This is a genomic window from Algoriphagus boseongensis (assembly GCF_004362805.1).
GTDB lineage: Bacteria > Bacteroidota > Bacteroidia > Cytophagales > Cyclobacteriaceae > Algoriphagus > Algoriphagus boseongensis.
In genome coordinates this window covers 115,343-173,013 of record NZ_SNYF01000006.1, presented here as the reverse complement: position 1 = coordinate 173,013, position 57,671 = coordinate 115,343, and the positions used below count along the sequence as shown (strand labels likewise).

49 protein-coding genes (2 of these 49 running past the window's edge) are annotated in these 57,671 nt (G+C 42.5%); 4 read left to right on the top strand and 45 right to left on the bottom strand.

All coding sequences use genetic code 11. The features are described from left to right. The 8 genes from DFQ04_RS08310 to DFQ04_RS18485 form a co-directional block, all read right to left on the bottom strand. Positions 1 to 1,364: the 5' portion of an ATP-binding protein gene (locus DFQ04_RS08310; RefSeq protein ID WP_133554698.1), read on the bottom strand. Its footprint begins 2,371 nt before the window's first position; the window shows 1,364 of its 3,735 coding nt (coding positions 1-1,364); it begins with the start codon at positions 1,362 to 1,364; the stop codon falls past the left edge of the window. Between the two features lie 192 nt (positions 1,365 to 1,556). Next, entirely contained in the window at positions 1,557 to 2,603 is a 1,047-nt protein-coding gene (locus tag DFQ04_RS08305) for a sensor histidine kinase (protein ID WP_133554696.1), read from the bottom strand. Further along, on the bottom strand, positions 2,604 to 3,743 hold the full coding sequence (locus DFQ04_RS08300; protein ID WP_133554694.1) for an FIST signal transduction protein: 1,140 nt from the start codon (positions 3,741 to 3,743) through the stop codon (positions 2,604 to 2,606). It abuts the gene before it with no gap. Positions 3,744 to 3,767: 24 nt separating this feature from the next. Continuing rightward, entirely contained in the window at positions 3,768 to 4,907 is a 1,140-nt protein-coding gene (locus tag DFQ04_RS08295) for an FIST N-terminal domain-containing protein (RefSeq protein WP_133554692.1), read from the bottom strand. A gap of 1 nt (position 4,908) precedes the next feature. Then, positions 4,909 to 6,069, bottom strand: coding sequence for an FIST signal transduction protein (locus DFQ04_RS08290; RefSeq protein WP_133554690.1), 1,161 nt, complete (start codon positions 6,067 to 6,069; stop codon positions 4,909 to 4,911). After that, a complete protein-coding gene (locus DFQ04_RS08285) occupies positions 6,069 to 9,419 on the bottom strand; it encodes a sensor histidine kinase (RefSeq protein WP_133554689.1) in 3,351 nt (1,116 codons plus the stop codon). Before DFQ04_RS08285 ends, DFQ04_RS08290 begins: the two co-directional genes overlap by 1 nt. Continuing rightward, a complete protein-coding gene (locus tag DFQ04_RS08280; protein WP_133554687.1) occupies positions 9,416 to 15,244 on the bottom strand; it encodes an ATP-binding protein in 5,829 nt (1,942 codons plus the stop codon). Before DFQ04_RS08280 ends, DFQ04_RS08285 begins: the two co-directional genes overlap by 4 nt. Continuing rightward, a complete protein-coding gene (locus DFQ04_RS18485) occupies positions 15,231 to 19,430 on the bottom strand; it encodes an ATP-binding protein (RefSeq protein WP_133554685.1) in 4,200 nt (1,399 codons plus the stop codon). Before DFQ04_RS18485 ends, DFQ04_RS08280 begins: the two co-directional genes overlap by 14 nt. A 51-nt stretch (positions 19,431 to 19,481) precedes the next feature. Here DFQ04_RS18485 and DFQ04_RS08270 point away from each other — a divergent pair, with 51 nt between their 5' ends. Further along, positions 19,482 to 19,682, top strand: coding sequence for a hypothetical protein (locus DFQ04_RS08270; RefSeq protein WP_133554683.1), 201 nt, complete (start codon positions 19,482 to 19,484; stop codon positions 19,680 to 19,682). Positions 19,683 to 19,808: 126 nt separating this feature from the next. On the opposite strand, the gene DFQ04_RS08265 is transcribed toward DFQ04_RS08270, so the two are convergent. The 31 genes from DFQ04_RS08265 to DFQ04_RS08115 all read right to left on the bottom strand — a co-directional run bounded on the left by DFQ04_RS08265 (position 19,809) and on the right by DFQ04_RS08115 (position 48,711). Continuing rightward, complete coding sequence (locus tag DFQ04_RS08265) at positions 19,809 to 20,573, bottom strand: hypothetical protein (protein WP_133554681.1); 765 nt, start codon at positions 20,571 to 20,573, stop codon at positions 19,809 to 19,811. Further along, complete coding sequence (locus DFQ04_RS08260) at positions 20,570 to 21,319, bottom strand: DUF6090 family protein (protein WP_133554679.1); 750 nt, start codon at positions 21,317 to 21,319, stop codon at positions 20,570 to 20,572. Before DFQ04_RS08260 ends, DFQ04_RS08265 begins: the two co-directional genes overlap by 4 nt. After that, positions 21,316 to 22,074 carry a hypothetical protein gene (locus DFQ04_RS08255; protein WP_133554677.1) on the bottom strand — a complete coding sequence of 253 codons (759 nt, stop codon included), beginning with the start codon at positions 22,072 to 22,074 and terminating at the stop codon, positions 21,316 to 21,318. The genes DFQ04_RS08260 and DFQ04_RS08255 overlap by 4 nt, the downstream gene beginning before the upstream one ends. Position 22,075: 1 nt before the next feature. After that, entirely contained in the window at positions 22,076 to 22,819 is a 744-nt protein-coding gene (locus DFQ04_RS08250; RefSeq protein ID WP_133554675.1) for a DUF6090 family protein, read from the bottom strand. Further along, entirely contained in the window at positions 22,816 to 23,553 is a 738-nt protein-coding gene (locus tag DFQ04_RS08245) for a DUF6090 family protein (RefSeq protein WP_133554673.1), read from the bottom strand. Before DFQ04_RS08245 ends, DFQ04_RS08250 begins: the two co-directional genes overlap by 4 nt. Before the next feature lie 51 nt (positions 23,554 to 23,604). Continuing rightward, positions 23,605 to 24,135 carry a VOC family protein gene (locus tag DFQ04_RS08240; protein WP_133554671.1) on the bottom strand — a complete coding sequence of 177 codons (531 nt, stop codon included), beginning with the start codon at positions 24,133 to 24,135 and terminating at the stop codon, positions 23,605 to 23,607. 386 nt (positions 24,136 to 24,521) lie between these two features. Beyond that, on the bottom strand, positions 24,522 to 25,202 hold the full coding sequence (locus DFQ04_RS08235; protein WP_133554669.1) for a PilV family protein: 681 nt from the start codon (positions 25,200 to 25,202) through the stop codon (positions 24,522 to 24,524). Continuing rightward, positions 25,199 to 25,927, bottom strand: coding sequence for a hypothetical protein (locus DFQ04_RS08230; protein ID WP_133554667.1), 729 nt, complete (start codon positions 25,925 to 25,927; stop codon positions 25,199 to 25,201). The genes DFQ04_RS08235 and DFQ04_RS08230 overlap by 4 nt, the downstream gene beginning before the upstream one ends. Further along, the gene (locus DFQ04_RS08225; protein WP_133554665.1) at positions 25,924 to 26,664 is read right to left on the bottom strand and encodes a DUF6090 family protein; all 741 of its coding nucleotides are present in this window, start codon (positions 26,662 to 26,664) and stop codon (positions 25,924 to 25,926) included. The genes DFQ04_RS08230 and DFQ04_RS08225 overlap by 4 nt, the downstream gene beginning before the upstream one ends. Positions 26,665 to 26,668: 4 nt before the next feature. After that, on the bottom strand, positions 26,669 to 27,436 hold the full coding sequence (locus DFQ04_RS08220) for a hypothetical protein (protein ID WP_133554663.1): 768 nt from the start codon (positions 27,434 to 27,436) through the stop codon (positions 26,669 to 26,671). Positions 27,437 to 27,446: 10 nt separating this feature from the next. Further along, complete coding sequence (locus DFQ04_RS08215; protein ID WP_133554661.1) at positions 27,447 to 28,244, bottom strand: hypothetical protein; 798 nt, start codon at positions 28,242 to 28,244, stop codon at positions 27,447 to 27,449. Next, entirely contained in the window at positions 28,241 to 28,954 is a 714-nt protein-coding gene (locus DFQ04_RS08210) for a DUF6090 family protein (protein WP_208110522.1), read from the bottom strand. Before DFQ04_RS08210 ends, DFQ04_RS08215 begins: the two co-directional genes overlap by 4 nt. A 1-nt stretch (position 28,955) precedes the next feature. Continuing rightward, on the bottom strand, positions 28,956 to 29,753 hold the full coding sequence (locus DFQ04_RS08205; protein WP_133554659.1) for a DUF6090 family protein: 798 nt from the start codon (positions 29,751 to 29,753) through the stop codon (positions 28,956 to 28,958). A 10-nt stretch (positions 29,754 to 29,763) separates the two neighbouring features. Continuing rightward, entirely contained in the window at positions 29,764 to 30,552 is a 789-nt protein-coding gene (locus DFQ04_RS08200; RefSeq protein WP_133554657.1) for a DUF6090 family protein, read from the bottom strand. 11 nt (positions 30,553 to 30,563) lie between these two features. Beyond that, the gene (locus tag DFQ04_RS08195; protein ID WP_133554655.1) at positions 30,564 to 31,331 is read right to left on the bottom strand and encodes a DUF6090 family protein; all 768 of its coding nucleotides are present in this window, start codon (positions 31,329 to 31,331) and stop codon (positions 30,564 to 30,566) included. Positions 31,332 to 31,340: 9 nt separating this feature from the next. Then, positions 31,341 to 32,096: a hypothetical protein gene (locus tag DFQ04_RS08190; RefSeq protein ID WP_133554653.1), complete on the bottom strand. Its 756-nt coding sequence runs from the start codon at positions 32,094 to 32,096 to the stop codon at positions 31,341 to 31,343. Then, positions 32,096 to 32,878 (bottom strand): DUF6090 family protein, encoded by a 783-nt coding sequence (locus tag DFQ04_RS08185; protein ID WP_133554651.1) that lies wholly within the window; start codon positions 32,876 to 32,878, stop codon positions 32,096 to 32,098. The genes DFQ04_RS08190 and DFQ04_RS08185 overlap by 1 nt, the downstream gene beginning before the upstream one ends. A 23-nt stretch (positions 32,879 to 32,901) precedes the next feature. Beyond that, complete coding sequence (locus DFQ04_RS08180; RefSeq protein WP_208110521.1) at positions 32,902 to 33,087, bottom strand: hypothetical protein; 186 nt, start codon at positions 33,085 to 33,087, stop codon at positions 32,902 to 32,904. Between the two features lie 60 nt (positions 33,088 to 33,147). Continuing rightward, on the bottom strand, positions 33,148 to 35,373 hold the full coding sequence (locus DFQ04_RS08175; RefSeq protein ID WP_133554647.1) for a xanthine dehydrogenase family protein molybdopterin-binding subunit: 2,226 nt from the start codon (positions 35,371 to 35,373) through the stop codon (positions 33,148 to 33,150). Further along, positions 35,370 to 35,861, bottom strand: coding sequence for a (2Fe-2S)-binding protein (locus DFQ04_RS08170; protein ID WP_133554645.1), 492 nt, complete (start codon positions 35,859 to 35,861; stop codon positions 35,370 to 35,372). The genes DFQ04_RS08175 and DFQ04_RS08170 overlap by 4 nt, the downstream gene beginning before the upstream one ends. 47 nt (positions 35,862 to 35,908) lie before the next feature. Continuing rightward, on the bottom strand, positions 35,909 to 36,640 hold the full coding sequence (locus DFQ04_RS08165) for a hypothetical protein (protein WP_133554643.1): 732 nt from the start codon (positions 36,638 to 36,640) through the stop codon (positions 35,909 to 35,911). Between the two features lies 1 nt (position 36,641). After that, positions 36,642 to 37,361: a hypothetical protein gene (locus DFQ04_RS08160; RefSeq protein WP_133554641.1), complete on the bottom strand. Its 720-nt coding sequence runs from the start codon at positions 37,359 to 37,361 to the stop codon at positions 36,642 to 36,644. Further along, complete coding sequence (locus tag DFQ04_RS08155) at positions 37,358 to 37,831, bottom strand: nuclear transport factor 2 family protein (protein ID WP_133554639.1); 474 nt, start codon at positions 37,829 to 37,831, stop codon at positions 37,358 to 37,360. The genes DFQ04_RS08160 and DFQ04_RS08155 overlap by 4 nt, the downstream gene beginning before the upstream one ends. A gap of 12 nt (positions 37,832 to 37,843) precedes the next feature. Continuing rightward, positions 37,844 to 38,377 (bottom strand): DsrE family protein, encoded by a 534-nt coding sequence (locus DFQ04_RS08150; RefSeq protein WP_133554637.1) that lies wholly within the window; start codon positions 38,375 to 38,377, stop codon positions 37,844 to 37,846. A 26-nt stretch (positions 38,378 to 38,403) separates the two neighbouring features. After that, positions 38,404 to 40,434, bottom strand: coding sequence for a S9 family peptidase (locus DFQ04_RS08145; protein ID WP_133554635.1), 2,031 nt, complete (start codon positions 40,432 to 40,434; stop codon positions 38,404 to 38,406). A 13-nt stretch (positions 40,435 to 40,447) separates the two neighbouring features. After that, positions 40,448 to 41,761, bottom strand: coding sequence for an APC family permease (locus tag DFQ04_RS08140; RefSeq protein ID WP_133554633.1), 1,314 nt, complete (start codon positions 41,759 to 41,761; stop codon positions 40,448 to 40,450). An 8-nt stretch (positions 41,762 to 41,769) separates the two neighbouring features. Next, the gene (locus DFQ04_RS08135) at positions 41,770 to 43,488 is read right to left on the bottom strand and encodes an arylsulfatase (protein ID WP_133554631.1); all 1,719 of its coding nucleotides are present in this window, start codon (positions 43,486 to 43,488) and stop codon (positions 41,770 to 41,772) included. 42 nt (positions 43,489 to 43,530) lie between these two features. Then, positions 43,531 to 45,492: an adenylate/guanylate cyclase domain-containing protein gene (locus DFQ04_RS08130; protein ID WP_133554629.1), complete on the bottom strand. Its 1,962-nt coding sequence runs from the start codon at positions 45,490 to 45,492 to the stop codon at positions 43,531 to 43,533. Beyond that, on the bottom strand, positions 45,489 to 46,862 hold the full coding sequence (locus DFQ04_RS08125) for a sulfatase family protein (protein WP_133554627.1): 1,374 nt from the start codon (positions 46,860 to 46,862) through the stop codon (positions 45,489 to 45,491). Before DFQ04_RS08125 ends, DFQ04_RS08130 begins: the two co-directional genes overlap by 4 nt. 4 nt (positions 46,863 to 46,866) lie before the next feature. After that, positions 46,867 to 47,934 carry a DUF3500 domain-containing protein gene (locus DFQ04_RS08120; RefSeq protein ID WP_133554625.1) on the bottom strand — a complete coding sequence of 356 codons (1,068 nt, stop codon included), beginning with the start codon at positions 47,932 to 47,934 and terminating at the stop codon, positions 46,867 to 46,869. Between the two features lie 12 nt (positions 47,935 to 47,946). Then, on the bottom strand, positions 47,947 to 48,711 hold the full coding sequence (locus DFQ04_RS08115; protein ID WP_133554623.1) for a hypothetical protein: 765 nt from the start codon (positions 48,709 to 48,711) through the stop codon (positions 47,947 to 47,949). 204 nt (positions 48,712 to 48,915) lie between these two features. On the opposite strand from DFQ04_RS08115, the gene DFQ04_RS08110 reads away from it, so the two are divergent. Further along, positions 48,916 to 49,371: a DUF4251 domain-containing protein gene (locus DFQ04_RS08110; RefSeq protein ID WP_133554621.1), complete on the top strand. Its 456-nt coding sequence runs from the start codon at positions 48,916 to 48,918 to the stop codon at positions 49,369 to 49,371. A gap of 1 nt (position 49,372) precedes the next feature. Here the strand turns inward: DFQ04_RS08110 and DFQ04_RS08105 are convergent, their stop codons facing one another. From DFQ04_RS08105 to DFQ04_RS08080, 6 genes are all read right to left on the bottom strand, one after another. Then, positions 49,373 to 50,266: a cation diffusion facilitator family transporter gene (locus tag DFQ04_RS08105; RefSeq protein WP_133554619.1), complete on the bottom strand. Its 894-nt coding sequence runs from the start codon at positions 50,264 to 50,266 to the stop codon at positions 49,373 to 49,375. A gap of 40 nt (positions 50,267 to 50,306) precedes the next feature. Beyond that, the gene (locus DFQ04_RS08100) at positions 50,307 to 51,059 is read right to left on the bottom strand and encodes a LytR/AlgR family response regulator transcription factor (protein ID WP_133554617.1); all 753 of its coding nucleotides are present in this window, start codon (positions 51,057 to 51,059) and stop codon (positions 50,307 to 50,309) included. Continuing rightward, positions 51,056 to 52,132 (bottom strand): sensor histidine kinase, encoded by a 1,077-nt coding sequence (locus tag DFQ04_RS08095; RefSeq protein WP_133554615.1) that lies wholly within the window; start codon positions 52,130 to 52,132, stop codon positions 51,056 to 51,058. Before DFQ04_RS08095 ends, DFQ04_RS08100 begins: the two co-directional genes overlap by 4 nt. A gap of 92 nt (positions 52,133 to 52,224) precedes the next feature. After that, a complete protein-coding gene (locus DFQ04_RS08090; RefSeq protein WP_133554613.1) occupies positions 52,225 to 52,869 on the bottom strand; it encodes a tetratricopeptide repeat protein in 645 nt (214 codons plus the stop codon). A 12-nt stretch (positions 52,870 to 52,881) separates the two neighbouring features. Beyond that, complete coding sequence (locus DFQ04_RS08085; protein ID WP_133554611.1) at positions 52,882 to 55,041, bottom strand: TonB-dependent receptor; 2,160 nt, start codon at positions 55,039 to 55,041, stop codon at positions 52,882 to 52,884. 184 nt (positions 55,042 to 55,225) lie between these two features. Continuing rightward, entirely contained in the window at positions 55,226 to 56,467 is a 1,242-nt protein-coding gene (locus DFQ04_RS08080; RefSeq protein WP_133554610.1) for a M28 family peptidase, read from the bottom strand. Positions 56,468 to 56,541: 74 nt separating this feature from the next. On the opposite strand from DFQ04_RS08080, the gene DFQ04_RS08075 reads away from it, so the two are divergent. Together DFQ04_RS08075 and DFQ04_RS08070 are read left to right on the top strand one after the other, a co-directional pair. After that, complete coding sequence (locus DFQ04_RS08075) at positions 56,542 to 57,648, top strand: TolB family protein (RefSeq protein WP_133554608.1); 1,107 nt, start codon at positions 56,542 to 56,544, stop codon at positions 57,646 to 57,648. A gap of 12 nt (positions 57,649 to 57,660) precedes the next feature. Then, a protein-coding gene (locus DFQ04_RS08070) for a porin (RefSeq protein WP_166637286.1) crosses the window boundary here: on the top strand, positions 57,661 to 57,671 show its start. The gene runs 1,093 nt beyond the window's last position; 11 of the gene's 1,104 nt are visible here — the first part of the coding sequence; it begins with the start codon at positions 57,661 to 57,663; the stop codon falls past the right edge of the window.

Sequence of the window (57,671 nt, the reverse complement as noted above, 5' to 3'; positions counted from 1 at the left end):
TGTTCGGGCATCATTCCCTTGGTATCGTATATTAAAATACCATCAGCCTGAGTTCCCTGAAGCAACATCCCGTCTTCTTTTAATTGAGAAGCTGGAGGAAATTGCGTTCTTCGAAGTGTAGACCCAGTATGGATTTTTCTAGAGGTTTGCTGAATAGGGTCCAATACAAAAATGGTGTCATTAGCACTAAACCAAAGACGGTCTTTGAAGTCTTGGTTAATTGAAAACGGTTGGCCATTAAATCCTTGTTCCGAGCCAATTTTCTTTATTTTTTGATCTTTTAGAGAAATTCCATGTGCATTTGGACTAAAACTGGAAATCCATAAGGTTCCTGTTTTATCTTCCAAAAATTCAAATGGAACCCCAATTTGCAAGCCTTCATTTATACCAATCAGAGAAATGCTTTTTCGATCTGGAGATACTATTCCAATGGTGTTGTTGTACCCCACCCATAGGTTATTATCTCTATCTTCTTCCACACCGAAGGATACACTTAGGTCATTATTTGGAGAAGAAATTGGAAGGGGAGTTTCCTTTTTTTCAGCCAAATCAATTTTGTAAAGAGTGTTGATCGCCCCCCAAAGTTGACCGGATTTATCACGTTTGATACGGATAAATCCATGACTCATTTGGTAGTGTTCCACCAAATCCAAGTTGGGATTAAAGCGGTAGATTCCAGAGCTTTGGCTGGAAATCAAAAGACTTCCATCTTCCTCCATAATGAGATCTGAAAGCGTCTCGATAGCGCCTGTTACATCTTTTTGAAAGAAGTTATAAAAGGAAAAAAACTCCCCGTCGTACTTATGTAGGCCCTGCTCGGTGGTGATCCAAGTTACCCCTAGGGAGTCGGAAGCCATGGCAAGGATTCTGTTTCCAATCATTCCCTCAGCTTGACCAAGTTTTACCATTCCGGAAGTGCCTCCTCTCCAAACTGAAGGGTTGCTTGCTGCAAGAATCCTAGGAGGATCTGATAGAAATTTCCGGACCTTAATGGGATTCGATTTTAAGGTGTCCCAATTAATTTCAATCTTTTTAAGTTGATCTCTATCAAAAGGAATTTCTGTTATAGGATTGGCTAGGGGTTTAAAATCATTGACTACAAATGGTTTGGAAGGCATTTGTGAAATCACAAAAGGGAAGGTAGTCTTTTTAGGGGCATACTGTGAATCTATGGTATCCCACTGAATAGTTTGTTCGGCTGGAAAAGAAAAGGGAATTGGTTTTGGGGTTTCCCAACCATTTGGGTTTTCAGGAAAAGGGATTTCTTCTCTTTGGCTACAGGAAAAGAATGTTAAAGGTAGAAAGGCCAAAAGAAGCAGAGATTTACCTGAGATGATCTTTCTTATAGGAATACTTGGAGCCATATGCTGATTAAGGGTATAATGTAAAAATGAAGAATTGAACTTACCCTTATCTCAATGACCGAACTCTCCAATCGGAAATTGAACTATGGATGGAAAAAGTTACTCATTTTTAGAGATTTACCGACAAAGAATCCCTAAAATCATTTGAAAATAGCTCCTTTTTCCTAATAAAATTTGGATGACCAAAGAGGACTACCCTTGTAAAATAACACGAAAGATACTCCCTTCACCCTCTTTACTTTCTAATCCCAACTCTCCACCATGGGCTTTCACTATATCATAGGATAAGGATAATCCCAAACCAGTCCCAGACCCTGTGGGTTTGGTGGTGAAGAAAGGTTGGAAGATCTTGTCTTTGATAGCCTCTGGAATGCCAATTCCATTGTCTTTTATTGAAATCTCAATTCCTGAAGAGGTTTTATTTGTGGATACTATTATCTCAGGTTTATAACCTCCGTCACCTTGAGTTTGGAGAAGGGTTGCCTTTTCTCCACAGGCATAAAGCGCATTATTGACCAAATTGAGTATGACTTTTCCCAAATCTGAGGGGATGACTTCAACCTGTGGGAGACCTGGATCCAGCATAAAATTCAAATTCACCTCAAGAGACTGATCTTTTGCTTGATGATTTCGATAAGCTAACTGGGTAATTTCGCTTATAAGCTTGTTGATGTCTGTGAGTTCTTTTTGTCCTGTACCTGTTTTGGAGTGCTCGAGCATGCTTTTTACGATTGCATCTGCCCGTTTGCCGTGATGATTGATTTTGCTCAGATTGGCTTTTAGATCCTCTGCAATTTCCTCCGCTGCTTGTCCATTACCAGCAGCAAGCTCTTCCCTCATTTCTTCAATCAAGTCTGTACTTAACTCTGAAAAATTATTCACAAAGTTCAGCGGGTTCTGAATCTCATGGGCGATACCTGCCGTGAGCTGTCCAAGGGAGGCAAGTTTTTCTTGCTGAATGAGTTGGGCTTGAGCTGCTTTTAGATCCTCAAGTGTTTTTTGAAGGGCTTCATTACTTTCTTCTACTGCTTTCCTTTTCAGCTCTAACTCTTCAATGGTTTCTTCCAGTAAAATGGCAGTGGTACGTTTTACTTTCTCGGTGCGGTCAAGTTTGAATTCCAAAATAGTCAACTCTTTATCCGCATCCTTCAGGGATTTATTTAGCGCTGATTTTTGCTCATCAGAGATGGCTTCAATCTGAAGTAGTGTGTCGAGAATATGTTGAAGATGTATGTTCATTTATTTTTCCTTCAGTACTACACAACAGGTGGTGAGATTATGCATCTCCAGATTTCCCCCGGTTGCACGTGCCAGTTCTGCATTACTAAACATGCCTACCATAGGCACATCCCATACGTTGCGCATGCCTTCAATTTCATCCCCAATCAATGGACCCAGCGTGATATACCTTCCTGCACAACTAAAAATAACCAATGCATCTGCTTCTTCTATTTCTGTTGCCTTCAGCTCTTCGCATGCTTTAATTACCTTATCGATCACATCAAAATCCGGAGGCAGAGAAAAGCGTACTTTGGATCCTTGCGGTACTGAGCCACTGCAGTAAAATGAATGATCACTCCAGTCTACCAGCAGGCCAGGCCTCATGACCGGGTCCCCGACTTCCCGTTGCAACTGCAACGGAAATTGAGCCGCCACCTCTATGGAAAATCCACCATTCTCGGGTGTTATATTTTCTAAGCCACCATATTTCGCGGTGAGGTCGAGGACAGGAACATCATCTACCGTAAAAACATGATTACCATCACTCTTGGTTACGGTTCGTTCCGTGCCCACTGCTTTCCAACCGCAGGTGGCCCTACCCCTTATTTTTATTTTATTCTCATCAATCGCTAAGACGATAACACCTCTTTTAGATTCTTGAGTGTTGGTGAAAACAAATTGATTGGTAAAAGAGAAATCATCGCCTGCCATCCCACCGTAAATATTCACTTGCTTGCCTATGACATCTTCGAAGCCAAAAAGCAATTGCTCAGCATCGGTTTCCATATGGCTGCCTGCCATTAGAAATGCAGGGTTGGAAAAATCCTTCAAAGCCTTTTTTGCAATGCCTGCTGCCACTTCTCGGTAATTCTTTAGTGGATATTCCTCAAAATAGATTTGGAAATATGCCTGATTCATGTCTAAAAGCATGATAGCTGCTTCTCCTAATACTACTTCTTCATCCATAAAACCGCCGTTTGTAGTAGCCCCAAAAATGGCCAAACCTGCTTCGTCCAATATTTCGCAGATGGCATGGAGGTCTTGTTTGACGGAAACAAAAGCAATGGCAAGGCTGGGTTTGAAACCATCCGCCATACTGGCCTCCAATTCAGTTTTAATTTCTTCAGGTGATGCACCTTTGATTGATTTCGCTATCATGGGTTCAGTGTTTTTTGAGTAAAACTATTTTTCTTTCAATGCCACCCAGCTTACTGTCGTACCCTGAAATTCACAGCGGCCTTCATCTAATTTTCCAAATTCTCCCAATGAGAAATAGCCTATCATTGGTTTGCCCCAAGTAGATGCCAGTCCTTCTATTTCTGTGGAGATCAAAGGACCAAAAGTTCCCAATCTTCCTACGCAGGAAAAGACCATCAAGGCATCGGCATCCGGCATCTCCTTTTCTTTACAAATCCTAGTGGTTTCTACCACTTTGTCAATGACATCAAAATCCGGCGGCAGAGAAAAACGGAATTGATCTCCCTCCTTTACACCCCCTCCAATCATGACGGATTGATCGGCAGGATTAAAAAATAGCGCGGGTTTCATGATCGGGTTTCCTGATGCTCTCTCAAACTGTAAGGGATAGCCTAGGTCGGTTGGAATAAATCCACTTCCTTCTGAATTTTCCCTTACTATATCCTTCCCTAAGAATCTTTGAATGACCTGCATCGCCGGCTCATGGTCAATGGTCAGTGCCCAGTCACCTTCACATTTCGTGATTTTTTTCATCGTACCTACCGCCTTCCAGCCTGAAACTGCCAGACCGCTGATCGCAACCTTGTCCTGATCAAGAATAAGTGTAAGCAAGCCTCCTTTACTTGATGAATCATTGGTAAAAAGGACCCCTGAAAAATCAGCCGGATCACCGGTGCCGCCACCCGCGATCATGATATCATGGCCTGCCGCATCCGTCAATCCTCTAATTAGCTCATCGTGGGAAAGCACATTATTCACCGGTGCAATGATGAATCCTGGATTTGAAAAAGTGGTCTTCCCGGATATGCCTGCATGATAGGCGGCTTCGTAGACAGACGATCCCTCGTAACCGTTCATTACTATTTTGAAGTGGTCTGATTTTATGTCCAAGAGCAGGATCAGGATATCCTCTTCCGTAATTCCGTCTTCGGAAAATTTTTGGAGGGAGGTTATTCCGAAAATTGCAATGCCCTCTTGCTCAAAAATAGCGTGGAGTGGTTCCGCATCATCCATCTTGCTTATGATGATGAAGGCTAGGGTCGGTTTGAATCCATCCCCTTTGCTTTCATCCAATGCCTTTTGGATTTCTTTTGGCGTTTTCCCATGGATTGATTTTGCTTTCATCTCATTTTTCTTTCAAAGCCACCCAACAGCATGCTGTAGAATGAAAGTTTTGACCACAATTTTTTGCCCTTCCAAATTCCCCGTAAGTAAAAAACCCTGCCATAGGACTATTCCATATCTCTGCTAATCCTTCATTTTCCATAGTCACCAGCGGCCCGAGAGCCGGTTCTCTACCTGCACAAGAAAATATCAACAAGGCGTCTGCATCCTGGCCCAATTCCTCCCTGACCTTACTTGCTTCATCGGTAATCTCCTGAACAATATCAAAATCTGGAGGTATGGCAAACCAAAACTTTTCCCCCTCAATCATCTCCATATCCATGACTAGCGCATTTTCTTCATAGTCAATACTCATGGGTGATTTGATAAGAATATCCTCCCCGTTATCCCTTTCCACGATGAAAGGGTAATAGAAGGACAGCTCGTTCAGTACATCGAACTCCCGGTTTTCCCCTTCCTTTCCCTTGCCCAGGTAATTCAGGTACATGTCCACTGCAGGCTTATCGTCAATGGTATAAAGAAGCTTTCCCTTGCATTGGGTCACTTTCCTCGAAATCCCCAATCGTTTCCAGCCCGTAATGGCCATTCCGTTGAATGAGACTCTATCAGCGTCCAAAACTATAGCGATAAGGCCATGGTCTGTTTCTTGGTTTTTGGTAAAAACTGCCGTGCCTGTTAAGTTAAAATCATCCCCAGCCATTCCCCCGAAAAAGATTTTTTCCTTCCCTAATGCTGCTGATAATTCATGGACTAGGTCTATTCCGTCGAATAATTCTGAAGAAGGCGTTACACCTGTACTGCAAACTATCAGAGAAGGATTGGCAAACAGGGAAAGGGCAGAATTTGCCACTTTTTTGGCAGTCTCCTCCATGCTTTCCATTCCGATTTCCTCGAATAAGATGGAATAAGCATCCTTTGCCAAATCCAGCAATAGGATAGCAATTTCACCACTGCTTTGATTACCGTTTACAAACTCTCCACAGGAAGTAGCCCCGAAAATGTCAATGTTATGTCGGGCAAGGATTTCACTGACCGCTTTTCTATCCTGTTTGACGGACATAAAAACGAAAGCAACTGTTGGGGTAAATCCATCAACCAAAGAGGTATTCAAAGCAAGTTGAATTTCTTCAGGCGATTTCCCGGAAATGGATTTTGCTTTCATTAGACCAGTCTGATTTTAAAAGTTGTGCCCTCTGTACTTGAAGACTCTATTTTTAATTCCCCTCCATGCGCTTTCACAATATCATAAGATAGTGATAATCCCAATCCAGTCCCAGAACCTGTTGGCTTGGTGGTGAAGAAGGGTTGGAAGATCTTGTCTTTGATCGAGTCGGGAATGCCCGAACCATTATCCGAAACGGATATTTCTACCCCATTTTCGGTCCTACTAGTCCTGATTTTTACTTCAGGCTTATACCCAACGTCACTCTGAGCTTGTCGAAGGGTTGCATTTTCAGCACAAGCGTAAAAAGAATTGTTCAAAAGATTGAGCAGCACCTTCCCCATGTCCTGAGGGATGACTGACACCTTGGGCAAGTTTGGATCAAATTCTGTTTTGAGTTCGCAGGTAAATTCAGGCTCTTTAGCTAAAAAGGATTGGTAACTTAACCGCAAGAATTCATCTGCCAAAGCATTGAGATTAGTTGGCTCTTTCGTTCCAGTTCCCCTTTTGCTGTGCTCCAGCATGCTTTTTACAATGGCATCGGCTCGCTTTCCGTGCTGGGTTATTTTTGAGAGGTTATCCTTCAGGTCTCCCTTGATGGCTTTGACTTCTTCCCAATCTTGTTTTTCGATTTCCTGATCGAGTTCGTCCAGCAATTCATTGCTGACTTCGGAGAAGTTATTCACAAAGTTCAGCGGATTCTGAATCTCATGGGCGATGCCTGCGGTTAGCTCGCCAAGTGAAGCCATCTTTTCTGATTGGATGAGTTGGGCTTGGGTGGATTTGAGATCTGAGTAGGCTTTTTCGATTTCGCGGGCATGTTCCAGTTCTCTGGCTTGGGTACGCTCCCGCTCCTTCTTGATGATACGGTTTCTCAAATACCGATCTGTACCAAAAACACCCGCAAGGAAAAGTACACCATAAAGACTATAAGCCCATATCGTATTCCACCATGGCTCTCTAACCAAAATGGCCAATGTGGCGCCTTCTTCATTCCACACACCGTTGTTATTGGCGGCCTTTACTCGGAAGATATATTCTCCGGGCGGAAGATTGGGATAATAAGCACTCTGCAACGATGAGATTTCCCGCCAGTCATTATCAAATTTCTCCAGCTTATAAGCAAAGCGATTTTTCGCCGGGTTGCTGAAGTGCAGTGCAGTAAACTCGATCGAAATGTTGTTTTGATCATGTGCCAACGCGATCGACTCTGTTTCATATATCGGTTTGCTAAGGAGGGAGTTTTCTCCGACAACAAGCGATTTGTTGAACAATTTGAAATCGGTAAGGAATACTATGGGAGGTTTTGAGTCTTTCCTGACGGATTCGGGATCGAATACAGTGATGCCATTAGAACCTCCAAACAGAAATTTCCCATCACTTGTCTTCAAGTAAGACCTATCGGCAAACTGTTGGCCCTGTATGCCCTCATCGATTGAATAATTGTAAAACTTCTCGGTTTCGACATCGAAACGGCTCAATCCCTCAAATGTGCTGAGCCAGAGCGACCGGTTTTTCTCATCTGCGATAATTGCCTGAATGCTCATGGAAGGCAGGCCATCATCAATAGTGTAGGTCTTGATTTTCCCGGCTTTCACATCAAAGCGGCTCAAACCTCCCTGCCAGGTACCTACCCAAACAGTTCCAGAAGGGTCTTCATAAAGCGCATTCACGTCTTGCGTGAGCAAAACGTCTCCCTTGTAGGGATCGCGCCCCATCCGGTTGACCCGGTTAGACTTGTAGTCGTATAGAAACAGGCCATCATTTGTAATAATCCAAAGGCCGTGCATTTGGCTTTCAATGGCCTGCGTAGCGGACCTAATGCTGTTTTCATCACTGGGATCGATATCAACCTTTGCTTTCTGAAATTCAACATCAGCTCCATTTTTTCTATATATCCCCTGCATAGTGAATGCCCACTGATACCCCTGCCGATCATGTAGAAAATACTGGATGAGCGTATTCGACGGAATTCCAGGAAGGTTGATTCTTTTCACTTGATTGCTCGGGTAGCTAAACTGAAAAAAACCGTCATTCGAACTGAAAATGATCTCTCCGGGCGAATGCTCGATCAGGCCAAAGGCAGTATTTGTTCGCGGAAGGATAGTCTCATAGGGCAGTGGTTTGATTTCATTTTTTAGTAAATCAACAATATTGAATCCACCACCCGAAGTCGTGACCAATACTTTTCCATCTTTAAGTTCATGTATGTTGTTGACCCAGCCGCTGGTCAGGGACAAGGGGTCATCCCGCCGATTAGAATAAGACCTGAACATCGCCTTTTCTTCATACTTAAACAATCCAGTTGAATTTGTTCCGATCCATAAAGATCCAAAGGAATCCAGGGCAAGCGTATTGACTGCCGAATACTGGAAGTCCCGACTCTCTGTGTCATCCAAACCAATCATCTCCTTGGTTTTGGGGTCAAACTTGAAGATACCACGTTCTGTGCCCAACCAGATTGTCCCGCTCCTGTCGATCACCAGATTGTTGAAAAAATAGCTGCCCAAATCATTGGCAGCAGCCACTATTTCCAATCGATTGGTCTGAACATCGATCCGAAACAACCGTCCCACATTGGTAACGCCCCAGACATTTCCATAATCATCCCCACGCAATTGGGTATCAAATTCATTGCTTAAGAAAACGCTCCCTGGGTCCGGTTGCGGATTGAAATTGACCAGAGTGCCCGAACTATCTAATTTGTATAACCCACTATAACAGCTGACCCAGACTCCGCCTTCACTATCGGCGGCCATGCTTTTTACATTATTGATATTTAATCTCTTTGACGCCGGAACATTTTTCAATTTTTCCTCTTTTTCATCAAAGTAGAGCAAGGAAGAGGTGATGGTTTCCCCGTAGTTGGATGTCAATCCAAAAAAAATCCTGCCTGACTTATCCTCCACAATGTCGACAATACCTACCTCAATATTCACTTCCGAATCAAATAAATCCCCAAAGGTAAAATTGCGGAATGATTGTGTAGATGGATGATAAAGGTTTAAGACCCCTGGCTGTGAACCCACCCAAATCCTGCCCTTGCTGTCTTCGAAAAGTGACCAGACCACCAATCCATTGATAGATCCTGGATCATTGGGATTTTGGTAAAAGCGTTTGAAACTGTATCCGTCAAAGCGCGCCAGACCATTGATGGTTCCGATCCAGACATATCCAAATTGGTCAACAATAACCTTATTTACCTGGGTGCCGGGCAATCCATCCTTTTCGGTGTACCAATTCAAGTTATTGACGGAAAGTTGGGAATAGGCTGTTTGGGTACACATAAACGCAAGCATGAATAGCGCCAGCGATATCTTATGTGAAAAATCATCGAGTGTTGATCTCATTTTTCGGTTGGATTAAAAGGTAACAAAATTTGAAAATCAGTTCCCTCGCCGACCTTAGTCTCCAACTTCAACTCCCCTCCATGGGCCTTTACAATATCATAAGATAAGGATAATCCCAATCCAGTCCCTGAACCAGTCGGCTTGGTAGTGAAGAATGGTTGAAAGATTTTGTCTTTGATGGAATCAGGCACTCCATTCCCATTGTCTTTCACACTAATCTCAATTTCAGCCCCCGATAGTTGGGTGGAAACAATGATTTGTGGTTTAAATCCCTCACGATTATCCTTTGCTTTTTCATTGACCGCATAGAAAGCATTGTTAATCAGATTGAGCAGCACTCTACCCATGTCCTGAGTTACCACTTCCAGCTTGGGAAGATTCGGATCAAATTCTGTTTTGAAGTCTGCCGAGAAGCTTTTGTCCTTTGCACGGAGTCCATGAAAACTTAAGCGCAGGCATTCATCGGCCAATTGATTCAGGTCGGTGAGTTCCTTCTTCCCTTCAGATTTTCGGCTGTGTTCCAGCATTCCCTTGACGATGGATCCAGCTCGCTTTCCGTGATGGTTGATTTTGGTAAGGTTGTCTTTCAGATCTTGAAGAATAAACTTGATCTCTTCCAAGTCTCCTTTTTCGATTTCTCCCTGAGCCTCGTCTATCAGTTCGGCACTGACTTCGGAGAAGTTATTGACAAAGTTTAGCGGATTTTGGATCTCATGGGCAATGCCAGCGGTCAGCTCTCCAAGCGAGGCCATTTTCTCCGCTTGTACCAGTTGAGATTGGGCGGCTTTCAATTCTGTCAAAGCCGTTTCTGCTCTTTGCTTTTCCTCTTTCAATTTCAAAAGGTCAATCCTAGCCTGAGTCAAATCCTTAAATCGTGAATAGGCTAGGGAGAAAGCTGTAGCGGCTCTCTTCAGCAAATCCCAGCTTTCTTGGGAAATTTCTCCAGCCGAAGCAGCTCCAATCGCTCCGTGAGAAAACTTATACAAATGATAGGTTCGGTCCGGAATGTCTTCTCCATAATAGCCTTGGAGAGGTTTGGAGTTTTCTTCACAATAGCGAATCCATTCAAGGCGGTTTTTGCCGGTCATGACAATGGAGGACTTTGTCTCAGATGACTCAAATAAGTCAAGCATTTTCCTGCCAACCCAGGTTGCCGAAAGATTGAGGGCAAAGTGATCCGAAACGAGCTTGGTCTTTCCTTTCCGGATATCCTTGATGGCATACCAGCACTCTGATAGATCTGAACCTGGATCATGAATATAGATACTACTGGTCTCCAATTCCTCCACGCCTAAGGTTCCCATTTCCTGGCGGAGCACCTTCGCCACTTCTTTCAGTTCCTCAGGCTCTTGCATGGCCAAAGCTCGGGCACGCACCCGTTCTAAAGCTACTTCAATCTGGGCTTGTCTCGCTTGTGCTTCGGCTACTTTCAGGTCATTGAAACGGGTAAAGGTCAGGTTGAAAGCATAGGCAAATCTCTCGAGAATTTCCATGGATTCCCTTGGCTGCTCATCCGGGGAAGCCATACCGATAAACCCTTTGGCAAAGTAGGCGAGGTATTGGATTCTGCGGGTCTGTTTTTTCCCATCCTTAAACGGAATATTAAGGCTGGTCAAGTAGTCAATATATTCCTTGAGCTCTTTTCCCTGAATATCCACCACGGTGGATTTTTCCTTCCTTCTCCATCCCTCGTACATTTTTGTGAAGCTGGCATTATTCAGCAGGTCAGTGGTATAGGCCGTGCTGATTTTGCTGCCATCTTCCTCGGTGGTCCAGAATTCGGTTTCGCTGGAATTGTCCTTGATGATTCCAATATAGAGGCGATTGGGTTCTATCCCCAATTGGATCAATTGCTGGAAAAGGATCGCGGCAGTTTCAGCTAATTCATCCGACTTCTGCATGGCTAGGGTACGGCTTCGTACTCGTTCTAAGGAAGCTTCAATCTGCGCTTCTCTGGCCTGTTCTTCAGCTTTCTTTAGGTCATTAAATCTGCGGTATGCCAGACTGATTGTAGAACTAAACCGGCGAAATACCTTTAACTCTTCCTCTGGCACCTCTTGGGTGGTTACCAAATAAATTGACCCTTCACTAAACATCGGGAAGTATAAGTGCAATTCGTCTCCCTGGTTATTATTAGGTATGGCAATCTGATTGGTCAGGTATTGGTAATAAGTTTTGATCTCATTTCCACGAAGAACTCCGTGGTATTCTTCCTGTCTCAACCAATGGGAATAGGTTTCTTTCAGCAAAGGATTTCCACTCATGTCAATGGACCCTTTGACATTGTAAGTTTCTCCTGCTGCATTTTGGCTGGCCGTGGACATGATAGCCATTGTATGATTTTTCGTCAACAAACCTGCTCCACAGCGTACAATTTTCGACTGGATCAGACCACTGAGTTGTTCATAAAAAGAACGGATTGTTTTTCCGAGATCCTCTGTACGATGCATAGCCATGGCTTGGGCTCTTACACGCTCCAATGCAGCTTCAATTTGTGATTCTCTAGCCTGTGCTTCGGCTTTTTGGAGGTCAAGGAATCGGGTATAGGTCTGGTCAAATACTTTGGTAAAGCGCTTGAAAATGTCATACGCTTCGGGAACTTGTTCATAGGTGATGAACAGAATAAATCCCTGATTGAATTTACATAGGTGATTGATCTGATAGGTCGGTAATGAAAGCCCAAGCCTTTCAATTTCGTCAAAAGTGGGCTTCAGGTCCGGGAAAGATTTCATGTGGGTATAGTGCTCCTCCAAGGCTTTACCTCCAACCTCCTGAACCAACATCGTATTATCACTCAGAATGAATTTTCTCATCTCATCAAAAGACGCCTCTCCCCAAAGGCGAAGCTGAAATGGGGTTTGAAGGGTGCCTTCACTACTCATGCAACAGGTGGCCGTTTTTTTATCCTCTGCCAGAATATTATACCCACAGCTCCATGCTGGGATGCCTAATGCCTGTATTTCCAAAAAAAGCAGGTTGGCCACTTCAGGCAGCTCGGCACTGCTTTGCATGCCCATGGTACGGGAACGGATTTTTTCCAAAGCTGCTTCGATCCGGGCTTCTCTGGTCTGCTTTTCAGCTCTTTGAAGATCAAGGAAGCGGGTGTAGGTTTGTTGGAAAACGGAGGCAAATCTTTCCAGCAGGCTAATGGTTTCCTCTGGTAAGGGAGTCGAGGTGGTTGTGCCAATCAAACCTTGAGAAAAATAAGCAGAGGATAAAAATCTTTGCTCTTTGACCAATTCCGGGTTCACAGGCATTCCTAAAACTGTGGTAATGTATTGGACCCAATCCTTTACCTCATCCCCTTTTAGGTTGATTACATCGGACTTTTTCTTCTCTTTCCAGGCTTTAAACATTCCTTTCAAAACCTGGTGATCCTGAAACTTAGTTATAAAGCTTTTTTCAATCAGATGACCATCTTGAGTAGTGATCCACCATTCAATGAGATTTTCCTCCTCTTTAAAAATCCCCAAATTGATTCTTTCAGGGGTATTGCCAAGAATCCGAAGTTGCTCGAAAAGGACAGCAGCAGTTTCTGCCAGCTCCTCACTTTTGTGCATGGCCATGGTCCTTGCCCTGACTCTTTCCAAGGCTAATTCGATCTCGGCTTCTCTTGCCTGTGCTTCGGCTCTTTGAAGATCAAGAAAGCGGGTGTAAACTTGTTCAAAGGTTTTACCAAATCGTTTGAGCACTTCATTTTCTTCCTCTGAATAAGGAGTGTTTGAGTAGTTTTGGATGGCAAGCGAAACATTTTCCATGAAGACTACAGCCCGGTACATACCCGGACTATCAAAAATTAATTTTTGTCTTGCTGCAGGAATATTTTTGATATGCTGGAAGAAGTGCCGGAAAAATTGATTTTTATCCTCGTAGGATAACTTCTGTGTAATAAATGATAGCCCTCTTTTCTTTGCTTCCTTAATTGAATTAAATAAAGGACTGTCAACGTACGGAATATTCAGCAATATGGAGTAGGGCTGACCGGGTGCTGCTGCCCAAAGGTTGAGGTCATCGTTATCCTTATAATTAGGGTCAAATTGCGCTGAGTCAATTTTGAAATTTAATAAGCGAAATTGCTCAAACAATAACTGAATAACTTCTTTGAGTTCTTCACTCTTGTGCATGGCCATCGATCTTGATCTAACTCTTTCCAAAGCTGCTTCAATCTGAGCTTCCCTTGCCTGTGCTTCTGCTTTTTGAAGATCGAGAAAGCGTGTGTATGCTTGGTTGAATGCGCCAGCCATTTTTAATACAATGGCTTTGGTGTCTTCATTGGGTGAATCGACCAGATCGACACCTAGCAATCCATTAGATATTCTGGCACAAGCCGTCCATTGATGGGTCAATGCTCCGGTTGATAAAGCCTCTTTAAGAATATTGGCAATTGCTTTATCGATTTCTTCAAACTCCCAGACAGCCTTCTTCAGTTTTTCAAGTGGGTAATCTGCTACGAAGTAATCCAGGTCCGTTTGGAGCAAGGTTTTAAATGGAAATCCCAGCATTTCATACTTGGTATAGTCGAAATGAATTGTATAGCTGGTTTGGTCTCCAATATTTCCCGGGCTTGAAAAATCCCAGGCTTTTACCCATCCATCCTGACCAACCAGGTAAAAGGTAACCCCCGAGAGTCCTTGAATCTGTAGCCATTTCAGCTGAGCGAGTAGTTCTTTATTTACGTTATTGAGGTCATCCGGATGGTGCATGGCCATAGATTGGGCCCGAACCCGCTCCACAGCTACTTCAATCTGAGCCTGCCGAGCTTGTTGCTCTGCTTTTTGAAGATCCAAATACCGTCTATAGGTTTGGGAAAACTGCGAACTGAATCGTTGGGTGATTTGAATTAATTCAGGGTTGAATTCATTCGGGCTGAAGGCATAAAAAAACCCATGCTCGAATATGAAACAATGCTGGATCTCCTTTTTGGGTAATTTTTCCAGAGGGATATGGATTTTGTAGTCGGGTGCATTATTCAGCATCTGGTAATAATCCATTAAATCCTGTCCTTCCAAGACATATTGATGAAAAGGAACTTGCTCTTTCCAAGCCTTCCGGGCCTTTTTCAATAATGGATGGGAAGTCATATCCAGATTTCCGATATGCATTTTGACTTCTTCTCCATCCCTTCGAGCTGTCCAAAGTTGGTTGTTCTCGTTATTGTGATTTAAGATTCCAATACCGAAGCGCGTTCCCTCGTCTACGCCCAAAAAAGTGAGTTCTTCAAACATTTTTAGGATACAGGCCCCTATATCTGTACTGGAATGCATGGCCATTGTCATCGACCGAACCCGTTCCAAAGCCGCTTCAATTTCGAGCTCCCGGTTTTTTTCAACCAAATCGGCCGTTTTCTCTGCTACCAGCCGTTCAAGTTCTTCCGCTTTTTGTTTCCAGTTTTCTATGCCCCAAGTGTCCTTATCACTTTCTACTTCCTCAGGCTTGGAGCCGTGCCAATGGATTACTTTCCATTCGGTATTGCTGTAATTCAAGACTGTAGAAAACCGCATGTACATCTCTAACTCTTCAGATTCAGTCTTAACTATCAAAAAGATGTCATCGGCAAAAACTGCGGTATTTTCATCATCAGAAATAAACCTATCCATAGGTTCATGCCTCCAAGAAATATCCAATCCTTCAGCTTGCTTTTTTTGAGTTTCAATCAGAGAGATCAACCCTTGGCTTCCTATTACTTTTTCATCGATGGCTGTTCCAAAACCCATTACTCTTTCATCCACCAACTTTTTTATCAGGCCAGGATTATCTCCTTCAAGTCCTGTTTTCATGAATTGGCGGAAGGTTTTTTCCAATAATTGCCTCTTATTTTTCTCCATCGGATGCGTTGACAACTGGTAAAGTGATTTTAAACTGGGCACCGCCTCCAGAAAGATTAATGGCTGTTAATTCCCCTCCATGTGCCTTGATGATATCATAGCTCAATGAAAGTCCGAGCCCGGTGCCTTCCCCGGTAGGTTTGGTAGTAAAAAAAGGTTGGAAAATTTTATCCAGGATATGCTCTGGGATACCCTTTCCGTTATCTGAGACGCAGATTTCTAGTTGGTTTCCTTCTTTGCGAGTGGATATAGACACTATTGGTTTAAAATCCGAGTTCTGAGTTTTTCCAAAATCATGGACTGCATAGAATGCATTATTGACAAGATTTAGCAGGACTCTGCCAATATCCTGTCTGACTATAGAAATCTGGGGTAGAGCTGTAGAAAAATCTGTTTTAAAATCGGCGGAAAAGGATTTGTCTTTGGCCCGAAGCCCATGAAAGCCGAGTTTGAGGCATTCATCGGCAAGCGCATTGAGGTCTACCAGTTCTTTTTTACCCTCACTTTTTCTGCTGTGTTCCAGCATTCCTTTGACGATGGAGCCAGCCCGTTTTCCATGATGGTTGATTTTGGACAGGTTGTCTTTGAGATCCTGAAGAATAAATTTGATTTCTTCCAAATCGCCTTTATCTATTTCTTGCTGCGCTTCATCAATCAACTCCCCACTTACTTCGGAGAAGTTATTCACAAAGTTGAGCGGGTTCTGAATCTCGTGGGCAATCCCAGCGGTGAGTTCACCCAAAGAAGCCATCTTTTCAGACTGGATCAATTGGGCTTGGGCGGATTTCAATTCGGCCAGTGCTTCCTCAGCCTTTTTCTTGGCTTTTTTGATCTCCACCAAGTCACGTTCTGCTTTTTTCAAATCCTCAAATCGGGCATAGGCCAAATCAAATACCCCGGCAAATCGGGCAAGGGTCTTGACTGCTTCCTCAGGAGGATTGTGAACTTCACCCGGAAGGCTATACCCAATTTCTCCTTGGGAAGTTCTCGCCATGACAAAAGTGAGTCCTCCGATGTGCTGGATATCTTCCAATGTAGGTGAATTCGGATCCACCAATTCAAAATCACCCAGAGAAATCATTTTGTCTACATAGACCATTGCCGTTTCCACATCCATTGGAAATACCAAGGTGGGTTCTTGACCTTTTTCCCAATTTGCCACTAATGGAATATCGCCATGTATGTGTCTGGGCAGGGTCATGATCATCCCCACTTGGCTTCCGTCGCCTGAGGTCATAGCCTTTTCGTACTTATCCGGCAGCCAGCGCATGTACCAAAAATAATCTGCTGCATGGCCTAAGGAGACAAATTCCTTTCTAATACTGACCATGATGTCCAGGAGCTCAGTGGATTCCTGCATGGAGGAGACTTTTGCCCGTATTCTCTCTAAGGATAATTCTATCTTAGCTTCACGTGCTTGCTCCTCTGCTTTCTTAAGATCTTCAAATCTCTTGTATGCAATCCCAAATACTTTAGCAAAACGGATGAGGGTTTCTAGAGATTCTTTAGGGGGCTCGGGAACTTGTCCTGGTAGGCTGAATCCAATTTCACCGTGGGAGGTCCTTGCGATTATAAAAGTCAGTCCTCCTATCGCTAAAATATCTTCTTCCGATGGCGCATGAGGGTCTACTTGCTCATACTTGCCATAGGTATTCATTTTTTCTATATAGTCCCAAGCTTCTGGCCCATTAAGGTCTAAGACAAATAGGTTGGAATCACTCTTTTCCCACTCAGCCAATCTTGGAATATCATCATGTACAAATTTTGGAACATTGATTACCATCCCGATTCGGTTGCCATCTTCTGAGGTCATGGACATCTCATACTGCTCAGGAGTCCACCGCATATGCCAAAAATAGTCTGCTTGGTATCCCAATGAGACAAACTCTTTGCGCATTGTGACCACGATATCAAAGAGATCGGATGACTCTTGCATGGAGGTTACTTGGGCCCGGATTCTCTCCAAGGATAATTCTATTTTAGATTCGCGGGCTTGGGCTTCTGCTTTTTGAAGGTCTAGAAAGCGGGTATAGGTTTGTTCAAATTCTTTGGCAAAACGCTTGAATATTTCATGAGCCTCCGGAGCTGGCACCAGCGTAATGAACAATAGGTAACCGTACTTGAAATAGGCCACATGGTCTATTTGGGAATCCGGAACTTTGGCTACTCCAGCTGCTATTTTTTCTTCCTTATTGTCATTGGTAGAAAGCGTAGCTAAATATTTATAGTGTTCCTTAATCCGTTCTCCGCCGAATTCCTCAATCAACAGAGATTCCCCTCGCTGCCCAGCCTCGTAGTACTTGAGAAAGATATTTTCTCTCGGAGTTCTGTAGGTAGGCAAAGTGCCTTCTAGATTGCTAAACCACTCCAGAGAATCGTTTTCATCGTAAATATTGAAGGCGCAGCCCCGGGTAGGTATACCCAAGTCTACCACTTGCTTGTTCAACAAATAGGAAACTTCTGCAAGCTCCTCACTGCCTTGCATGGCCATGGTCCTAGCTCTAACCCTTTCCAAAGCAAGTTGAACCTGAGCTTCCCTAGCTTGGGCTTCAGCTTTTTGAAGATCGAGGAAGCGGGTGTAGGTTTGGTTAAAAACCGAAGTAAACCTGTCCACTATTCCGGCATGGGCTTCCGGCAAAGGAGATATGCTACTCGCTATCAGACAACCAAAATCATCAGATGAGATGGTCAGATGAATGGATTCTACAGCAGCCATGTCAGCTTTGATAAAATCCGGCAATTTGGCGAGTTCAGTTTGTGAAAAAAGGTATTTATCACAACTCTTTTTTTCCTCCCCCTCAAGCAGGTAATGCCACTTTTTACGTTTGGTCCGCCAACCTTCCAAATAGGCTTGATGGGAAGGGTGGGGGTTATTCTCCACCAAAAATCCATTATTGGAAAGCAAGCCTTCTTTGCCAGTGAGGTACCAGGTGATGCCTAAGGTCTCGGGATTGACGGTCAGGATGAGGCATCGATCAAGTTGCGCATCGAGTTTGACCAACTCTGTAAATACCACATAGACCACTTTGCTCAAATCCTGAGAGGTATGCATGGCTAATGAAGTGGCTCTTACCCTTTCCAGTGAGGCCTCAATTTGTGCTTCCCTTGCTTGGGCTTCAGCTTTTTGAAGATCCAAAAAGCGGGTGTAAGATTGCTCAAAGACTTTACCGAACCTTTTCAGGATCGCATTATCTGCTACAGAGAACGGAACGCCTGCCTGATTGATGATAAAAATGCTGGTATGCTTCGACACTGCGCAAGACCTAGTATATGCTGTCTTTGCTTCCAGCGTCTTTTTTTTCTCCTCAGTGCTCAGTTTCGACCAAGGTTCATGTGTAAATAGAAAGGCGAAAAACTCCTCTTTTTCTGCTGCAGAATATTTCTCTGTGAAGAAACCCGGACCTTTTTTTATCCCTTCGAGCAGGTTGGTGTAGAATGGCTTTTCAAATCGTGGAATATGGACTTCATTCGAGGTGTCTGCCGTTCCCCCAGCACCCCAGCATTTGATTTCATTATCAAGCTCACTATTGATCACGATAAAGGATCCTCCAAAAATGGAGAGGTTCAATTTGAGCAATTCTTCATGCACCGTATGAATGACAGATTGTAATTCACTGGTTTGGTGCATGGTCAAACTTTTGGAGCGAACTCTCTCCAATGCCGCCTCGATTTCAAGCTCCTTTTTTTGTAGCTCCAGTTCAAGGGTTCTTTCTTCCACTGCCTTTTTGAGGCGCTCGTTTTCGGCTTTGACTGCATCCAGGCCAAAAGCTTCTCCTTCTGCAGCTTTTAGATCGGGAAAAGAACCATGCTGGTGGAGGATTTTCCATCCTTCCTCCGTTTTCTCCAATAAGGAAGAAAGGCGAAATGGAGCATAATAAACCCAGTCTTCTTCTGCTTTGACGAATAGATCTCCGATCTCATGAACCATCACATGTGGATCATAGGTGATGACTTGGGCAGTCTTATTTCTAAAATCAGCCATACCCACCATCTGGTCAAATATCCTGCGGGTATAGTCCACAATCTGTTTTTTATTCTCCCAGATTTCCTCTTGGGTGGTGCCTATGTTTCTGTAATGGTCTGGAATATAGGAAGCCCATTTTTCCAAATTTCCTTCAAAATAGCTGTTCCAATAGTCCTCCATCAATTGGAGAATCTCTTGTTCTTCGCTTGGGCTTAGTTTCATAATCGATTGAAAATTCTTAATTCTAGCTTTTCTCTATTCTCAATTAAAAGAATGAAAATGGACAAAAGCGTACTCCGACCGATTAGAAGAATAAGCTTCAGGAAGGAGGGGTTAATAAAATATTTAGGTAGGCTAAAAGTTGGTTTTTCCAAAATACAAAATCCTCTTGGAATTCAAGGGATTGAGGAAGGGTATTTAGAATTAAAAAAGGGCTTTAGAGAAGAAAAAACTACTTCTTTTCTATATCACTAAAGTTCCTCTCCAAATCGTTGATTAGTGATTTTTTGAAATACCAGTTTTTGAAATTTATTTTTTTGGTTTCCTACATTCCTTGCCTTAGAGAAAGAAGTTTCTGGCGGATTTTTCTAAAAAAGCTAATCATTGCTCAATGTAGTTTTGGATCTGCTCAGATAAAATCTGATTGGATTCTTGGTAGGATTTCAAATTGGAAAAAACCAGATCACTTTGATGCAAAAGATCTACAAGGAAATTCAATACTTCAGGTTCTTTTATGAATTCTTTAAAATCAGTAGTGAACTCCTTTTCCAAATCCAAGCGGAAATTTGGAATGGATTTATACTCGCTTCTTCCTTGAAGTTTATCAAGGGGGTAAAACTGGGTGGTATGATTAAAATTAAATGCTCCTGCTTTTTGTTGATAGATTTCCAGGGACCACTCCAAGTATTGTTTGGTATAGTAGGTAATGATATCCTCCGCTAACTTTTTGTCAGTAATTTCTTGAAGAAGTCCACTTACGTAGAGGGCCTGATAGCTAGTATTGAACTTCGAGAATTTTCTAAATTCAAATGAGTTCAAAAAATACTTTCCAAGGTTTTCATTGCTATGCTGTTCTTTTCCTTGATAGGTCAATAGAATTTTTTGGACTCCATCAGTGATTTCCCCGTAATAAGTAAGTAGAAACTCAATTCGCTCTGCCTCCAACTTCAAATCCCCTTGTATGCCTATCAAAAGTTGCTTGGTTTCATTTTTCTGATCAGCAGCTTCTTTTTGGATATTAATTTGAAGTGCAATCAATATCCCAATGACCACCAACACTATCTCTCCAATAGCATAAGCTAAGTACCTGGTGACCCGGTTCTGGCTTAAGAGTTTTTGGCGTATTTTTCTAAAAAATGAGATCATGGGGTTTCGGCTTGGGTATGATACAAAATAGCCTCAATGATTTCTCGTAGTTTTTCTAATTTGAGCAGGTAGTTGGTGATTCCCCAAGCCTGATTGTCCATATGATTTTCAAATTCTGCCTCTTGCACTAATGCCAAGTTGCTGGAGGATAACCTTGATCTTCCAATTCCTTTGAGCATCCCATTCGAATCGATATTTTTCATCGATCCGTTTTTAGTAAGGTAGGGTAGCAATAGGTTTTCACTTACTACATCTAAGGACTGGTATCCTTCATTTTTATCTTCGATTTCTTGGACCCATTCAAAAATCAAGGTTCTAAGAGTGTCTGAGGAGATCAAACTGGTTTTACCTGAGGAAATCAATTCTGCAATTACAGATTGGCTGGGGCTATAATTATCATACTCCAAGCTCATATTGATGAGACTATCTATCTGATTTTCGCTGAGTTCAGGGTTGTCTTGACCCATCAAATTCAGGATTCCTTTGATGGCCTCCAAGATCGTCTGATGCTGTTGTATGGAGGCATCTATGCTGGCTTTGTTGAGCTGGAATTCTTGATGAAGATCCTTGAGGATTCCAGTTTCCTTTTTTTGATTGTTTCGATTCTCATTCCAGGTATTCACCTGCAAGGCGATCAAAATCCCAATAACGACTAACACAATCTCTCCAATGGCATAAGCCAAGTAGCGGGTGACCTTACTTTCTCTGAGGAGTTTTTGGCGGATTTTGCGGAAGATTGAGATCACTGTTCAGGGAGTTGGTTAGGGCTTGTCTCCGAAATAATTTTATTGGTAAGATTCTTTAGAGTATTTAAAGACTGCAGGTAATTCACTATTCCCCAAGCATAGTTGTCCAAATGATTCTCAAACTCTAAATCCAGAAATAACTTATGGGTCTCTGAATTAAATTTTGATTTTTCTTCCCAATTCAAAAATCCATACCGATCAATATTTTTAAGTGAGGTATTTTCTATAATGTAGGGGACTAATAACAATTGAGACGTATCATCCAACGTATTGTAGGTTTCTACTTTTTGCTGGGATTCAGTTCCCCATTCGAAAATCAATTTTCTCAAGGTGTCCGAAGAAATTAGATTAAGATTACCTGATGAAGTCAAGTCATCAATGACAAACTGAGAAGGATTATAGACCCTGAAATCGATCATTTTCTCAATAAGACTATCCAGATTGTGATTTTTTAAAACGGATTCAGGTTCATTAAAGAGCTTCATGAGCCCTTTGGTAGTCCCAAGGATTGCTTCATGGTGCTGGATGGTAGATTGTAGTTTATCGCTGATGCCCAGAAATTCCGAATGGAGACTCTGCATGATTAATTTTTCTCTGTTGCTATCTTTTCTTTGTTCATTCCAGGTATTCACCTGCAAGGCGATCAAAATACCGATGGTTACCAAAAAGATCTCTCCTAGAGCATAAGCGATATATCGGGTGACTCGATTCTGAGTGAGGAGTTTTTGGCGGATTTTTCTGAAAAATGAGATCATATTAAGGAGCAGTTGCTTTCAAGATATTTTCAATTATTTCTATCGAACTTTCATACTCATTTAAAAGTAAAACGCTCGTGGTGTATTTGTCATCAACGACATTCTCGAAATTGATATCGTACAATAACACGGAATTACTTAACTCAAATGTTGACCTAGAATACTGTTTTCCTCGAATCTTCAAGTATCCGGAATCCACATTTCTCATGGAGCCGTTTTCCTTGATATACTCCAACATTGAATTGCTACTTCGAAGATCATCTTCAGCAAACTCAATCACATTTTCATAGTGTCGCTCCCATCCAAATAAAAGGGACTGTAATTGAGGATTAGAGAGTTTGGAGATTTGGCCTGAGTTTTTGAGATCATTGAGTACATAGGAGCTTGGATTCCATGTCATATTGATTAGAGCAAGACTCAATAGACTATCCAATACATCGTCTGAAGGTAGATCCCTAGAGTTTATTAAACTTAGGATAAGCTCTTGGGCACTTACCATTTCCTTTATTCGACCAATGTCATAGTTTAGGGAATTTAAATTTTCCTCAAATTCCGAATGAAGTGCTTCGATAATTTGGCGTTCCTTGGCAGCTTCTCGTCTAGCTTCATTTTGATTATTGACTCCCAACGCAATCAGAATTCCGATCACCACCAACACAATCTCCCCAATAGCATAAGCGATGTAGCGGGTGACTCGATTCTGCGTGAGGAGTTTTTGGCGGATTTTTCTGAAAAAACTGATCATTTGCTAGTCAGGTCTAGGATGGATACCATGAGCTTTCTGGTTTGACTGAGTTTGAATAAATGCTCATTGGACAAAACTTGGCAATTGTCTACATGATTTTCAAAAACCGGGTCTTGAAGTAAGGGAATATTCGAGATAGGCAATTTGGATCTGCTGACTTCAGGTGGAGAATTTTCAGCATCAATATTTCTAATGGAGCCTTTTTGTATGATATGGTTTGCATACTCTTCAAAGGCCTGCCTTCCTAATTCCAAGGAGGATTGAAGTTCTACAAAGTTTCTTTCCCATTCGAAAAGGAGAATCTTCAATTCTGTACTGGAAATTTTGGATAGTCCACCGGTATTTTTCATATCCTCGAGGACAAAAGATTGAGAGACTTTTCCCGCCACGATCACACTCTTAATCAGCAGTGAGTCGAGCATTTCTTCTCGTATAGGACCCTCCTTTTGATCGATCAAGTCCAAAACCAATCCCAGACTTTTTTCCGTTCGGGATAATTTGGATGAAATTGAGTCCAATTTTATTAAGTTCCGCTGAAACTCCTCGTGGAGGTTTTGAATCAGTTGGGCTTCCTCTTTTCTGAGTTTTCGCTCTTCGTTCCAGGTATTGACCTGAAGTGCCAAGAGAATCCCGATCATGACCAAGGCAATTTCTCCGATGGCATAGGCTAGGTAGCGTGTGACTCTATTTTGATCGAGGAGTGCTTGGCGGATTTTTCTAAAAAATGAGATCATAGTTTAAGTAGAGTTAGCGGAATACCAGCCTTAGTTCCCAAGTTCATAATTCTAAAAATCGCCCGAGATAAGTTGCATCAATTCAATGGTTTCCCCATCTGGTCCGGTGAAAAACATGGTCTTGGCTTTGATATCCTCAGTTTCCACTAAGGATAGTGGTCGGGACAACACCCCTCCAGCTTTTAGAATTCGTTCACTCGCCGCCTCAATATCCAGCACGTCAATGCCCAAATGGGTAAAGTTGGCAGCGCTATTTTCAGCTTTAAAATCAGGACTTTCTCCAATCTCTAAGACAAAATGTTGATCAGGAAATTTCAAAAGGGAAAGGGAAATATCATACTCAGTAGACACCCCATCCTCAGTTGTTCGCTTTAATTTTTTGATTTGCTTTACCAGCTCCAGATCAAATGCTGAGGTGTAAAAAGCGATTGACCTATCCATGTCCGCAACCTTTAAATAGACATGATTAAATCGTGGGGAATGCTGAACTTCATCCACTTTGGCCTGGCAGGCGGCAAATGCAAACAATACCCAAAAAAGGAGAACACGGTGAAGCAAAAAGTTAAGGGGTTGATTTTTCATATCAGTTCATTTTCTAATTCCAGTGGTAATTTTCTTTGAGAGCAGTAGGTATTATTTCTTATCAATTCAATAGTCGGCAGATAGGCTACCTGCTTAAAATTTTTACTAAATAGCAGCCGATAATACCCTGGACAATTTCTAAGCAGGGACATGCTTTTTAAGGAAATAATTCTCCATGGGGAACCTTGTTGAGCCTTGATTATTTGGCTACAAAAAAGTAGAAGAATGAGAAAAAAAGGCTTCAATTCAATAAGGCTGGTGGTAAACAGGATAAACTTCTAAGAAGATAAGGAAATTCTTGGAAATCATCTCCTTATACCTGCCAAAAAGGAAATCGATTGGGATCTTAAATCTTGAGAAAAAATCAAAAAAGTAGGTTCGGTTTACTAAGCAGCCTTCTCAATTAATTCCAGAATCTCTTTCATTTTGAGTTGGACCCTTCGTTGTTGTTCTATCTGGCCGATTAAAAAAAGTCTGAGGTTGCTTGCCAAACTCCTAAAGAGAGGGTCTTCTACAATCTGGGGATCTACAGTCACCTCTTTTTTAAAACGCAAGGCATCATGGATTGGAATTACCAAGCCTTTCTCAATGTAATAGGGATGGATATGATTGGTCCAGAATCCATCCAAGTAGCTTAGATCTTTAGACAAATGCTTTAATCGGTCATTTAAAGTTCGTAATTCATTCAGTAAGAGAAGATGTTCGGTTTTTTCAAATTCCCCATTTTCTAAAATTCCGGTCAATCCGGGAAGTTCCGGATCATAGGGAGAATAGGAAAATACAGCGATTACTATATCCAGATCCTCAACAGAATTAGGATCTTGAAAAAAAGAATCTATCCGAGCTAAGAATAACTCATTGTCGGAAATCATTCCATCAAGGAGATTGATATTTTCATCCAATTCCGATTCCAGAAAAGACAATTGCGTTTGCTCGTAAGTTGAAGAGATCTTGGATTCATTCCAGGTATTGAGCGCAAAGGCTCCTAAAATACCAATCGTAATGACCAAGATTTCCAGAATGTATTCCGGCCATTTTTCTTTGAGGATGGAAAGAATGCGTTTCATGATTCGAGTCTTTTAATTTCCTCCTCCAAGTCATGGATCATCGATGATACTGAATTCCTAAGATTTTTATAAAAGTAGTCAATATAGGATCTGGTCCGGTTCCGTTGGGTTTTGAGAAAGAACAGATAGGTTTGATCGGTTTTGAGGGACTCAAAGTCCAATGGAATCATGCTGCCTGAAAATGTATTATCCGAATTCGGATAGTTATAAGCCTCCTCAAATCGCCCGGGTAGAATATGCCTCATCCCATACTGGACTTCAGCTAATTCCTCTTCCTGTCCCTGTAGGAAAAAATCATACTGGGAATCATACAGTGAGATCAACTTAGTCCGAAGTTCTTTATTGGAAATAATATCCAGGCCTCTGGCTTTGGCAGTTTCAAAGGAACTGGTAGAGTGTACAAAATGCATCGGAAGCAAGGTGTAATTGAAATGTGAACTTAGCGAATCATGGTAAGCTCCGTCATTTTCCAATAAGTCCAAAATAAGGCTCAGGGCTTTCTGACTTTTTCGAAGTTCTTCGGTATTCCATTCTATTTCTGCTAAATCCGCCATCAGTTCAGTTTTGCAACTTTTCAGGATTTCGAGTTCCGTCTTTTTTCGGGTTCTAGTTTCCCCATAATTCGATAGCTCAAATGCCCCATAGATACCGATGATCAGCACCAGAATCTCAAAGAAGTATTCCGGCCATTTTTCTTTAAAGGTGGAAAGGATGCGTTTTATCATTTGAGTTCATTTTGGATTACCTCTTTTAGTTTTTGATTTTGGGAGAGTACCTCCCGCAAGATGAATTCTGTGTTTTTGGATTTGACAGAAGCTTCAAAAATCAGCTGTTGAAACTCAGGCGTTTTAGAAAGAAGGATCAAATCGGCCTTATCGATAAAATCAAATGTAATTTCCCCTTTGACTTTTACCCCTTCGCCTTCAAACCACTTGGATAATTGGTGAACTTTTTGGTCTGCTAAGAATATCCGAATTCTATTTTCTACCAGCTCTTTAAACTCCGCATAAGTTTCTTCTAAGTCTTTTAGAGTTCGGGAATAGTTGAGGATTTCTTTTCTTATGGATTCATTGGAAATTTTGCTGGCCACAAATGGATCATTCTCCATGGCAACAGGATTGAATAAAATCAAAAGCCGAATCGCGTTGGGATTTTCAATTTCCAAGTCCATGCCTTTCACCCCAATTTCGTAAAGGACCTGATGTAGGGCATTTATTTTTGCTAAGGCGGCCAAGTTGGATTGGTAAGAGATAGAGTCAGCAGTCAAATCCTGAACAAGATTTTTGAGAATAGCCTCTTCGGTAAGTTTTGTTTTTCTTGCTTCATTCCAGTTGTTCACCTGCAGAGCCAATAGAATCCCGATCATTACCAAGAGAATTTCTCCTGCTGCATACGCCAGATATTGAGTGATCCGGTGTTGATTTAAAAGTTTCTGTCGAATTTTTCTAAAAAATGAAAGCATGTTCTTAAAGTGTTTTTAAGTAATCAGATAAGTCTTTCGTCAGCTTCTCTGCATCGACTTTAGTTCGCTGGAGAAAAGAGATATGCAAAAGGTGGGATCTTGTAATATTCTTGGTTTCGAACTCAAACTCTTTTGAATTTCTGATTTTATCGAGGATCACCTTGAATTCTGAATCTGATACTTTCAGTTTCACAGGAACAATTTCCCTGATCCCATAGGTGATATCCATTTCTTCGGTAAGTACTTGGAGGAGGGACGCCAAGGGTAAAGCATCTATACCTTTGGGTAGGTAGCCTTTCCACATTCGGTCAATGTATTCGTCAAACCATTCCTCGGCGATATTGCCGTAATAGCTGCTAGTTGCATTAAAAATCGTTTTGTCCCGAATGATGCTGGCATTGCCTGTACTAATCAAATCTTCAAAAGTATCCCGATGAATCACGGGCCGATTGGTTCGTCCAATAGTTTGGATGGAAAGTAAAAAATTGGCGGTATCTCTGATGATAGGGTTTTCCGCAGTAATTATTTCATAAAGCACTTGAGATTCCTCAAATCGAATCTGTGTGTTTTTCAATTCCAGATTGAAATTGGAGGTGTCCTTGCCCAAGTCTTCAATTAATCTGATGACATATTCTTTCTCCAGGGCTTTTGCCTTGTTTTGGTCATTCCAGCTATTCAAGGCGTAAGCCCCCAAAATACCGATGGTAATCACCAGAATTTCCAGGATGTATTCCGGCCATTTTTCTTTGAGGATGGATAGGATACGTTTCATGTAGATTGGCTTAATGGCTTAAATTCCCTAAAAAATCTTCTATTTCCTTTTTCATACTTATTGCTGCATTCAGTAGCCGGATTCTTTCCCGGCGTTTGGCAAAAATCAAGGCTTTGATATATCCTGCCCGATTAGCAAATAACTGGACTTTGGGACTGGATATATCTTCATTCAAAAAGGAGAATAAATCTGTCGCATTTCGTGGAGATAGTTGTGCAGACCAATACTCCGGAAAAAAGAGGTTTTCGGTCTTATTGATACCAAGTTGGTCTGAAATGAATAGGCTGTTTCTTTCAGCCAGAATAACAGGATTATGCAATTCTTTCTCAGCTTGGATAAGGATTTGGGCTTGATTGTAGAATCGAAGAATATGGTACCGAAGGGAATCGGACTTGATTAGATTAGTTCTGCCGGAAGATTTAAGGTCTTCAAAAACGATGTTGTTTCCTTCAAAAGAACTTATAAGCTGAATATTAAAAATGGTTCGAATGAGCCCATCTTGGTCGGATTTAATTGAATCAACCTGAAATGCTCTGACCAGTCTGGTATACCCACTGAGCTGTAAGCTGTCATCCAAAATCTGTCTCTCCAATTCATTGATATCATCTTCAAGGTTAGTTGCGATGCCCTCCAAATACTTAACCTCTAGGTTTCTGTCTTTTTTGTTTTCATAGGCGGAGTTGATCATTAGGGCAATCAAAATCCCAATAACTACCAGGAAAATTTCCCCTAAGGCATATTTGAGGTAGTTGCCCATGCGTTTTTCTTCCAGGAGCTTTTGACGGATTTTTCTAAAAAATGAGATCATTGAAGCTGGGCATTAAGTTGAGATTTCAAGGCAGCGATTTCTTCCAAGGCTACTCCCATTCTAGTAATTGCCCCTTCCCGATTGTCCTGAAACATCTTGAATAGCACGATGTGCTCAGGGTTTTCCATAAAGGCCTTCAGATCTTTGGGCTCCATACGATCCTCGTAGTCAAAGTCGTTAAACTCCCTTTTTGCCAATGGAACCCAGTCTGTATTGAATGAGCCTTCTACGTCCGAATTAGCCTGATAAACCCTGAAAAGGACCTCATCATAATAATTGATCAGATTCACCTGGAGCTGCTTGTCGGAAAGGAGATCTATTCCCTTTGATTTCAACACCTCGAACCCACTGGATTGGGATTTGAAGCGCTCAAATCGAATCACTTTCGCCATCCAGGTATTGAGTCTTTCATCAAAGATTCCCTGATCTACCCGATGCAAAATGGAATCCGTGATTTGGTTGGCCAAAACTGCTTTTTGGTATTCCTGAGCAATCATTACTGAATCCCGGCTGAGGTTTTCATTGATGAGAGATAGGATCTCTTTTTCAAAAATCCGGGTTTTGCGGTGCTCATTCCAGTTGTTCACCTGCAAGGCAATCAGAATCCCTATGCTTACTAAAAAGATCTCTCCTGCTGCATAGGTCAGGTACCGGGTTATTTTATTTTGGGTCAAGAGCTTTTGGCGGATTTTTCTGAAAAATGAGATCATCTTAATTGATTCCAGATTGGATGAGGGATAGCATTAATTCAATCTTTTCTTTTACTCCTATTGATTGCTGATTGGTATAGATGGTATTCGTCATCATGATCGCGAGATGATCTTCAAGGTCAGGATGGTAGAGTATAGGTTTAAAATCAGAAGGTGGAAAAAGATCTTTCAAAGGGATTTCGTTGGTCCGGTCACTCAAGGAGTACATGGCCATAAATTCATCATCCTGGATAAACTGGGTTACAACGCCTCCCATTTGGTAGTGCTGGATAATAAATGGTTGCATTAAATTTTCTGAAAAGTTGAAAATCACCTCTTCCTCGTCAGTGAGATCCTCCAGAAAACTCTCAAAAGAAGTGAGCTCTTTCCTCAAGTCTGCATTTTGGATCAGATATAGTTTTCCCGAACTATTGACTTCATTGGTCACACCCAAAATAGGATTAAAGGTAGGTCGGGTAATGGTTCTATATAAGTGAAAATTCAAGCTATCTACATTTATCAAAGCTGGATCTTGGTTTCTATAATTTAATAGCGTGAGGCAGGAATTAATAATTTTCTCTCTGATAATAATCTTGCTGTTTAATTGATCCAGGTTTTTGATGTATTCGATTTCCAGTTGAGCTAAGAGCTGCTGCTCCTGTTTCCTATCCTGTCGATTTTGATTCCAAGTATTAATCTGCAAGGCTAATAAAATCCCGATCACTACTAGGATGATCTCACCAAGCGCATAGACTAGATACCGGGTGACTCGGTTTTGCTCAAGTAGCTTTTGACGGATTTTTCTGAAAAATTGAATCATGTAAATAGGCTTAAAATTCGTTCTGGAGCTCCTGATCGATTAAATCCTGCAAATGGGCATTCAGCTCACGCATTTTATCATACAAGCTTAGAATGTAGGCGTTATTTGCAATTGCCAAAGTCCAGCCATTTCGGATGACTCCATTACTTAATATTCCTGATGCTTGCTTGGTTAATTCAGCTATTCGCTCTGGACTAACTTCCTGGATGTCTATGAATTCATTTTTATTTCCCAAGGAATCCAAATTGACTAAAGGAAGCCATTCATAATTAGCCAATTCATCATAGATGTAATGTTCATAATCTCTCCTTAAATGATTTCTTGTAGTGACAATTTCGGCATTTAAGGCTTCCATTGACATGAGAAGATCTTTGATTGAGTCACTTTTGATCAGGCTTAAATTCCCGGAAGAAGTTAGTTCCTGGAAGGTATTGTTGTTGGGAGTAAACTCATTCCAAAAATGGATTACAATAAAATCTTTATTGACTTCTATTAGCTCATCCAAACTACTTGGAGCTTCCATTTTCATGACTTTCAAGGAGGAATTAATCACGTCTTTACGATAGGACGTCATGTAATCAAGCCCTTTAATATCTCTATCCAGATCTCTTTGCAATCCCTTTAGGTATTTGATCTCAAGCTTTCGGTTGAGACGATTTTCATTCCAGGTATTGACTTGAAGGGCAATCAGGATCCCGATGACTACTAAAAAAATTTCCCCCACCGCATAGACCAGATACCTGGTGATCCGATTTTGGGAGAGAAGTTTTTCGCGTATTTTTCTAAAAAAGGAGATCATTTGGCTCGGGATTACCTGGTTTGGGATAGTTCAATTTGGATAGCTTGGATCAGTTCACCCGCTTGTTTTTTCAGGGAGAGCATCTTTTGATAGTTGGAATTTTGATAATGGCTTAGGTTCCAAAGGGTGCGCCGAAAGGTTTTCATTTCCTTGGAGTTAGGGTCAAATAGACTTTGGTAGTCTGATGGATTGTACTCTTTACCGTAGGTGAAATCAATGGAGATATCATTCAAATAATCAATCTGATCTAAATTCCTTTGAATGATTTGATTATTCGTCTCATTGTAAACCGCTTCCCTGCTTGCTCGCGTGTAATAGGTGATTATCTTCCTTCTGAGTGAATCTGAGCTAAAAGAATAGAGTCTTCCAGTCTGCTTCAGCTGTTCATATACATTGGTTTCTGTATTTATTAATGGTTCTCCTGCATTGATTCCCACAGCTAAGTATTTGGAAGCCGAATCCAAATTAAAGTTCTCATAGGTGATCGCTAAAGCCTTTTTGCAATTCTCAATTGCTGATTTTAGACTTGAATATTCCGTATCAATGGAGGTGATTTTTTGGAGTCGTGTAGTGTCTTGAATAAGGTCAGCGATCAGATTCTCCATCAGTAGCTTATTTTCTGAAGCTCTAGTTCGTTCGTTATTCCAATTATTGAGTTGGATGGCGATCAGGATCCCGATGACCACTAGAATAATTTCTCCTACAGCATAAGCCATGTACCGAGTTACCCGATTTTGCGAGAGAAGTTTTTCGCGGATTTTTCTGAAAAATTGAATCATTGGACCAGATTAAGGGATTTCAATTTTTTCTATGTTTAACTGGATCGAATCTCGAAATGCGGAAACATACATTTTATACCCCTTAAACATCCCCAAAATACTATTCCAGGCAACTGATTGCCGGGAAACCTTATTGATCAGGACAGAATCTCCAGCCATAGAATTAAAATCATAAGAAGGGATGACTTTGCTGGAATCCGTACCTGGATTTAGAATGGTATATCGAACATACCGCTGAAACTCGCTGGTTTTCATGATTTCAGCATCATGGTAAGCTTTGTTTACTTCGATAATGAAACTTCGATACCCTGAAAGACCAGAAAAAGCATCTCTAATCTTGCTACTTGGAATCAGATTGAGTTCTCCTGCACTGATCATCTCTTCGTAAGTAGAGAGGGGGGCCATAGTCATGTAGTACTGGTGATATTGACCTAGGTAGGTTTCGAAGTTTATTATACTGGAATCAGGTAGGTATTTAGATTCCAGTGCGTTTTTCACCAAGATTGAATTCCTCAAGTTTTTTTCATTCCCAAGGATAGAATTTTCAGTGTCCTCCAGAATTACCTCAAAGTCTTCTATGAATCGTTTTTGGTAGGTTTTCCATCGGATTGCTGCCTTGCGTTGTTCATTCCAGTTATTGACTTGAAGTGCGATCAGAATACCTATTACCACCAAAAGGATTTCTCCGATTGCATAAACAAGGTATCTGGTCACCCGATTTTGGGAGAGGAGTTTTTGGCGGATTTTTCGAAAAAATGTCAGCATTAGGGTTTGTCTTTGAGGTCAAGTTCCTGATCAATCAATTCTAAAAGCACATTTAATTTGGCTAAAATCCGTTGATGGTAGTCTAGTCGATTGATTTCCAGAATGGCTTTTTTCGCTAATACTCCTATGAAGGATTTATCTTCCATCAGCTGTGATTTGGCCCGATCTAATTCGGTTGGCGTATACGACTTTTGGGTATTGATAAATTGAAATTCCTTTAACATTTCAATTCCTAAAATGGGGGAATAGACCGCCCCTTTTTCAACCAAAATAGAAGTCAAATCGATACTTTCATCATCATCCTCAAACCCAAACTTCAATTGGGCAGCGTATTCTGCCATATGGCGATTGAGCTGAGCGTTTTTGAGCAAGCTTGTTTTGCCAGAACTGATCAAGGCATCATAGGTACCATTAGTAAGCTCTACTTTCCAATAAGACAAAGCTCCGCGGTAGATATACATACCCAAGGTATCCGGATTTAGGCTGATGTCTTCTTCTATTAAGGCTTTCAAAAGTTTGGAATTGAGATTGACTACGCGAGACTGGTTGAAAATCGTACGTTCCACATTCTCTTTACTCTGAAGGAAATCGACTTTCAGGGCCTTTAGCGTTTTTATCTCTTCCTGATTTTCCTGACGTTCTGAATTCCAGGTGTTGATCTGCAGAGCAATTAAAATCCCAATCGTAACCAGTAAAATCTCGCCAAGCGCATAGACCAAGTATCGGGTGACTCGGTTTTGCTGAAGGAGTTTTTGGCGGATTTTTCTAAAAAATGAAACCATAAGTCAGCCTTTTGAAAAATGATTTATCCCAGTTTTCCATCCCCATCGATATCCTGACCGCTGCGTTCTTCCAAAATTCTTAGCGTCTTCAGCAGCAGAGCTTTGGTTTTGGTTAATTCCTCTTCCAGGAGTGCAACTCTAGCCTCGAGCGTATCGGCTTTTGCTTTTTGATTCTCCAGTTCACTTTGCTGGATTAAGTCCCAAAACATTCCCATAGTATCTTTTATTTAGGGTTTGAAATTTTCCTCCCGAGACTTTCGGGAGGGGTATTAGGTAGTTTGTCTGATGGATACTCTCAAATCAGTTTTGGCAATAGGTAGCTGACGGATTCGAATTCCAGTAGCATTAAAAATTGCATTGGTCACTGCCGGGGCTATCACAGGGGTACTGGGTTCACCCGCACCACCGGGAGGATTTCCCGAATTGATGATATGCGTCTCAATTTTTGGAGCTTCATTCATTCTCGTGACAGGATAATCATGGAAATTACTCTGAGCCACTGCCCCATTTTTGATGGTGATTTCTCCGGTCATAGCAGCAGCCAAACCATAGATAATTCCACTTTCCATCTGAGCGATGAATCCATCCGGATGAACCGCAAATCCCGCATCCGCCACACATACCACCCGATGTACTTTGACTTTCCCTTCCATAGTTACTTCTACTTCTGCTACCTCAGCTACAATGGAACCGAAAGACTGAGCTATGGCTATCCCTCTTCCCCAATTAGGTGGAAGCGCGGAGCCCCAATTAGATTTTTCGTAGGCCAAGTCCAAGACTTTTTGAAATCTTGGGTTGTTCTTGCTCAGGGTTTTTCGATAGGTAAAAGGGTCTTGATTGGCAGCAAAGGCCAGTTCATCGATAAAGGATTCAGTCAAAAAGCCATGAACAGAATGGTCCACACTTCTCCAGTTACCCCAAGGTACATGCGAAGCTGGACTGGAATACTGAATCAATTGATTAGGAATAGCATAAGGAACATCCGCAGCCTCAGCCGGATGATGTTTGAAAATAAACTGGTGAGAATAGGCAATCGGGTTGCCTGATTGGTCCAATCCAGCTTTCATTCGGCTCACCATAGCCTCCCGGTACACATCGTGTTGGGTATCTTCTTCTCGGGACCAAATGAGTTTTACTGGATAATCTACTTCTTTGGCGATCAAAACAGCCTGCTTGATTACATCCGTCTCCGACCTTCTGCCAAATCCACCTCCCAAAAGCTGATTGTGAACGGTAACCTGATCGGGTTTGATGTCCAAAACTTCCGCGGCAGCTGCTTTTACCCCGAGAGGATTTTGGCTTCCGCACCAGATTTCGCATTGGCCATCATGAACCCAAGCGGTACAGTTCATGGGCTCCATCGTGAAGTGCGCCAAAAAAGGAAGTTGGTATTCGGCTTCTATGAGTGTTTCTGCCTTGGATAATTCAGCCATTGCATCTCCGGATTTGAAATGCTTATCTAGATTTCCTTCCGCCAAATCTTTATCCATCGCCTGCCGATATTCATTGAAAATATCTTCCTGGCTTTTCCCATCATTTTCAGTGGATTCAAATTCAATCGGAAGAGTGTCCAATGTAGTTTTGGCCTGCCAAAAGCCTTCTGCAATTACTGCTACAGCATTTTCCAAATTCAGGATTTTAAGGACACCTGAACTATTTGATGGAATAGAGGTATCGACTGATTTCACCTTGGCTCCAAAAACCGGGGCTGATTTGATCGTGGCATATTTCATTCCGGGGACCATCACATCCAGTCCAAACTTTGCCGCTCCTGTGACCTTGGCTGGAATATCCCATCTCGGTTTTGAGGTACCCATGATGGTGAATTCATCCTGAGTTTTCAGCCTTGGATGTTTTGGAGCTTTGACTTTTGCAGCAGCTGGAGCTAATTCTGCAAAGGTTGCAGTTCGATTACTTGCTGCATGGGAGATGGTACTATTTTGAGCTTTTAGCTCTTCTACGGGGACTTTCCAAGTCTCCGAAGCCGCTTGAAGCAGCATGGCCTTGGCGGCTGCTCCTGCAATTCGCATCCCTTGTTGGCCTGTGAATCTTACCGAGGCGCTACCTCCTGTAATCTGGAAATTCATCGATTTGACCGCGGTTAGGAATACTCCGTCAATCGTTTCTTCTAAGAACTTTGGGGAATTGGCGTCCCCTGCAATAAAACCTTTAGCCAAGATATAATTAGCGTATTCTTTATCAGCTGGAGCCTCCATAAATTTTACTTTGGACCAGTCTGCATCCATTTCGTCTGCCAGCATCATAGCCAGGGTGGTATGCACTCCTTGTCCCATTTCAGCATGGGGAATGATTGCCGTAACGGTATTATCCGGAGAGATTTTCAGCCAGATATTCATTAGAGTCTCACCCTCTTCTGCCACTAAACCCGATACTTTGGAAGTTCTATTTCCTGGTCGGATGGCGATGCCAATTATCACCGCCCCACTTGCCAAAACACCTGCCCCGATAAAGGCCCTTCTTGTCCATTTTTTCATGGGATCATTGGGTTTGTGGTGGAGGAATTCTGAAGTGCTTCGGAGGCTCGTTTGATGGCTGACTTGATTCGGCCATACATGCCGCAGCGACAGATATTACCCGACATGGCCTGCTCTATTTCTTCATCCGATGGGGATGGGTTTTCTGTTAAAAGAGCCACAGCAGACATAATCTGACCAGATTGGCAATATCCACATTGGGGAGTTTGCTCGTCTATCCAGGCTCGCTGGACGATGTGAAGTGTATTTTCATTGGGGGCAAGGCCTTCAATGGTAGTGATGTTTTTGCCTTCAACCGAACTGGCTGGAGTAATACAGGAACGTATGGGCTGCCCATCTACATGGACAGTGCAGGCTCCGCATTGGGCGATTCCACAGCCATATTTGGTTCCGGTTAATTCACATTGCTCACGGATCACCCAAAGAAGGGGCATCCCCGGAGGAGCTTCTACTGGATAATTTTTTCCGTTTATTGTTAGGTTAATCATCTTTTAGACTTAAAGTAATATTATCAATATCAGCATTTTCTGGGAGATCACCTTGACTCCAAGGAAGAGATCAGTTGATTCGCCAAAGTGAGCTGAGCTTTATATTCTTGTAAAGATCTTCCGGACATGGTACGGACCACCATGATTTTATTGATGAAAAGATCCAGAGTATCTTGATCCTTTATTTTCAGATACATTTCCTTGGTTGGAGTTTTCCCAAATCGCATTTCCCCGGTCACCTCGAAATTCAACAGAGTTCCTGCCAAAGGAACCAACTCCCATTCCCCCCGTTCGACGAGACTGTCCCGAAATAGGGTTTTCTTCAATTGGTTGTCGTAAGCATTCATCTTGTTGACCAATCGCTGATCAAAATACCGGAGTGTCCCTGAAGATTTCATTTGAGTGTATGTCCCGTCTGTTGGCAAAAAGGGGAAGGTAGAAAAGACCTTGGTCATGCTTTGATAGATGGCCAAAGTGTCCCAGGTACTTTTGGGAGAGCGAAGCATTTCGATGAATTGAGCGATTTTTTGTTCTTTGTCTTCAAGAAACAAGATCGCTTCTTCTAGGTCTTTTTTGTCTCGCTCCAAATCCTCCAACATGGATTGGGCGAGCACCTTCGCACTTTGTCGTTCGACATAGGCCTCCCGCTGGTTTTCCACAAAAAATCCCAAGATGATGGCCAGAAAGAGCATAAAGAACTCTTTGAAATAGCTTGGCCACCGCTTAGGATTTTTCCCTTTTGGGGTTTTGGCTTCTTGAAATTCATTTTTCTTAGCCATGCTAGTCTAGCTTATATTCTTCCTGTATCAGCTTGATTAGATTCTCCGCATCTGCTCGAAGTGAAGCCGCCCTACTACTGTTTCCCAGACACATTTTTGACAAATAATGAATCTGAAATGCCAACTCATTCAGGGTATGAAAATCATCAGTAATTAGTTGGGGGTTATCCTTGGGAATGATGAAATTCATTTGGGCATCCATCGTGGAATTCAGTTTTTGTGAGTCAAAAACGCTTCCGGCGATTTCCCGAAATGTGGTTTTGGTCCTGTTGTCATTTTCGTCCCAATCTTCCAAAACCTTGACCTTTTTTTCATACTTCAAGAGCTCATCCACGACCACTCGCTTCTTGATCAGACGAAGATTTCCGGCATTTTTTAATTGCTGAATGGTACCGTCCGAATAGACAAAGGGGCTTTCATTAAAGACTTGTCTGGCTAAAAAGTAAAGTTGATTTCCGTATTCATTTCGCTGTTTAGATACCAACATAGTTGCTAAAGAATCCATGAGATGGCCCTTAGTTCTCTTAAAAACCATGTACGATTTAAGGCTGGCGGTGTCAGATTTGAGATCCTCTACCAAGGAGATCATGAATTCTTTTTCAATGGTTTTGTTGCTCAAGGATTCCCGATAGTTCTCTGCAAGGAACCCGCAGAACACCGCTAAAAAGAGCAGGAAAAAATCCTTGAAATTTCCCCACCAGGGCGTTTTTTGTTTTTTCATTTGGAAGATTGGGGTAAGGCAACAAACAGCTGGGATTGAATAAGCCATAGCCCCGATTTCTTGGTCCATTGAGCAGAATACTTACCTCCTACCACAGGATTCTCAGACCCTTCCACATAGCCTTTCCATGTTCCGGTTTCCCAGGCCAATTGGGTTTCTGGATTGACGATAACTTCATCAGGGGTTCGTATCCAATACATTCTGGAGCCAGAAACTGGCGGGACATAGTTGGCTAATGCAGCCTTTCCGGAGATTAGCATGCCAGCGCCGGTTGTGATCAGTACATCATCAGTCATGAAGGTATCGTTGAGTTCTTCATCAAAGTTTCGAAGAGCCTTGTTGGAAGCTTGCCTTTGAGCGAGAATGGCTGTCACCTCGGGATCCTGAGTCTGAGTAAAACTTGCACTAGAGTAGAGAAAGCCCACTCCGAAAAGGATAATGCCAAGGAAAATTTTGGAAATCTTGAACATAGAATTGAATGCTTAATTCATCAACAAATACCCCTTGTGCAATAACTCTGCGGTAGCGGCGATTCTTGAAGAGGAGATCGTTAATCCCGGCTGGATTTTATCTGGAGTCAGGTTCTGTTTCATCATGGACTGTCCACATACGTAGATTTTGACCCCAGCTGCGTTTAGCTTTTGGATGACCTCGATATTGGGATTGTCCATTCCAAATCGCTTTTGGTATTCTTCATTTGTCAGAACTGTAAACGTAGCCCCACTATAGATCACCATCGCCATTTCCACCTTTTCAGATGGAATTTCTGCAGAGGCCAAGGCATTTACCATTCGAGCTGCATAGTCCAGGGGGTCATAGATTACATCTTTTTTATTGGAACCGGAGTTGAGCTCAGTCAGGATTTTGTAGGAAATAGTCGGGTCTGTTTTTTCAACTTCAAATGGGACCAATTCAATCGCCCCATAGCCTTGAACAATTGGATAGACTACATTTTGAGCCATCGAGACAGAAAGCGAGAAAAGGATAAACAGTGCAGAAAATAGGATAGACTTCATGACTGGGTAATTTTAAATGAATGACTTTATTTTTTATCCCGATAGTGGTTGAACCAACTCAAAATCGAACCGGATTTGCTCATCAGCATGCTTGGGCGATTAACTAATCCATGCGATGCATTTGGGATTCGTACCATAGCAGATTCCACACCCTGGAGCTTGAGTGCGGTATAATATTGCTCGGATTCAGAGATAGGCGTTCGGAAATCCTGCTCTCCAGTCAAAAGCATGGTCGGAGTCTTCACGTTTCCAACCAATGAAAGCGGAGATCTTCTCCAATAGTTTTCCTGATCCTCCCATGGCATAGTCCCAAACCAATACTTGCCAACTAATATTGGGATATCTGCATGGAGGACAAAACTTGTCCAATTGATTACTGGCTTGGCGACTACTGCGGCCTTAAATCGATCGGTTTTTCCAACAATCCAAGCGGTCAAGACACCACCTCCAGATCCTCCGGTCACAAAAAGGTTATCCGTATCGATGTGCCCTTTTTCAATGACCGCATCCACACCTGACATCAAGTCTTCATAGTCGTGATTGGGATAATCGTGATGGATCAAATTGCCAAATTCCTCTCCATAGCCAATGCTTCCTCGGGGATTGGTGTAAAGCACCACATACCCTGCAGCGGCATAGGACTGGATTTCGTAAGCAAAGGCCGGCCCGTACATAGTAAATGGACCACCGTGGATTTCCAGGATAAAGGGATATTTTTTGCTTGGATCAAAATCTGGGGGAGTGACGATCCAGCCCTGAATTTTTCTACCATCATAGCTGGATTCCCACCACAGTTCTTCGGTTTTTCCGATTTTTCTGTAAGAGAAAACATCCTCGTTTAAAGCGGTGATTCGGGTAGAATTACCACCACTCCAGACGGCTAAATCTGCAGGATGCTCGGGTCCGCCTAATGTGTAAGCAACTTTGTTTGTACTGGATACGGAATAGGTTCCTACATTGTAAGGTCTTCCTAAATCCAACCCACCAAGTCCCTCGACCACAGTTCGGACTTTTCCTGTAAGGGCTACATGGCCTACTTTGGTGTCTCCATGCTCATCATATTGGAAATAAACTCCCTGTCCATTCCCTTCCCAATGTGGGTTAGTCGCGTCACGATCAAAATCTGCCGTTAGATTTTTTAAACCCGAACCATCCACATTCATCACATACAAATGGGTGACCCGGTACCCTTGAAAAGTATCGTCGAACCCCGTGAAAGCGATCATTTTCCCATCTGGAGAAAGGACAGGCTCTGCATCCGGACCGAATCTGGAAGTTAGCGCTTTGATTCTACCATCCCCCAGGAATAGTTGATACACTTCGGAATTAAAGGGTTCAAACTCCTCGTTTTCGTGGAGATTTGCTGAGAAATAAAGAGACTTTCCATCCTTTGACCAGATTGGACTTCCATAGTTGTGTTGGTCGGAAGTCCATTGTTTTGCTGTGCCTCCATCAAGGCCAATGGTAAAAATTTGTCTGTTTCCAGGTTTAGCATAGCCAGCTCCATCATTTCTGTAGACCATTTCGTCAATAAAAATCGGGGATGCATTCCACTCCGCACCAGCAGGTTTGGAAGGGATTTTCAAAAGAGATTCTGCCTGAGCTGAGACAAATTGGGTAAACGCCAAAGTTTTGTTGTCATAAGACCAGGAAACCGATCCTGGAGGATTGGCGGAATTGGTCAGTGCAACAGAAGTATTGGTGTCAAAGTAGTGGACGAAAAGTTTCACTTTTTCATCTTGCTGATTGGAAAGGAAAGCCAGCTTACTTCCATCATGTGACCAAACCGGGGCATAATCCCGCTGGTTTCCTTGGGTAATGGGTCGATTTTGACTTCCATCAGTATTGGCGATCCAGATATTCGAATAATCCCGATCAGTCATGATATCCTTGAAATTGCGGACATAGACCACCTTGCTTCCATCCGGAGAAATAGCCGGATCGGTCACATACTCTAGATCAAATAAGTCTATGAGTTCAAGATTGGATTTTTGTTGGGCAAAAACTGCTGGGAAAAGCCCAAAGCAAAAGAAAAGGAGAATGAGTCTTTTTTTCATGGGATGAAAAGGATTAGGTGGTGGAGGGTTTCTTTTTCTTGTATACTTCTACAACTAGGTAGAGAATGACTAATATCAAAAGGGACAAGCTGATTGCCAGAATTTCTTGGGTACTGAGTTGGAAGAAGACCCAGGCCAATGTGACCAAAGTGATTACCCCAACTAAATTCCCTGTGGGGACAATGAACACCCCTGGTTTTTCAGATTTGTTTTTCCAGCGGAGCTTTAAAAAAGCCAGAATTGCCCCAAAATAGAGGATTAGGGAAGCCCCTGTTACCAAAATCAATAAATACCGGAAGCTTCCTGAGGCAGAAATTGCAAATTCCAAAAGCCCAAGAAATAGAATGGAGATATAAGGGGTTTTGAATTTTGGATGAATCTTCGCCAAAGGGGCAGGCAGCAATCCATCTTTTGCCCCGGCATATACAATTCTGGCCACCATGGTAATGATGGAACTCAACGTGCTCCAGACCGCGATGAAGGACAGACTTAGAATCAAAATAAAGCCAACCTCTCCAAAAAGGGCTTTCGCCAATTCCGCTAATGGGGCTTCTTGGTTGGCTAACATTTGATCTCCCAAGACTCCCTGGACCGCCAAGTGAATCGTGGAAAAACCTAGGATCACCAAAATGATTCCGATTAAATAACCCAAGGGTCCGGTGCGTGTGGGATTTTTCATTTCCTCACCGGAAGCCAAGGCCATCTCTCCTCCGAGGAATGCGAAAATCAACAAAAGGGTAGCTTCTCCAACTTTTCCAAACTCCGGAAATCCCTGCCAGCTGATGTTGTTGGTATCAATTCGAGTCAAGGCAATACTGACCAAGATCATAAGAGAAATAACCTTAGTCCAGGTGAGTATCTTGATGAAAACCATGCTGTCCCGAATTCCTTTGATATTCAGAAAGCAACTGAACACAGTAATCCCTGCAAAGAAGATAATTCTAACTCCGGTCTCTTTGAAAATGGGGTAATAGGTTCCTGCAATATCCGCTAAGGCATTCATCAGGGCTCCAGAAGCTAGGACCCCAACAGCCCCATACAACACATTTGATACAAAGCCCGCCATGGGCCCAAAAGCTGCTCTTACGTAGGCATACATTCCTCCTGTATCCGGAACTCTACTACTCAATTCACCAAGGCAAAGACCGAGAAAAAGAAAAATGAATCCGCAAAAGATATAAGCTAGGATACTGGCATGGCCTAAAATGACATAGACTAGGGCCGGTAAAAGGAAAATGCCACTTCCAATGGAAATGCTTAGGACATTGGTGATGACTCCACTGATCCCCATTTCCCGCTTGAGCTGAGTTGTTTCTTGGTTTGACATAGTAAGTTTTATAGGCCTTCACCAGGTTTAGGTGTTGGAAATCTGACCCCCACCGATTTGGACCATTTTTCCCAATCTAGGAGGAGTTCCTGGTATTTTTCCGGGTAGAGTTCTTTTACATTTTCCTGCTCATCCAATCTCTTTGAAAGATCGTAGAGTTCAAAATTGGCGACTTCTAGTGGGCTTTCTACATTCACCAATTTCCAATTTCCTTTTCTCAATAGGGCTCTTCCTCTATGTTCTAAAGCAAAAACATAAGTGGAGTCGTGGATTTCGTCCCGTTCATTTCGGAGAAGAGAAAGAATGGATTCACCGGCAGGTTTTTGCACAGGTTTCCCTTGATAGGAATCCGGGTAGGCTACTCCGGCTAATTCATAAAAAGTGGGGGCTAGATCCATTACGGTGAGGAAGGCAGAATTTATTTTCCCTTTTGACTCAACCCCTTTTCCAGCAATGATCAGCGGGGCATTCATGCCTCCTTCTGTAGTATATCCTTTGAAATAACGGAAAGGAGCTGCCCCAGCCTCAGCCCATTGTGGGCCATAGGAAATAAAGGAGTTTTCCTTGCCCATCTCCTCATAGGAGTCTGTGTAATTTTCCTGTAAAAAGGGGCCATAATCATCACTGTAATAAAAATCCTCTGCTGCTGCGCCATTATCAGCTAGGAAGACAATTAGCGTATTTTCGTACTGCCCGGTCTCTTTGAGATACCTGATCAATCGCCCAATGTTATGATCCAAATTATCCACCATGCCTGCGTAGAGTTCCATTTTACGAGCCTCTTTCAATTGCTCCTCAGGGCTCAAAGAATCCCATGGCTTCACCCGGGGATGAAGTGGAGGAAGGATCGCTTCCGGAGAAATCATTCCGGCTTTTTTTAGGGATTCCAAGTTTAGTTCTCGTTGCTTTTCGTAGCCATGGGCATATTTTCCTTCGTATTTCTTCCAGTATTTTTCCTCTACCTGAAGTGGCCAATGCGGGGAAGTGTAGGCAGCAAAAACAAAAAATGGTTTTCCATCATTCTGGTTGGATTCCAGATAGGAGATTAGCTTGTCGGTATAAAAATCAGTGGAGTAAGTCTCTTCAGGCCAGGAAGTTTTTTCTCCATTTTCGGTAAATGGAGCTTCTGGAAATTCCTCAAAAATGCCCCTACCGCTGAAGTGATTTCCAGCCCCAACCAATAGGGCAAAGGATTTTTCAAATCCTTTTTTGGCTGGGTTGGTTTCTGGAGTTTCACCCAAATGCCATTTTCCAGCCATATAGGTGTGGTAGCCCGCCTCTTGAAGTAAGGCAGGTAGCGGTGCAATTCGATCGCTAAGATGTCCTTCATATCCGGGGATTCCAGTGACCAAGCCTTGTGAACCCATTCCCGCAACATGATTAAAGTTGCCGGAGAGCAGCATGGCACGGGTCACTGCACACAAAGGAGCCGTATGAAATCGACTGAATCGAATCCCCTCCTGAGCCAATTGATCTAAGTTTGGCGTCTCAATGTCTCCTCCAAAGGATCCCAAATCCGCATAGGCTAAATCATCTGCCACGATAAGCAGGATATTTGGACTTTGGGTTGAAGGGGATTCTGAGGGCTTTTCTGTGCAAGAAAGAACCAAAACCAAAACTGGGATTAGAATCAAAATTCGGGAAAAATCTTTTACCCAAATTTTGTGGAGGTATTCTGATGAATTATGAAAAAGTGATTCGGTTCCTTTGATTCTTTTTTGATTCATAAAATAGTATGGATGTGATGGGTTTGGTTTTTTGGGCTAATGTCAAGTCAAATGTTGCTGCTTTAAAACTTCAAATTTTTTGATCTTGGGATTATTATAATCTACGTACCACATTTTCATTGAGCCCTTTCCTTTGACATCCATAAACCCCCTGCATTCAAATTCGAACTCCGGATTTTCTTTGATCAACTGGTAGGTATAGTCTGAGATATTGATTTTGTTGAGGCCGCAGGATGCTTCCATTCTTTGGGCAGTATTTACTGTATCACCCCAGATATCGTATTGGAATTTTTTGATTCCGACGATTCCTGCCACTACCGGACCGGTGTTGATCCCGATTCGCATGTCGAATTTTGCTCTCGAGGGAATGGTGGGATCGAAATTCCGCTTGTTGATAAAGCTTTTTGCCTTGATAGCGGCCCTCACTACATCCTCAGGACCAGATCCGTTGTTCAAGCCACCCGCAGCCAAATAGGCATCTCCAATCGTCTTGATTTTTTCCAATCCATGTTCCTCCATGATCAAGTCAAAAGCCTTGAAGCAAATGTTCAATTCGTAGACTAATTCCTTGGCGGTCAGATGTTGGGCTTTTTTGGTGAAATCAGCAAAATCTGTAAAAATGACTGTAACACTTTCGAAATCCCTCGCTTCAGAATTTCCTTTTTCCTTGAGCTCTTCGGCTACTTTTGAGGGAAGAATGTTCAACAGTAATTTTTCGGATCGGTCCTTTTCTCTTTGAATGATTTGGCTGGCCTTTTTGACAAACTTGTATCTTCTCCACCAACCAATAGCTAATACCAGAAAAAGGATTCCTGTGATCATGAAAATTATTCGTTGATTCTTTTCGACTTTAAGCCTCTCCTCGAAAAGCAGCGTTTGCTCTCGAAGTACTTGAGAGTTTTGAATGCTGTCTAAAAGCTGTTTTTTCTCGAAATCATAATTCGCCATCATCCTCGTGATTTCCTTGGTATTGGATTCATTGAGAATGCTGTCTTTTAGCTGAGAGGCCTTTTTGAGGTAATCAAGCTCGGCCTTGATATCTCCGTTTTTTTCTGCAACCTCCATTAATCGTTCATAGGCCATTCGGATCACTTTTACCTCCGAAGCCAATTGCGCATTTTCCAATGATTTTTCGGCATGGTACTGGGACTTTTGGTATTCGTTTTTCTGCAAATACAAACTTGCCAATCGATTATGGGTGTAGGCCAAACCTCGCTTATATCCCAAGGAATCACGGATTTTGAGGGCTTCCAAAAGGGTCTTTTCAGCTAAATCCAATTTTCCTTTTAAGGCATAATTATTCCCCAAGTTGCTTAATGAAAGCCCAATGGAATAGGGGTTTTGATTGAGATAAGCCATCTCCAGTGCCTGCTGATGATAATAAATAGCCGAGTCAATGGGCCCAGTATTTTCGAAAATGATGGCCAGATTATTCAGGCTGGAATGAAGACGTCTAGGATCGCTTTCCTTTCTTTCATATGCCATGGAAATCCTAGCATGTCTAAAAGCTTCCTCATAGTCATGCTGATCATAATAAATCAAACTCAAATTGTTGTGAACCGAGGCAATGCCAAGTGTGTCTTGTCGGGTTTCATAAATGTCGAGTGATTTGAGGTGATTTTCTATAGCCCGCTCAATGTCCCCAAAAAATGCATAAATCCCGGCAAGGAAGGTATATGCCCTAGCTTCCTCTCGATCGAATCCCAAATCCTGAAATTTCGGAATCATCAATTCTATAGATTTGGGATTGAATTCCGAGGGATTTAACTCTTCTGAAGCGATTGTTTTATAAAAGTTGCTCTTTAGTTTTCCCTCTTCGTATTCGTTCTCAGTGCTTAAATAAAAGGCTTGTTCTGCGAGTTTCTCCGCCTTTTCGAATTGATGATCTCCATAGGCGCGGAAAGAAAGGTTACATAGGCTATCCACTTGGTGCTTCCATCTCTCTTGGCCTTTTGCCAAGAAAGAAGTAAGAATTAAGCTCAAGAGGATAGTCAGACGGATCATTTTTTCATTCGTTTTTGATCTAGATATTCATAATGGCTATTGTCCTGAGGGCCTCTTACTACCAAGCTGGGAGGTAAAGGCCCCAATTGCTGGACGGCTAAATCCATCGCGCGCATCATTTGGGAAAGTTTCTCAGGGTTTTCCTTTGCTAGGTTGGTAGTTTCTCCTGGATCATTTTTCAGGTTAAAAAGCAAGGTGTCATGCGTAGCTACAGCTTTCATTCCCCGGCTTCCCGCAAAACCTTCAAAGGGTCTTTTGACTTTCCAATCGCCCTGTCTAAATCCCCTTTGGTCTGAAAGCATGTAATACAAATACTCATCGCCTTCCCTCATTCCGTTTTCAAATAGTACAGCACTTAAATCCTTTCCATCAATCGCTCTGTCTTGAGGGATTTCTACCCCAACTAACTTGCAGAAGGTAGGAAACCAATCCATTTGGGTAGCTAATTCCTCATAGACTTGACCTGGATCAATTTTTCCTTTCCACATCGCAACAGTGGGTACTCGAACTCCCCCCTCGAAAGTGAATTGCTTACCTTCCCGAAGTGGTCCTGCTGATCCACCATGATCTTCCATCACTAGCCAAGGTCCATTGTCTGAAGAGAAAACGATTAAGGTATTTTCCATCAGACCTTTTTCCTCGAGTTTCTTTAAAATCTCTCCTACACTCCAGTCTATTTCCTGAATCACATCTCCATACAAGCCACGCTGGGATTTCCCCAGAAATTCTGGAGAGGCATATATCGGCACGTGAGGCATATTATGAGCCAGGTACAATAGGAAAGGTCCTTCTCCGGCCTGGTCTATAAATTCAAGGGACTTTTGGGTGTAAGTTCGAGTGGTAAATCGCTGATCTACTTTAATGGAGTCCACCTCAAAGTCCTTCAGATAAACTACCGAAGCCATGTCATTGCTATAGGGGATTCCGTAATAGGAATCAAAGCCTTGGTTGAGGGGCAGGTATTTTTCCATATGGCCTAAATGCCACTTTCCTACAATTCCAGTTTTGTAGCCTTTTTCTTTAAGGACTTCTGCAAAAGTGATCTCGTCCTGTGCCATCCCTGTTAAACTTTCAGGAAAAAACACGGCATTGATCCCCATTCGCTGGGGCATTCTTCCGGTCAAAAGACCAGCTCGAGAAGGACTGCATACAGGTGAGGCTGAAAGAAAGGAGGTGAATTTGATTCCCTCATTGGCAATTCTGTCAATGTTTGGAGTCAGGATATCGGTAGCCCCAAAGCACCCTAAATCCCCATACCCCAAGTCATCTGTGAAGATGAAGACGATATTTGGGTAGTTATTTTTCGGTTCTTCCTTTTTCTCGCAGGAAAAAAGCAGCAAGCCAAATAGGGAAAAAAGCAGTGTTCTCATGGCCTTAATGTTCGTGTTGCATTCGGTGTTTTTTCAGGAGGTCCTCTCCGAAATTGTTACCTTTTTCTCTCCAGATGGAGTGGATATGATTTGCATTATCCAGAAACCCGACGTTGTCATATTCAATCAAGAAATCAGGACTGTGGATCACATAATAATGAGCTTTCATGGGTTCATAACTTCCGATCCAAGCAAAATAGACCTCATCCATTCCTCTGGTATGGAGTTTTGCCAGATACTCTTCCGCTTTTTGGTGATCCAGATTTCCGATATATTCCTCGATTAAATAGTGCAGGATTTTTTGTTGTCCTTCATTTAATTCTGAGCCTCTGATTCCCTGAAATTCTTCCAACCATTGAGGCCTGTTTGGACTGGTAATGATGTCTCTGGGTACTGCCCCGGCAATAGTAGCTTTAGCTTTTTGTCCCTCATCCAAAGCGTTGATTAGCCAAAACCCATAATCTTCTTCCTTGCTTAAAGGGCGAAGTCCCGCATATTGGGTGTCCTCGACTACGGCTGGGTCTGAACCCAAGAAAAGGGGAGTCATGGTAAATTGATCACCAGCTGCGGTGATGTTGATAGAAAGGTGATGGCCTTCAAATTTCAACCCCCATACGTCTTCCTTGGCAGGATTCCCGGCGATAGCCACATAGTAATTCCCATAATCCCAATTCAATCCCCGAATCATCTTGATCGCATTGTCATTGATCTGTCCGCGGGAATATTGAATCTCGAATAACTCGTGAAGGATATCATCCACTTGCATAATGGCAAAGGTTTTCAAATACCCCTGAGAGCTAAAAATTGAACTCAGCACTTTGTGAAATGCAATTTTACTTTTCTCAGAAAGGTCTCCATACCGAACACCTACTCTAGGAGCTAGGCCTAAAGGCAGATTGGTCCAATTTGTCCTGGCAGAATCCTCAAACTCAAGGCTAAGAGCTAATTTTTGATCATCATCCAGAGTTTCAATAAAACTCAAAGTCCTGTCCTTTACCTGAGATACTGTTTGGGCTGAGGTAAATGCTATTCCACCGAAGAATAAAGAGAACAGGATGAGGAAATTTTTCATGTTGAATAGGTTTTAGCTGAGTAGAGTCCGTACGATTGATTCCCAGACGGAATTATGGGTCATGGTTAAATGCAAGAATTGAAAGAGGATATAGATTCCCAAGGCGAAAGAATAAGGCATTAGACTTTTACCCCCCTTTATATCCTTGAATAATAGGAAAATCAGAATAAGATTGATCAATGCAAACCCAACCACCTCAATGGGAAGCCCGGGTCCAAGGTTGTAAAGATCAAAACCAAATATCAGCGTCCGGTCTATAGTAGGCCCAATAAAGGTCAATGCCGCAGCAATCATAAATCGGGCATGAATGGAGGAGTTTTTCCGGAACCAAACAGCCAATCCAAAAAACAGCACCAACCAAAAAAGGTAAACAAAAGCAATAGACATAAAACTGGCAATCTCAACCCTTCCTTGTTCGAGTGTTACCCCGGCAATTCCCAAGGAAATATCTCCAGTTAAAGCTTCAGTCTGTGCTGCAAAAGAGTACCGCATCATGGCCCAAGTACTTAGCACAACCAGCGGCACGAGGATATAGCTTAGCCTTCCAATTTTTTTATGCAATTGGGGCTTGTTAAATCGGATCAAAAGAGCTTGTGCAATAACAGTCGCCATCCACAGCCCCATCAGAATGAAATGCATGTGCATCACTGAGGGAAGAGGAAGCCGAAGCTGTGAAAAATAGGTAAAGTAAAACCCCGAAAAAGTCAAGGGAATGAAAAGCATGAGCCAATAGCCCAAGTTTGGGTACAAACGATATACGTTTTCTTTGATTATCATTGGGAAATAGTGTTAAGTAAAAGCTTTCCCTGCTAACAAATTGGTTTAATAGGTAAAATAAAATTGGTATTTAACCCGGAAAAAGCTGAATTCTAAATGTTTGGTGACAATAAGTTAACCAAAATTTTTAAAAACAAATAGAATAACCTGCCTAATTAAAATTCCAGAATTATTTAATTTCACGAAATAAATACTCCAAAAGCCATGAAAATAAAGATTCTCCTTTTATTCTTATTTCTGCCTGTATTTGCTTTTGCTCAGGAAAAATCAGCCGGAGAAATTCAGGCTAAGTTGGAGAGTAAAGATTTTACTTATGACGCCACGGTGGCTTATGGTATGCGGGGAAGAATGATTAACCTGACTGCAGGATACAAAATGGTGGTGACACCTGATCAGATCACGGGCGATCTACCTTTTTATGGAAGATCTTTTCAAGCGGATCCTGGTTCCTCGGATGTAGGTTTGAAGTTTGATATTTCCGAATTTGAATATGAAGTCACCCCCAGAAAAAAGAAGGGCTGGGAGGTAAAAATCAAAAGCACTCAAACAGGTAGCGATGTGCGTTCGATATTTTTAACAGTTCAGGAAAACGGAAATGCAAGCCTGAGAATAATCAGCAACGGAAAAGATGCCATGTCCTATAATGGTACTATCAGATAGGCTAGTCTTTTCCCTCCTTTTCGATCAGCAAACAGTTTTCCTCATCTAGTTCTGTTTCAATCGTGTAATGGTCAAAGGGGTATTTTTTCATCAGGTTACGAATTCCATCTTTGACCTCGATGATTTGTTCTAAGCTGGATATCCCCACCAATTTGACATGAGTGGTAAAGACATGATGTGCACCATCCAAAGACCAAATATGGGTGTGGTGTATGGATTGGACATGTTGTAATTTTTTGATTTCTTCCTCGATCTCTTTCGGGTTGATATCTGAAGGGCTTTTTTGAAGGAAGAGGCCAATGGTCTCTTTAAATCGTTGGATCACATTCCAAAGAATGTACAAAGTGATACCAAGAGAAAGAACCGGATCTAAGTAAGGTGTGGGATAGAAATAAAGAATAATTGAACCCAACAGAATAGCCACCCAACCCAGAACATCTTCCAACAAATGCCATGAAATGACTTTTTCATTCATTGTTTTTCCCTTGTGGACTTTCCAGGCCGCATATCCATTTACAGAAATCCCGATAAAGGATAAAAGAATCATTCCTTTGGCATCAGAAAATTCAGGTTCAAGAAGTCTTTGAATCGCCTCATGAATGATTACCCCAGAACCTAGGATGAGAACAATGGAATTGATCAAAGCTCCCAATAGGGAGAATCGTTTGTAGCCAAAGGAATAATTGCTGGAAGGCTTTTTCTTAGCCTTTATCTCCAAATACCAGGAAGTACCCAATGAAATGGAATCTCCCAAATCATGAATGGCATCAGAGACAATGGCCACACTATTGACATACCATCCTCCGACTAATTCCAAAAGGGTAAATCCCAAATTCAGGAAAAAGGCAAGTCGAAGATTTTTTACCGGGGAATGGTGGTGATGCTCGTGACCCATAGGTCAAAAATTAGGAAATATTGCCGAGAAAAGAGCATTTCTATCGGTCTAACCAAGCCTTGAATTCCGCAACTTTTTCCCGGCTGATCAGGATGTCCTGATCCGGGCAATGATGAAGTTTTACTTTTAGGCGACTATTGGAATAGCTGAAAACTTCCTCGACCGCTTCGATTCTGCTCAGGTATTTTCTATTGATTCGAAAGAAAACTTCAGGATCGACCTGATTTTCGACTTGTTCCAAAGTAGAATCCAAAACAAACTTTTTACCCGCATCTGTTTGCAGAAAAGTGACCCGTTCCTCACTGAAGAAAAAGGCTATTTCCTCCACAGGAATGCTCTGGATTTTTTCCCCAAATCGGACCAAAAATCGGCTTTTGAAGGATTTTTCCTGAGGCTGAAGCAGACTCTTGATCAGTTCCAGATCTAAATTCGGTTGGGTTTTTCTGGACTTGAATTTTTCCACAGCCCGGTCCAAATCCTTCGGGTCAATGGGTTTAAGCAAGTAGTCAATGGCATTTACCTGAAAGGCCTGAATGGCATACTGATCGTAGGCCGTGGTAAAAATGACTGGGGCTTTGACCTGGACTTTTTTGAAAATCTCGAAACTAAGTCCATCAGCCAATTGGATGTCGCAAAACAGAAGGTCCGGGGATGAATTTTCAGAAAGCCAGCGAACAGCACTGCTGATGGTATCCAAATTGCCAATCAGTTGGTCTTCTGGAAAGTATTCCTGGAGCAATCGGATCAGGCGGTTTGCAGCTGGTTTTTCGTCTTCAATGATCAGGATTTTCATGAATTGATCTTTAAAAGTGGAAGCCTGACCAAAAATTCATGTTCTGATTTACCGATTTCAGGAACTCGGTCACTCATCAGCTTATACCTGGAAATGATATTTTCCAATCCCACGCCAGTTGAAGGCTCGTTCGTGCTGGTTTTAGGCTGAAAAGTATTGCTTACCCAAAGTTCATTTTCCTTTTGGAGGATAGAAATGAAAAGCGGATTTTCCTGGGAGGCGATGTTATGTTTGATGGCATTTTCCAAAAGGAGCTGAAGGGAAAGTGGAGGTAGAAAACAACCCTTGCAATTTGGGACATCGATCGAATAGTTTAAATTTTCCTCAAATCGGATTTTCTGAAGCTCGAGGTAGTTTTTTGCAAATTCCAGTTCCCGAACTAATTCCACCAATTCCTCCTGCTGCACTTCCAAGACATAGCGGTAAATTTTTGAGAGTTTCTGGATAAAAGAGGCAGATTTGTCAGGATCCTCATAGACTAAGTTGGAAAGGGCATTGAGAGAGTTGAATAGGAAATGAGGATTGAGTTGATCCTTCAAGCTTTGGTATTGACTTGCCAGCTTCATAGACCGGAGTTGCTCCGCTTCAATTGCTGATTTTCTCCATTCCAAAAGCCAAGAGCGTGAGGTAAAAATCGCCATGAATATCATCGCGATCGTCATCGGAGTATAGGAGAACCTGAGAATTCCATCCCAGGGAATGGAGTCAAGGGAAAATTGTCCATCCAACCAGGTATACAAAAAGACTATGACGTAGCTGGCCACGAAGGCATAAGCTAAATAGCATAATCCAGTCACCAAAATTCGTTTGACAGGCTCGTGGATCCAGGAGATTTTAGGGTCCCAGTATTCTTGAACCCGACTTCCTCCCCAGCTCAAGGCCATGGATACAGAGAAGGAAAACAAAAAATCCGGCCAAAGACTTACAAAATCCTCCCAAGAAAGAAAGCAGATCGGGCAATAGAAGACTTGTAAGAATGCCGCAATAGCTAAATTGATCAAGAGAAACTTCCTCAAATTTTTCCAGATTCCATTGGATTCTGTGCATTCGGGGTCTAGGACTAATTGGGTCATGGAGAAAGATAGGAAAATTGAAAGAATTTTGCCTGAGTAAGAAAAGTCCCCCGGATTAAATTCCAGGGGACTTATTTGGTTTAGTTAAGGATTTATTGGCAAGAATTCGCTACCCCCTGGGCTTGTTCCTTTCCCCAGGTTGGGAGAAGGTATTCTTCATTTACTTTACTTTCTTCCTTGGCATATAGCTCAAGTCCAACCCTTGCCAGTCCACAGGCTTTTTCCGGGCCTTGTCCGAAAAATTGAGCCATACCCAATTGCATCTGAGCCATCAATGTGGTTGCTCTTGGATTTTCCTTATCCAAAGCGATTGCTTTTCCAAAAAGCTGCATTGCTTGAGGACTCATTTCCTGTCCTCGGTTCATAGGATCCACGGATAGTTTGCCCATGATAACAAAACCCTGAAGTGCCACTATCTCCGAATTGTTTGGAGAAATTTGATCAGCTTTTTTGATCAATTCCATGGCCTGATCGAAGTATTGATCCTTGTTTACCACAAATCGAAAAGCAGTCATAGTATGCAAATAGGCAGCATAATAGAGTGGAAGCCATTCTTCGGGCTTTGCTTCCGAGATGCGCAAAAAGGCATTGCTAACGGTTTGGGATTGCTCAGCGGTCTGAATAGTTTTCATCGCAGTAAGTTGCTTTTTCATAGCATTTTCGTAAGCCGGATCATTGGCAAATGCACCGAAAACAAGGCTAAATGCAGCAAGTAGAGTGAAGAGGTACTTTTTCATGATAGATAAATTTTAGAGGTTGTTTAATTGATTAGCGTTTTTGTCTTTTGAAAGCGTGAGGAAGATGCCCAAGAAAAGAAATCTTGGAGCTACTTGGCCTTGAGGGATTGATTCAAAGATTCCCTCTGTATTGGCCTTTGGGCTGAAAGAATATCCAAATACATTATCCCTTCCCAGCACATTGGTACAGGCCAAGTGAATGATCAAATTGGGTTTAGGCAGATAGCTCCAACTCAAACTTAGGTTTTGAAAGCTCTTGGTTTTGGAGCTCATTTCTGAATTATCCAGGTTAGGATCTGTGTAGGTATAGCCATCATTGAAAGCGAAAGAGGCTCCCAATTGAGACTTTAAGGGCACGATGAAATGCTTTACCACGACAGAAAGATTGTGCTTTGGCGCAAAGCTGGGCTGCACCTGAGTCTGGTATTGGTTAAACTGGCGCTTGCTATCTACAAAGCTATAGGTCACCCAGTAGTCGGTGTTTTTAAAGGTCTGTCTATCCCGAAAGAAGAAATCCAAACCCTTGGCAAATCCTTCACCCTGATTTTTTAGGCTTACAGGATTTTCCAAACTTCCTTCGAAAGTCACGAGATTGTCGTAAGACTTGTAAAAAGCCTCAGCCCGGAAGGTGATTCCTTCTTTTGAAAGGAGGTAATTCAGGAGTAGATGCTTGGATTCAGAGTTTTGCAGATTGGTATTCAGCACCCGAAAATTGTCCATAGGCAGCTGGTGAAATCTTCCTGCAGCCAAAGAAATCTGCCCCTGTTTTGGAAGCTGGTAGGCCAGAGAAATTCTAGGATCTACCCATTGCTCCTCTGCTACTGAGCTTGTGCCAGCTCTAAGTCCTCCACGAAGAACAAAGGCTTTGGTGAAATAGTAGTCCCATTCTGTGAAAAGGTAAGTTTCCTGATCCTTGAAATCTCTAACCCAGCCTTGCTTGACCAGTTTTTCGGAGTAAGGATGAAGAAAATGTTCCACACCAAATTTTGCTGAAAACCGATCTGAGAAGTCCTTGATTGCACTTGCTTTGAAGTGGGCCAGGTCATTTCTTCTTTCGATTTGCAGGCTGTCAAAGCCCAGTTTATCCAGGTTTTTGGAAATCGAGGCACCTGTGAAGATCGACCAACCTTTGTTCAAGGTTGTTCTCCAGTTTGCCTGAGCGTAGCTGTAATCATTGATCAGGCTCACCATTACCCTTCGATCTGTCCCCGGAAGTGGAGACCAAAGATTCATTCCTCCCGATTCGGTCCGAGCCATTACTTTTAGAAGGCCATTTTTTCCGGTCTTTTTTTGCGCAGCCAGTTCCAAGTCCCAGCCATATGGAGCCAGATCAAAGTCAATCTCTTGCTTGATCAGCTGCTGGTAAGGAGCCAAGTTAAAGTAGTTGGCGCTGGCAGTTAGGCTTTGGTTTTCATTGGCCAAAGTGTGAGAATAGCCTCCTCCGATGGACATAATTGAAAGGTCCCCTTGACTTCTTCTGGAAAGGTCCTTGGTATTTAAGGCGAGTGCAGAAGAAAGCGCTTGTCCATATTCTGCAGAATAGCCACCTGTGGAGAAGAATGTTCCTTTAAAAAGGTTGGGGTTGAAGCGGGTTCTGGTGGGCACATTTCCGGCGGTGGTCCCATAGGCATTGCCAACGCGCAATCCATCGATGTAGATTCCGACTTCAGAGGCATCTCCTCCCCTTACGAAAAGGCGCCCATCATTTCCTACCGTGGAAGTTCCAGGCAAAGTCTGAAACGCACCCATGATATCTCCCATTGCCGACGGGGTGGTAACAATATCCAGGGGACGAAGGATGACGGATTTTTTCTCGTCAGAAGCCTCCATGGCTCCTGCGGAAATGGTGACGGTATTCAGCTCATTGAATTCTTCTGCGAGTACAATGGGTTGGATTTCCAATGTGGAGGATTCCAGGGTAACGACCTGTTCCAGGGATTTGAATCCCATCATGCTGAAAACCAGAAGTTGGATTCCCTCTTCTGAGGTTTCAAATTGAAACTCTCCCTGAGCATTGGTACTAGCCCCATCAAAACTTCCTTTGATAAATACATTGACCCCGGGAAGCGCTTGGTTTTTCTCGTCCAATACCTTTCCAGAAATCAGTGTCTGGCCAAAGGCAAGGCTTTGCGCTAGAAAAAGATAAAAGAAAAGTAGGAGTCGGATATTCATTTCGATTCAGATTTGAATCAAAACTGCATCAAGGAACCTTCAAGAAAAATTGAATCCGACTGAAGTGTAAGAAACTCCGACTGAAGCGTCAGTAACCCTTACTGAATTAAAATGAACATTCCCTTAAAAACAGAAAAAGCCCCCGGTTTTGTCCCAGAGGCTTTCTCAAGAAGACTAAGTTCAATTAGAATTTCACCCAAGTTTCAAGGGATTGTCCGTTTCGATTAAGGACTACTTTGGTGGAATCTCCTTTTTGGAAAGCACTCAGTGCTCTCATGTAGCTCATCATGTCATAAACAGTAGAGTCTCCTAGTTGGACAACCACATCACCTTTTTGAAGGCCGGCCGCTTGGGCAGGCTTGCCTTCGGATACTCCGTCTACCCGCATTCCTTTTCCATCAAACATGTAATCAGGAACAACGCCCATTGAAACAGTGAATCGGGGAGAATCACTGGAGTCCTTGGTTTTGGTGAAAGCAAGTTTGGGCTCTGAATCCAACTGAGTAATTACTCTTGAAATGTATCTTACCACTTGTACTAATCCGTCGTAATTAATTCGATCAGAGTCATCGCTAGGCTTGTGATAATCTTCATGCTGTCCGGTAAAAAAATGCAGAACAGGCAGGTCTTGAAGATAGAAAGAAGTGTGATCAGAAGGCCCTACCCCAGACTCAGAGGTTACGAGTTTGAGACTATCTGTATTTACCTGATCAAAAATAGAAGGGAAACTTGGGCTGGTTCCAACACCATGAATGGCCAGCGATTTTTCCTCATTGAGTCGTCCTACCATGTCCATATTGATCATATAGTTGACAGTCTTTAGATCTATGGTTGGGTTTTTTGAAAAGTAATTGGAACCCCAAAGTCCGTTTTCCTCACCTGAAAAAGCAATAAATAAGACATTGCTCTTTAGGTCTTGATACTTGAGTATTTCAGCAAGCGCCAAAAGAGCCGCAGTTCCTGAGGCGTTATCATCTGCACCATTGTGAATGGCAGAATCGCCTCGGTGAAGTGAACCCTGTCCGCCCATTCCCAAATGGTCAAAGTGCGCACCAATAACAATGGTTTTGTCTGCTTTTTTATCTAAATACCCCACTACATTTCTACCCGTAACTCCAGCCCCATCTGTCCCAATCACCGCTTCCTCATGCGGATTGGAAGGTTTGGAAACGGTGAAAGGCTGGAAGAAGCCCTCAGTTCCCTTGGGTTCTAACCCGATTTTTTCAAATTCCTTGGCTAAATACTCAGCTGCTTTTTGTTCACCTTCCGTTCCAATGGCTCTACCACCCAAATCATCAGCAGCCAAATAGCTAACGTCTTCTTTCAATTGATTCAAAAGAGTTTGGTCGCTTGGAGGACCATCGCAGGAAGCGATCAAAACAAAACCGGCCAGAATAAAACCGGAAGTAAGTGCTTGATATTTCATATCATTTTGAGATTTAGCCCAAAGATAATAATTGGTATCTTCGCCCGAAGAATACTTGAAGTAAACCTGATAAAATGAGAAAAATACTCTTTGTAGCCCTTTGCTTTGCGGCGGCCTGCAGTCCAAAAACGGAGCAAACAGCCGTGGAACCAGAAGCTCACTCGGCAAGTGATTCCCTCCTCCTTCATCCCGAGGAGATGAAATACCTCAAAAACATCAAGCAACTTACCTTTGGAGGAAACAATGCGGAAGCTTATTGGTCCTTTGATGACTCTATGCTGGTCTTCCAATCTGATTTTTCTGGTTGGGGAAATGAATGCGACCAGATTTTTTATACCAATTGGCAGACGGATGATCTGAAAAACAACGCACCGAAAAAAATCAGCACCGGCTTGGGCAGAACAACTTGCTCCTATTTCTTGCCGGGAGATAAAACCTTCGTCTACGCGTCCACTCATCTAGGCGGAGAGGCTTGTCCTCCAGTTCCTGAGCGTAGAACAGATGGGAAATACGTTTGGCCGATCTATGACTCCTTCGATATTTTCACTGCCGACTTGGAAGGAACTATTTTAAATCAATTGACCAGCGAACCTGGGTATGATGCTGAGGCGACAGTTTCTCCAAAAGGAGATAAAATTATCTTTACCTCTATGAGAACCGGAGATTTGGAGTTGTACACCATGAATATTGATGGCACAGACGTTAAGCAAATTACTTCCGAGTTGGGCTATGACGGTGGGGCATTTTTCTCACCGGATGGAACCAAATTGGTTTGGAGAGCTTCACGTCCACAGACTGAGGAGGAAAAACAAGAATACAAAGACTTGCTCAAAGAAGGCTTGGTGATGCCTACCCAAATGGAGCTGTATGTGGCCAATGCTGACGGAACGGATATTCGCAAAATCACCAGTTTGGGCAAAGCCAACTGGGCGCCTTTCTTCCACCCTTCCGGAGAAAAGTTGATTTTCGCCTCCAATCATCAAACCGAAAGAGGCTTTCCTTTCAATCTGTTTATGATCAATCTGGACGGAACAGGCTTGACAAGAATCACCCATGACGGCACATTTGATGCCTTCCCTGTTTTCTCCAATAATGGAAAATACATCGTCTTCGCTTCAAACCGAAACAACGGGGGAACTCGAGACACCAATCTCTTTGTAGCAGAGTGGATTGGGGATTAAATTAGAATGCAAATGAAAAAAAG

Bases quoted from the DNA above. Each gene is read 5' to 3' on its own strand.
- DFQ04_RS08265 (WP_133554681.1), bottom strand. From the start codon at position 20,573: ATGATCTCATTTTTTAGAAAAATACGCCAAAAACTCTTAAGCCAGAAC.
- DFQ04_RS08295 (WP_133554692.1), bottom strand. From the start codon at position 4,907: ATGAAAGCAAAATCAATCCATGGGAAAACGCCAAAAGAAATCCAAAAG.
- DFQ04_RS08190 (WP_133554653.1), bottom strand. From the start codon at position 32,096: ATGCTGACATTTTTTCGAAAAATCCGCCAAAAACTCCTCTCCCAAAAT.
- DFQ04_RS08075 (WP_133554608.1), top strand. From the start codon at position 56,542: ATGAGAAAAATACTCTTTGTAGCCCTTTGCTTTGCGGCGGCCTGCAGT.
- DFQ04_RS08270 (WP_133554683.1), top strand. From the start codon at position 19,482: ATGAAAATGGACAAAAGCGTACTCCGACCGATTAGAAGAATAAGCTTC.
- DFQ04_RS08250 (WP_133554675.1), bottom strand. From the start codon at position 22,819: ATGATCAGTTTTTTCAGAAAAATCCGCCAAAAACTCCTCACGCAGAAT.
- DFQ04_RS08085 (WP_133554611.1), bottom strand. From the start codon at position 55,041: ATGAATATCCGACTCCTACTTTTCTTTTATCTTTTTCTAGCGCAAAGC.
- DFQ04_RS08125 (WP_133554627.1), bottom strand. From the start codon at position 46,862: ATGAGAACACTGCTTTTTTCCCTATTTGGCTTGCTGCTTTTTTCCTGC.
- DFQ04_RS08160 (WP_133554641.1), bottom strand. From the start codon at position 37,361: ATGAAAAAACAAAAAACGCCCTGGTGGGGAAATTTCAAGGATTTTTTC.
- DFQ04_RS08255 (WP_133554677.1), bottom strand. From the start codon at position 22,074: ATGATCTCATTTTTCAGAAAAATCCGCCAAAAACTCCTCACTCAGAAT.
- DFQ04_RS18485 (WP_133554685.1), bottom strand. From the start codon at position 19,430: ATGAAACTAAGCCCAAGCGAAGAACAAGAGATTCTCCAATTGATGGAG.
- DFQ04_RS08130 (WP_133554629.1), bottom strand. From the start codon at position 45,492: ATGATCCGTCTGACTATCCTCTTGAGCTTAATTCTTACTTCTTTCTTG.
- DFQ04_RS08105 (WP_133554619.1), bottom strand. From the start codon at position 50,266: ATGGGTCACGAGCATCACCACCATTCCCCGGTAAAAAATCTTCGACTT.
- DFQ04_RS08095 (WP_133554615.1), bottom strand. From the start codon at position 52,132: ATGACCCAATTAGTCCTAGACCCCGAATGCACAGAATCCAATGGAATC.
- DFQ04_RS08110 (WP_133554621.1), top strand. From the start codon at position 48,916: ATGAAAATAAAGATTCTCCTTTTATTCTTATTTCTGCCTGTATTTGCT.
- DFQ04_RS08120 (WP_133554625.1), bottom strand. From the start codon at position 47,934: ATGAAAAATTTCCTCATCCTGTTCTCTTTATTCTTCGGTGGAATAGCA.
- DFQ04_RS08195 (WP_133554655.1), bottom strand. From the start codon at position 31,331: ATGATTCAATTTTTCAGAAAAATCCGCGAAAAACTTCTCTCGCAAAAT.
- DFQ04_RS08175 (WP_133554647.1), bottom strand. From the start codon at position 35,373: ATGAAAAAATGGACAAGAAGGGCCTTTATCGGGGCAGGTGTTTTGGCA.
- DFQ04_RS08170 (WP_133554645.1), bottom strand. From the start codon at position 35,861: ATGATTAACCTAACAATAAACGGAAAAAATTATCCAGTAGAAGCTCCT.
- DFQ04_RS08285 (WP_133554689.1), bottom strand. From the start codon at position 9,419: ATGAGATCAACACTCGATGATTTTTCACATAAGATATCGCTGGCGCTA.
- DFQ04_RS08305 (WP_133554696.1), bottom strand. From the start codon at position 2,603: ATGAACATACATCTTCAACATATTCTCGACACACTACTTCAGATTGAA.
- DFQ04_RS08215 (WP_133554661.1), bottom strand. From the start codon at position 28,244: ATGATCTCATTTTTTAGAAAAATCCGTCAAAAGCTCCTGGAAGAAAAA.
- DFQ04_RS08300 (WP_133554694.1), bottom strand. From the start codon at position 3,743: ATGATAGCGAAATCAATCAAAGGTGCATCACCTGAAGAAATTAAAACT.
- DFQ04_RS08230 (WP_133554667.1), bottom strand. From the start codon at position 25,927: ATGATAAAACGCATCCTTTCCACCTTTAAAGAAAAATGGCCGGAATAC.
- DFQ04_RS08225 (WP_133554665.1), bottom strand. From the start codon at position 26,664: ATGCTTTCATTTTTTAGAAAAATTCGACAGAAACTTTTAAATCAACAC.
- DFQ04_RS08235 (WP_133554669.1), bottom strand. From the start codon at position 25,202: ATGAAACGCATTCTTTCCATCCTCAAAGAAAAATGGCCGGAATACATT.
- DFQ04_RS08145 (WP_133554635.1), bottom strand. From the start codon at position 40,434: ATGAAAAAAAGACTCATTCTCCTTTTCTTTTGCTTTGGGCTTTTCCCA.
- DFQ04_RS08150 (WP_133554637.1), bottom strand. From the start codon at position 38,377: ATGAAGTCTATCCTATTTTCTGCACTGTTTATCCTTTTCTCGCTTTCT.
- DFQ04_RS08090 (WP_133554613.1), bottom strand. From the start codon at position 52,869: ATGAAAAAGTACCTCTTCACTCTACTTGCTGCATTTAGCCTTGTTTTC.
- DFQ04_RS08165 (WP_133554643.1), bottom strand. From the start codon at position 36,640: ATGGCTAAGAAAAATGAATTTCAAGAAGCCAAAACCCCAAAAGGGAAA.
- DFQ04_RS08180 (WP_208110521.1), bottom strand. From the start codon at position 33,087: ATGTTTTGGGACTTAATCCAGCAAAGTGAACTGGAGAATCAAAAAGCA.
- DFQ04_RS08135 (WP_133554631.1), bottom strand. From the start codon at position 43,488: ATGAATCAAAAAAGAATCAAAGGAACCGAATCACTTTTTCATAATTCA.
- DFQ04_RS08115 (WP_133554623.1), bottom strand. From the start codon at position 48,711: ATGATAATCAAAGAAAACGTATATCGTTTGTACCCAAACTTGGGCTAT.
- DFQ04_RS08100 (WP_133554617.1), bottom strand. From the start codon at position 51,059: ATGAAAATCCTGATCATTGAAGACGAAAAACCAGCTGCAAACCGCCTG.
- DFQ04_RS08080 (WP_133554610.1), bottom strand. From the start codon at position 56,467: ATGAAATATCAAGCACTTACTTCCGGTTTTATTCTGGCCGGTTTTGTT.
- DFQ04_RS08220 (WP_133554663.1), bottom strand. From the start codon at position 27,436: ATGAAACGTATCCTATCCATCCTCAAAGAAAAATGGCCGGAATACATC.
- DFQ04_RS08240 (WP_133554671.1), bottom strand. From the start codon at position 24,135: ATGAAAAATCAACCCCTTAACTTTTTGCTTCACCGTGTTCTCCTTTTT.
- DFQ04_RS08210 (WP_208110522.1), bottom strand. From the start codon at position 28,954: ATGATCTCATTTTTCAGAAAAATCCGCCAAAAGCTCTTGACCCAAAAT.
- DFQ04_RS08155 (WP_133554639.1), bottom strand. From the start codon at position 37,831: ATGTTCAAGATTTCCAAAATTTTCCTTGGCATTATCCTTTTCGGAGTG.
- DFQ04_RS08205 (WP_133554659.1), bottom strand. From the start codon at position 29,753: ATGATTCAATTTTTCAGAAAAATCCGTCAAAAGCTACTTGAGCAAAAC.
- DFQ04_RS08200 (WP_133554657.1), bottom strand. From the start codon at position 30,552: ATGATCTCCTTTTTTAGAAAAATACGCGAAAAACTTCTCTCCCAAAAT.
- DFQ04_RS08280 (WP_133554687.1), bottom strand. From the start codon at position 15,244: ATGGAGAAAAATAAGAGGCAATTATTGGAAAAAACCTTCCGCCAATTC.
- DFQ04_RS08245 (WP_133554673.1), bottom strand. From the start codon at position 23,553: ATGATCTCATTTTTTAGAAAAATCCGCCAAGCACTCCTCGATCAAAAT.
- DFQ04_RS08185 (WP_133554651.1), bottom strand. From the start codon at position 32,878: ATGGTTTCATTTTTTAGAAAAATCCGCCAAAAACTCCTTCAGCAAAAC.
- DFQ04_RS08290 (WP_133554690.1), bottom strand. From the start codon at position 6,069: ATGAAAGCAAAATCCATTTCCGGGAAATCGCCTGAAGAAATTCAACTT.
- DFQ04_RS08140 (WP_133554633.1), bottom strand. From the start codon at position 41,761: ATGTCAAACCAAGAAACAACTCAGCTCAAGCGGGAAATGGGGATCAGT.